Genomic DNA, 57,671 nt, shown 5'->3' on the forward strand with positions numbered 1-57,671 from the left:
CTGTTTCGCTTTTTGTACAGGGGTATTTTTCGAATTTCGCAATGAGCCTGATGACGTTGTATATGGAAAGAAATCCGTATACGGCGTTTTTTTATGCCCTGTATCGGGCGGCGGGCGTTCACCATTTCATGAGACGGGTATTTTGGGTGCACCGCTTTTCCATATTCCCGCCGCCCGATCTTAACAAGCGTTCGCCTCTTTTTCACCTCGTGTGAATATAGACCACAAACTCCGGCCTCCCGGCAGCCGCATTGCCGGGAGTAAGGCCGGAAGAAACCGGGCGAACGGTTCCCCGAACTCTCCCCCCTAGGAGAGTAGATTTGTCGGCTTCCCGGCGACGGGCACTGTGTGTCCACCGCCGGGTGTAAGTCCGACATTTTTTATTATATTTACCCTTGGCTAAACGCACAGCGTTATATTTTGGGACAGTCCGAACCCGTTTCTTTGTTTATAACATCGAATTACAGGAATGATTTAGTCTGCCCTCAGGCCGGGCAGGCCCCTACTTTCGGAATCGTCCGAAAGTAGGCAAAGGACGAGCAGGGGGCTTTTGAATCCCGGCGAGAGGGTTCCACAACAGCCCCCTGCACTCCTGAGGTATCCCCAAAGGGTCTTTGGGGTACACGCATTCTATGTGGTTTTCATTGACGTTCCTCTGAGGTAGCTTAGAGAAAAAGGTACCTCATTTAAAACATGCGTGCAGGCTCAGCCTGCCCGGCGAGGGTTCCCCACACAGAAACAGTCTACTGGACTGTTTCTGCTCCCTTCCTGCGCTTTTAAAGGGCAAGGGGACATGGGGCGCCGTCCCAAACCCTGCAAACTTTCGATTTATTTGGCTTATACGTTAAACCGGAATAGGACAATGTCGCCGTCCTTCATAACATATTCCTTGCCTTCGGAGCGCACAAGGCCCTTTTCCTTGGCGGCGGCCATGGTTCCGCAGGCCATCAGGTCGTCGAAGGAAACCACTTCCGCGCGGATAAATCCGCGCTCGAAATCCGTATGGATTTTTCCGGCCGCCTGCGGCGCTTTCGTGCCCTTTTTGATCGTCCATGCGCGAACCTCCGGCTGGCCGGCGGTCAGGTAGGAAATCAGGCCGAGCAGGCTGTAGCAAGCGTTGATCAGGCGGTCGAGCCCGGATTCCTTCAGGCCCATGTCCGCAAGGAACAGCTCCTTCTCGTCCTTGTCCATATTGCTGATTTCCGCCTCGATTTCGGCGCAGATCGGCAGAACGCCGGCATGTTCGCTGTCGGCAATTTCCTTTACCACCTTGAAATATTCGTTATTTTCAATGCCGCCCTTGAAATCGTCCTCGCTCACATTGGCGGCGTAAATCACGGGCTTGTTGGTTAAAAGGGAAACGGAGCTGAGAAGCTCGGCCTCGTCTTCGGTGCATTCCACACTGCGCGCGGATTTTCCGGCATCGAGCGCTTCCTTCACGCGGAGGAAGAAATCGTATTCTATCTGATATTTCTTGTCCGCCTTAATCATCTTCTGGGTCTTTTCAATGCGGCGGTCCAGCACTTCCAGATCGGACAGAATCAGTTCCAGATTGATCGTTTCAATGTCCCGCTTCGGGTCAATGCTTCCCTCCACATGGATGATATCGTCGTTGACAAAACAGCGCACCACATGGACGATCGCGTCGGACTCGCGGATATTCGCAAGGAACTTGTTGCCCAGCCCTTCGCCCTTGCTCGCGCCGCGCACCAGACCGGCGATATCCATAAATTCAATCGTCGCGGGCGTATATTTTTCCGGGTTGTACATCTCCGCCAGCTTATCCAGCCGTTTATCCGGAACCGCCACCACGCCGACGTTCGGCTCAATCGTGCAGAACGGATAGTTTGCGGACTGCGCGCCCGCGTTGGTAATTGCGTTGAAAAGGGTACTCTTGCCAACATTCGGCAAGCCCACGATACCAAGCTTCATTTCTGTTTCCCTCTTTTATATATGATTCAATTTCTTTTTATTTTCCTCTCCGCTTCCGGAGCGAATATTGAAAGTTTACAGAATTTTTGGGGGCGCGACAGCGCCGATTAGCCGTTTCCCCCGCACCGCACGGCTGCGCTCCTCCACGGGATGCTGTGCTTACACTTTAAATTGAAAGTTTTGATTAAACTTTTTCAAAAGTTTACGAGGTTTGGGGCAGAGCCCCAAGCGTATCCTAGCCTTTAGAAAGCGCAGGAAGGGAGAGAAAACAGTCCGGGGGACTGTTTTCTCGTGGGGAACCCTCGCAGGGGGTTCCCCAACGCCCGCACAAAGCTTTTAAAGGGCGTCCTGTTTCATCGTCAGCGCAATGCGCTTTTTCGCCGTATCGACGGAAAGCACGCGCACCTTCACCACGTCGCCGACCTTCAGCACCTCGCCCGGGTGCTTGATGAATTTGTCGCAGATCTGCGAGATATGCACAAGGCCGTCCTGATGCACGCCGATATCGACGAACGCGCCGAAATCGATCACGTTGCGCACTGTTCCGGTCAGCTCCATGCCGGGCTTTAAATCCTCCATACTCAGTACGTCGGTACGGAGCATCGGGGCAGGCAGTTCGTCACGCGGGTCGCGGCCGGGGCGCAGAAGCTCCGTTACAATGTCCCGGAGCGTCGGCAGGCCGATCCCCAGCTTTTGGGCGGCGGTTTCCTCGCCGATTTTCCCGACGCGGTCTTTCAGTTCGCCGATTCCGCTCTGTTTCACGCTGTCCAGATCGTAGTCGCAAAGGGAAAGCAGAGCCTTCGCCGCGTCGTACGATTCCGGATGGACGGCGGTATTGTCCAGTATATTTTTGCTTTCGCTTACCCGCAGGAAGCCCGCGCACTGCTCGAACGCCTTCGGCCCCAACTTCGGCACCTTTTTCAGTTCGGTACGCGAATGGAACGCGCCGTTTTCCTCGCGGTAGGCGACGATATTCTTTGATACGGCGGCGGAAATGCCCGCCACTTTTTCCAGAAGGGACGGCGAGGCTGTGTTTAAATCCACGCCGACGGTGTTTACGCAGTCCTCGACCACGCCGCCGAGCGCCTCGTCGAGCTGCTTTTTCGGCATATCGTGCTGGTACTGCCCCACGCCGATTGCCTGCGGGTCGATTTTTACCAGCTCCGCCAGCGGGTCCTGCATGCGGCGCGCGATGGAAACCGCACTGCGCAGGGTAACGTCGTATTCCGGGAATTCCTGCGCCGCAAGCTTGCTCGCGGAATAAACGGAAGCGCCCGCCTCGCTGACGATCATATAGGAGACACCGCTGTGCAGCTCCTTAATCACGTCGGCGGCAAACATTTCGGTTTCCCGCGAAGCCGTTCCGTTGCCGATCGCGATCACTTCCACCTTATGCTTTGAAATCATTTCCATAATGACCTGCTTTGCTTCCTGCACCTTTTTTTCGGAATGGGTCGGGTAAATCACGCCCGTGTCCAGCACGCGGCCCGTCGGATCGACCACCGCGACCTTGCAGCCCGTGCGGTAGCCGGGATCAAGCCCCATGGCGACGCGGTTTTTCACCGGCGGCTGCATCAGAAGCTGGCGCAGGTTCACGGAAAAGACCTTGATTGCCGCTTCGTCGGCGGTTTCGGTCAGTGAATTGCGGATTTCCCGCTCGATGGACGGGAAAATCAGGCGGTCATAAGCGTCCTCCCCCGCCTGCCGAACGGCTTCGGAACAGGGATTTTCATTCTTCACGAAGGTGGATTCAAGAATATGCAGTCCGCGCGGGCGGTCAAGGTCAATATTCACCTTTAAGAAGCTTTCGCGCTCGCCGCGGTCAATGGCGAGGATGCGGTGGCCGACAATTTTATTGCATGGCTGGCGGAAATCGTAATACTGGGCGTAAACGGAATCCTCATCCGGCTTCGCGGCTTTGGAAACCACGTCCCCCTGCGCCATAGTGACCACGCGCAGGCGTTTGCGGATGCCCGCGTCGTCGGAAATGCGCTCGGCGATAATATCGAGCGCGCCCGCAAGCGCGTCCCCCGGCGTTTCCACGCCCAGCTCCGCGTTCACATAGGCTTCCGCCAGATCGATCGGGTAGGGCGAATTCGGTTTCTGCTCGAAAATCGCGTTTGCAAGGGGTTCCAGCCCCCTTGCCTTTGCCACGGACGCGCGGGTTTTGCGCTTCGGGCGGAACGGGCGGTAAATATCGTCGATTTCCGAAAGCGTTTCAGCGGCGGCAAGGGCGGCGGCGATTTCGTCCGTCATGCAGTCGGCGGCGGTAATCAGGCCGGTGACTTCCTCCCTCCGCTTTTCAAGCGAGCGCAGATATTCCAGCCGTTCCGCAATGTTCCGGAGCATCTGGTCGTCGAGCGAACCGTGCGCCTCCTTGCGGTAACGCGCGATAAAGGGAATTGTGTTCCCCTCGTCGATCAGTTCGATCACCTTCTGCACCTGCCACTGCTGTAACTGAAACTGCTGCGCCAATATTGAAACAAAATCCATGAAATCCCTCCGAAAGATCGTATTCTATTTATGTATGAGTTATGAGTTTAACGACGGCGGAAACGGCGTAGCACACACCGTAAATCACCGGTTGATGAACAATATAAATGATCAGGGCATGCCGCCCGATCCAGGAAAAAAACGGGATGCGCGACGGATAGAAACACGCGGGGAAACGCCCCTGCGCGGCCAGCTTGCCGAGGAACGTGCCCGCCGCGAAGACAAAAATCCACGGGAACAGCGCGAAATAGTCCGCGCTCCGGAACGTACCGCTGTAAATCCCCAGCGGCGCAAGCCGGTTCGTCTGGTAAAGCGACTGCGGAAGCGTTACGCCGAGCTGCGGGGAAAGGCCGAGGTATCCGCTCGAAATCCCCATGGTGCAGAGATACAGAACCGCGCAGACCGCGACCGCCGCCCACGAAAAGCGGAACCGGTCGGCGACAGGCTTTAACAGGCCGTAAAGAATCATGCAGACCGATAAAAAATGCAGGATGCCGAACACAATTACTTCTTCCGGCACCGCAAGGTAGGTAATCAGCGTAATGGCGAGCGCCACGCCCAAAAGCTTCACGCCGCGTACCAGGTTCGAATGCGAAAGGTTTGAGGAAATGCCGGAAATCAGCATAAACAGCCCGGCGTAATATGGTTCGGCAGGCATAAAAAAGTTGAGCAGAATCATGCCCGCCCGGAGATTGTAAAGAAAGGCCAGCGTGTAAAAGCCATGGTAAAAAACCATGCAGAAAACCGCGAACCCGCGCAGCTCGTCCAATAAATGAATCCGCCCGCGCCCCGCGCCCGAAATTTGAGGCATCCGTTCCCCCCCTTAGAGAATAGCAAAAACTGATCAGGCATCGTGCCAGACAAAGCGGCAAGTATTCGTGGAGGAGCGCCGCTTATTTTTATTTATTAATCCGGCGGATTATGTTATAATATAAACAATGTCCGGTTTTCCGCCGGAAATCCATCCGCTTATTTTTTATTATATCATGATACAGGAGGCAATTTCAATGAAAGAGACAAAATTGACCCGCGAATACACCGTCACGGAAGACATGCTGGCCGTCAATTTCGGCAGCGGAAGCGTGCGTGTTCTTGCGACACCGAAGGTTGCCGCTTTTTTTGAAGGTACAGCCGCCGAACTGGCGCAGAAATCCCTTGAGGAGCCTTTTACCACCGTCGGTTCCGTTATTACCGTTGAACATCTTGCCCCCACCGCCCTCGGCTGTAAGGTAAGCGTTACCGCCGAACTGACCGAAATCGACGGCCGCACATACCGCTTCAAGCTGGAGGCGTACGACAACGCCGGGCTGATCGCCACCGGCACGCACGAGCGTGTAAGCGTTAAAAAAGACCGCTTTGAGGAAAAGGCGGAAGCCAGAAAAAATACGGCAAGGCAGGGTTGAATACAATGAAACCAGCATACGATTTAATTTTATTTGATTTAGACGGCACCCTTACCGATTCCGAACCGGGCATCACCTCCTGCGTAAGGCATTCCCTTGAGAAAATGGGCTTCCCGGTTCCCAGCCAGGAAAAGCTGCGCAAATTTATCGGGCCGCCGCTCTTTTACAGCTTCGTGAACTTCTGCGGCATGACCCCGGAACAGGCGGAAAAAGCGACCGACTATTACCGCGAAATCTACAATGTAACGGGCGCGTTCCGGAATGCCCCCTATCCCGGCATCATTGAGCTTTTAGAGGACTTAAAAAGCGCGGGCGCAACGCTGGCCATCGCGACTTCCAAGCCGGACAATATCACATACCGCGTTCTGGATTATTTTAAGCTCACGCCCTATTTTTCCCATATCGCCTGCCCCAATGAGTCCGAGCACAGCGGCGAAAAATACGTCCTGCTCGAGTCGTGCCTCCTGCACTGCGGGGTAAAAGCCGAAAACGCCGTCATGATCGGCGACACGCACTTCGACATTGAGGGCGCGCAGCGGGCCGGCACCCATTTTATCGGCGTGCTGTACGGCTTCGGTTCCCGGGAGGAAATGGAGGAAAAAGGCGGCAAAGTTTTCGCGCGTGACCGGGCGGAGCTGAAAAACCTGCTCCTGATTCCGGACTGAAACACGAAATTTGACGAGTGAAAGCGAAATTTTGGATATGCTTCACAATAAGCTTGACAAAGCAATCGATCCAATGTAATATATATTATTGAACTGAATCACAGGGGCGCTGAGTAACCTCGGCTGAGAGAAAATGAACGGACGTTTTTGACCCTTAAACCTGATCTGGATAATGCCAGCGTAGGAAATTTGTTTTTTAACGCTCCAGCGGAATCCGCGGAGCGTTTTTTCTGTTTCCCGGGTATTGTTTTTCGGTTCAAAATTTACAATTTCCGGAGGTAATTATGAAAAAGAGCAATACCGTGATTCTGGTCGAATGCGCTCTGATGATCGCCATGTCGACCGTACTGAGCATGTTCAAGATTTTCGAGCTGCCGCAGGGCGGCGCGGTGACCTGTGCGAGCCTTGTGCCGCTGGTTCTGGTTTCGTACCGCCACGGCCTGAAATGGGGCGTCGGCACCGCGTTCGTACACAGCCTGCTGCAAATGCTGATAAAATTCAATCCGCCGCCGGCAAACAGCTTTGCCGCGTTCGCCGGAGTGGTGCTTCTGGACTACGTCCTCGCGTTCACCGTGCTGGGAACCGCGGCGTTCTTCGGCAAGCTGTTTAAAAACCGCTCCGCCAGCGTCGCTTTCGGCGCGATCGTCGTTACCTTCCTGCGTTTCCTGTGCAGCTTTGCTTCCGGCATCCTGATCTGGGGCAGCTACGCGCCGAAGGGCACGCCGGTCTGGATTTACTCCCTTACTTATAACGGAAGCTACATGCTCCCCGAAGGGATTCTCACCGCTGTGGTCGCCGTCATCCTGATTAAAGCGCTCGACCGCGTAGAGCACCGCACCCCGTCAAAAGCTTAATGATAACCATCATTCTCCATAGAAAAGACCCGATTGCGCGTGATAAACGCCAATTGGGTCTTTTCCTTTTTGTTCCCGCGAAACATATCAGGGGTGGATGGAAACAAGAATTGTTCTTTGTCCGTGATGCGCACAGCGCCATATTTTTGGGCAGACCGAACCTGCTTCTTTGTTTATAACATCGAATTACAGGAAATGATTTAGTCTGCCCTCAGGCCGGGCCGGCCCCGACTTTCGGAATCGTCCGAAAGTAGGCAAAGGACGAGCTGGGGGCTTTTAAATCCCGGCGAGAGGGTTCCATAAAAGCCCCCTGCACCCCGGAGGTATCCCCAAAAGGCCTTTCAGGCACACGCATTCTATGTGATTTTCATTGACGTTCCTCTGCGGTAGCTTAGAGAAAAAAGTACCTCATTATAAGAGTACGTGCAAGCTCAGCCCACCCGGCCTGAGGGGCAGACTAAACCATTTCTGTAATTCAATTTTATGAACAAAGAATCAGATTCGACCCGTCAGAACAAAGTCAGAAACGATTCACAAAGGAACGAATATCAGTACAATTCTAAAAGGAAGAAAACTTGCGTACAGGCTCAGCCTGCCCTTTCGGGGAACCCCCGGCGAGGGTTCCCCACGCAGAAACAGTCCGCCGGACTATTTCTGCTCCCTTCCTGCGCTTTTTAAAGGCAAGGGAACGCTTGGGGCTCCGCCCCAAACCTCGCAAACTTTTGAAAAAGTTTGATTAAAACTTTCAAGTTGTTCAGCCGGCCTACTGCCCGGGGAAAGTCAAAAAAGGCGCAGGGTTTTTACCCCGCGCCTTTTTTATTCTTTATCAGCCTTTCGTTTTCTTCTTATGAAATTCCGGGAGGACATTATCCTCAAAAAAAGCCTTGGCGGTGCTGCCGGTAACGCTCTGCGGCTGGCCCTCGCCGATGCTTACGCATACGCCCTGACCCCCGCATTTTCCCATACAGAAAGCGGCCTTCACTTTTACCTTGTCATACAGTTTGTATTTTTCAATCAATTGCTGAAAAACAGCGATGATGTTATAACTGCCTTTCAAATGGCAGGAGGTCCCGATGCAAACGCGTATGGTCATAACGATCACCTGTTTCCTTTTTGATAATCTACGTGGAGAAGCTTATGTACCTTGCCTTTGAGCAGGTCGGAATACAGAGACATCACCACCGGATTTTCCTCCGAACGCTTGATGCTGCACATCTTATCCGCCGCATACAGGCCCGCGCCGCGTTTTTTCTTGCCTTCCGCGTCGGTAATCGGCTGGCCCGCGCCGCAGACGCAGCCGCCGGGGCACGCCATGACTTCCACGAAATCATACTGCGCTTCGCCGCTCTTCATGCGCTGAATCAGGTCTTCCGCGTTTTTCAGACCGCTGACCATGGCAATTTTCAGCTCGCGCTCGCCGTAGGGCACCGTTGTTTCCTTCACGCCCTGCATTCCGCGCACGCCGTTAAACGCGATGGAGCGAAGCTCCGCGTTCGACTTATCTTCCGCAAGGCGGCGGATAACCGCTTCCGTAACACCGCCGGTCACGCCGAAGATCACACCTGCGCCGCTCTTGCCGCTGAACGGCATATCAATGGCTTCAGACTCCAGCTCGGAGAAATAAATGCCGGATTCCTTAATCATCTGGATTAATTCCTGCGTTGTAATGACATAATCGACGTACGGCACGCCGTCTTCCTTGAATTCATCCCGCGCCGCTTCGAACTTCTTCGCGGTGCAGGGCATAACCGCCACAACCACCGTCCTGCGGCGGGAATGCTTGTTTTCCTCTTTCAGAACAGAACCGAACATTTCCATCGGCGAACGGCAGGTGGAAATATTGGGGAGCAGTTCCGGATGCTTCTTTTCCGCGTACTGAATCCACGCCGGGCAGCAGGAGGTAAAGAGCGGCAGGTCTTCCCCGCTCTCGAGGCGCTCGAGGAACTCGTTCGCTTCCTCCATTACCGTTAAATCCGCGCCGGTCGCGGTGTCGTACACCTCGTCCGCGCCCATGCGCTTGAGCGCGGCAACAATCTTGCCCATTAAATCCTCGCCGGCCTTCTGTCCCAGCTTTCCGCCGAGGCCCACGCGCACGGCGGGGGCAATCTGCACAACGACCTTGGTCTTTTTATCATTAAATGCCGCCCAGATATTTTCCGTTTCCTTCTTCACCACGATCGCGCCCGTCGGGCAGACGGCGGCGCACTGGCCGCAGCCAACGCAGTTCGATTCGGCGATCGGAATATGGAACGCGGTGCTCACCGTCATCTTCGCCCCGCGCGACATAAAGTCGATCGCGCCGACGTTCTGCACCTCGTTGCACATGCGCACGCAGTCGCCGCAGAGGATGCATTTATTGGTGTCGCGCACAATGCACGGAGACGAATCATCCAGCTTCGGCTGTTCCGCTGTGTTCTGGAAGCGGACGCGCTTAATTCCGAAGCGCTCCGCCAGCTCCTGTAACTTGCACTCGCCGTTTTTCTCGCAGGTAGTACAGTCGCGGCAGTGGTTGGACAGCAGCAGCTCGAGAATCATTTTGCGGTACCGGCGCAGCTTCGGCGTATTGGTGTAGATCACCATTCCGGCTTTCGGCGGCGTGGAACAGGCGGCTTCCATCCCGCCCCATTTATTTTCAACCATACACATACGGCAGGCACCGTACACGGATAATTCGGAATGATAGCAAAAGGTTGGCAGCTCAATGCCCGCCTTGCGGATCAGGCTGAGCAGGTTTTTCTCGCCCTCGATTGCCACGGGAATATTGTCGACCATTACAAAATCTCTGCTCATTTCGTTAATCCTCCTTTACCGCATGGAACGCACAGGCGCTTACGCATGCGCCGCACTTCACGCATTTCGCGCTGTCGATGACGAATGGCGATTTAATCTGCCCGGTAATCGCCCCAACAGGACAGTTCCGCGCGCACTTCGAACAGCCCTTGCACAGAGCCGGGTCGATATAAATTTTCCGCAGTTTTTGGCAGTTTTTCGTCGGGCAGACCTTATCGTTGATATGCGCTTCGTATTCGTCGCGAAAATACTTGATGGTGCTCAGCACCGGCTGGGCGGCGGATTTCCCAAGCCCGCACAGCGCGGTTGCCGAGATGGTCTCCGCGAGCTCTTCCAGCAGTTCAACATCGCCCGGCTCGCCGTTTCCGGCAACAATCCGCTCCAGAATTTCCAGCATGCGCTTGGTGCCTTCGCGGCAGGGCACGCATTTTCCGCAGGATTCATTCTGGGTAAAGCTCATAAAGAAGCGGGCAACTTCCACCATGCAGGTGTGATTGTCCATGACAACCAGTCCGCCGGAACCGATCATGGCGCCGACTTTTTTCAGGTTGTCGAAGTCCAGCGGCAGGTCGAGATGTTCCTTTGTAAGGCATCCGCCGGAGGGGCCGCCGATCTGAACGGCTTTAAATTCCGCGCCGTCGCGCATGCCGCCGCCGATATCGTAAATTACTTCGCGCAGAGTGGTTCCCATCGCCACTTCAATCAGGCCGGTGTTCATAATGTTGCCGGTCAGGGCAAATGCTTTGGTTCCCGGGCTGTTTTCCGGGCCGATGGAACGGAACCACTCGCCGCCGTTTATCACAATTGCCGGAACGTTCGCGTAGGTTTCCACGTTGTTTAAGACCGTCGGGCTGTCGTAAAGGCCGTGCTCCACCGTGCGGGGCGGCTTTACACGCGGCATGCCGCGCTTGCCCTCGATGGAAGCGGTCAGCGCGCTGCCCTCGCCGCAGACAAACGCGCCCGCGCCGCGGCTGATTTTAATGTCAAAGCAGAGGCCGGTCCCCAGAATGCGGTCGCCGAGAATGCCGAATTCCTTTGCCTGCTCAATGGCGATGCCAAGGCGCTTTACCGCGAGCGGATACTCCGCGCGGACATAGATATAGCCCTGCTTTGCGCCGCAGACATACGCCGCAAGAATCATGCCCTCCAGCATCTTGTGGGGGTCGCTTTCCATCACGCTTCGGTCCATAAACGCGCCGGGGTCGCCCTCGTCGCCGTTACAGACAATGTATTTGTCCTTCGCCTTCTGCCGCTTCACCTGCGACCATTTGCGGGCGGTCGGGAATCCGCCGCCGCCGCGTCCGCGAAGGTTGGAAATTTCAACTTCGTGCAGCACTTCTTCCGGGGTCAGTTCAAAAAGTGCTTTCTCGAGCGCGGCGTAGCCGCCGTTCGCTATGTATTCGCCGATCGAAGTCGCGTCGATATGTCCACAATGCTCCAGCACCACGCGCTTCTGCAATTTGTAGAACGGAATGGATTCCTGATGTTTGTGGGATTCGTCTCCCTTATGGTACGTCAGCCGCTCCACACAGGTATCGTTGACTACGCTGGCTTCCAGAATTTCCTCGCAGTCTTCGGGCTTTACCTTTACGTACAGATAGCCTTTCGGCTCAACGCGCACCAGCGGGCCCATTTCGCAGAAGCCGTGGCATCCGCTTTTTTTCACGCCGACGGGGTTTCCTTCCGGTTCATGCTCAAGGTCGACCGCGCAGTCGATTCCTTTTTCCCGAATCAGCTTCATAAACGTGTCGTACAGCGCCAGCGAGCCGTTCGCAACGCAGGCGGTTCCGGCGCAGATCAGGATTTTCACTTTCTGGCGGTCCAGACGCTCCTTGTAGAATTCGCGGATTTTCTGCAAATCTTCACGGGATTTAAGCATCTGCGTTCTCCTCCTTCAGCTCTTTCAGAAGTTCCGCTGCCTTTTCGGGGGACATCATTCCCATCACCTTGTCGTTCACCGTCAATGTCGGGGCAAGCCCGCAGGCGCCGAGGCAGGAAACCGTTTCCACCGTAAACAGGAGATCGTCCGTCGTCTTTTTGGATGAGGAAAGCCCCAGCTCGCTGCGGAGCCGGTCAAGGATTGCCGTCGATTTACGGACATGGCAGGCCGTTCCGTCGCAGACTTTGATCACATACTTTCCCTTCGGTTCCAGTGAGAAATTCTCATAAAAAGTGGCTATGCTGAAAATCCGCGCTTCGCTGATTCCCAGTTTGCCCGAAAAATAGGGGAAAACGCACCGGGGAAGATAATGATACACTTCCTGTGTATCCTGAAGGATGGCAATAATGCTTCCGGGGTCGTACTGATACTTTTCAAGTATCCTGTCTAATTGGACTGCGTCACACACCGTTTCCAATTGGAATTCTCCTCTCAATTTTATTCTATTCCATACTGGAGCTGACGGGCTATGCCGCCATAATTCTGTATGTTAAAAACATAACATATTGTTATTTTTTTGTCAATGCACAGACAAGCCGATTTTTAGCCGAAATTTTGTACTTGTTTCCCATAATCGTGCTATAATGGAGGGAATAAAAAAGAGGCTTATTGAAATAAAAATCAATCCAAAACATTCAGTTTTTTAAGAATAAAGTAGCACAGGACAAGCGCAGCGAAAAGGATAACGCCGGAGATCAACCTCCAGCGCCATGATGAATCCGCCCAGAAGGTAGGCGAGAATCGCGGCAGGCCCCGCGAGGGACAAAACGGTGGAGCTTCCGAGAAACAGCCCTGAACCGATAATGTTCCCGAGCGACATAAAAATCAGATGGCTTTTGCTGAATTTCTTATTCATGAAAGACAATCCCCATTTTTCAATTAATCTGCTTCTATAATTCCCAAAAAGCGGATTCATTATTGAGGAATTGTTATTCTTAATCAAATACAAATTCACCGGAAAAAGAAAGGAGGAATCACTATGACAAAACGGGAAATCCGACTGCTTGCCGTCGCCTGCACCTTTATCGGAATCGTTCTGGGTTTTCTGATAGCTCCCATTAAGGCGGGAGTTTCCTGCGGAAACAACAATACCATCACGAATACCGAAAATCCCAGAAAGAACCGGAAATAATTTAGCAATTTAGTTCGCTAAAATGCCTTGACTGGAACTGGCAAAAACCCTATAATATGAAGAATAACATTTTAAGGAATCACGGGATACAGCGCGCTGCCGGACGGCCGAAACGAAGGTCTCGAAAGGCCTGTGGTTCCTTAGGCATTAATTGAGGTGAATGCATTGATAAGCGGAGCGGAAATCATGGTGGAATGCCTGAAAAACGAGAACGTACAGATTGCGTTCGGGTACCCCGGCGCGGCCATCTGCCCTTTCCTCGACTGCCTGTACCGCTCACCGATTCGGCATGTTTTGGTGCGGGAAGAACAAAACGCCGCCCACGAAGCCAGCGGCTACGCAAGGGCGAGCGGAAAACCGGGCGTCTGCATTGCGACAAGCGGCCCCGGCGCCACCAACATGATTACCGGAATCGCCACAGCGTACATGGATTCCGTCCCCCTGATCGCGATTACCGGGCAGGTCAGTTCCGAGCTGCTTGGCCGCGACGTGTTTCAGGAAGCGGACATTACCGGCGCCTGCGAGCCGTTCACCAAACATTCCTATTTGGTGAAAGATGCCGCGGAGCTGCCGCGGGTTTTTAAAGAAGCGTTTCATATCGCCTCCACCGGCCGCCCCGGCCCGGTGCTGATCGACGTTCCGGTCGATATTCAGGCTTCCGAAATACCGGAATTCATCTATCCCCAGCGCGCGGAAATTATCGGCTACAAGCCGCGTACGCAGGGACACGCTATGCAGATTAAAAAGGCGCTTGCCGCCATTCGGGAAGCAAAGCGCCCGATTCTGGTCTGCGGGGGCGGCGTCGTGCTTGCGGGCGCGCGGGATGAACTGGTTGCGTTCGCGGAAAAAAGCGGCATCCCCGTTGTATCCACCATGATGGGCATCGGCGTTGTCCCGATGGACAGCCGGCTGTATCTCGGCATGATCGGCATGCACGGGCACCAAAACGCAAACCGTGCCGTGGGCGAGGCCGACCTCATCATCCTCTGCGGCGCGCGGGTGGGCGACCGGGCGGTTTCCGCGCCGGAACAAATGGCGGCAAAAGCGAAAATTATCCATATCGATATTGATCCTGCCGAAATCGGCAAGAATATGACCGCCCATATCCCGATTGTGGGCGATATCCGGCTGGTGCTCCGCGATTTCGCCGGGCAGGCCGACGTTTCCGTTCCGCAGGAATGGATTGATACCGTTCTCCGCTATAAAGCGGAATACAAACCGGGCGGCGAACCGGACAACGAAAGCGGCTTTGTGGAGCCGCGCTCCTTTATGCGCTCGCTTTCCGCCATGATGGAGGAAAACGCCATCCTTACCGCGGACGTCGGGCAGAACCAGATCTGGGCCGCCCGCAACTTCAATGTGAAGGAAGGCCGATTCCTGACTTCGGGCGGGCTCGGCACCATGGGCTACGCGCTTCCCGCCGCTATCGGTGCGAAGCTGGCGAAACCGCACCGGCAGGTGCTGTGCATCTGCGGCGACGGTTCCTTCCAGATGGCGATGTGCGAGCTTGGTACGGTCTGCCAGTACGGCGTTCCGATAAAAATCATCCTGATGCAGAACGACCGCTTAGGCATGGTCCGCGAAATTCAGGACAACAAGTTCGGCGGCCGCCACATGCTGACGCTTCTGGAGGGAAATCCCGACTTTGTAAAGCTTGCCGAAGCCTACGGAATCCGCTGTGCGCTCGCTTCCTCCAACGCGGAGGCCGAAAAGCTTGCCCGCGAAATGCTTCAATCCGATCAAGCGTATATACTGGTGTGCCGGGTCGACCCCGACGCGCCGACGATATAGGAGGCGGCTGAAATGAAATACACGCTTTCTGTTTTAGTAGAAAATCAGCCGGGCGTCCTTTCCAAAGTTTCCGGCCTGTTTTCCCGCCGGGGCTTCAACATCGACAGCCTTGCCGTGGGGATTACGGAGGACCCCGCCATTTCCCGCATCACGATTGTGGTGAACGGCGACGAATATATTGTAGAGCAGGTTGAAAAACAGCTGAACAAGCTGATTCCCGTTATAAAAGTAAAGGTTCTGGAACCCGGCCGCTTTATCAGCTGCGAGCTTTCGCTGATTAAAGTGAACTGCAACACCAAGCAGCGCGCGGAGATCATGAAGATCGCGGAGCTGATGCAGGCGCAGATCGTCGACGTTGCCACCACCTCCCTGACGCTTCGCCTGTGCGACAACGACGAGCGCACGCAAACGCTCATCAGCCTTGTAAAGCCGTACGGAATTAAGGAAATTGTCCGTGCGGGTACGCTCGCGATTGAAAAAGGCGCAATAACCGCAAAGAAGCAGCCTTCATAAACCGCCAACCAATGCTTAAGCATCCGTTTAAGTATTTCGTTAATATTTTGCCGTAAGGCTAGGAGGAATTTGAAATGCCAAAAATCTATTATCAGGCAGATTGCGATATCAATTTGCTCAAAGGTAAAACCGTTGCGATTATCGGCTATGGCAGCCAGGGCCACGCCCATGCGCTGAACCTGCACGACAGCGGCGTTAATGTTATTGTCGGTCTTTACGAAGGCAGCAAGAGCAAGGAAAAAGCAGAAGCCGCCGGTTTAAAGGTTCTCAGCGTTCCCGAAGCGACGAAGGCCGCCGATATTATTATGATTCTGATTCCGGACGAGCGCCAGGCCGATATGTATAAAAAAGATATTGCTCCCAACCTTACGGAAGGCAAGGCCATCGCGTTTGCGCACGGCTTCAACATTCATTACAACCAGATTAAGCCCCCAAAGGACGTCGACGTATTCATGATCGCCCCGAAGGGCCCGGGCCACACCGTCCGCAGCGAATACACCGCGGGCAAGGGCGTTCCGTGCCTGATCGCCGTGGAACAGGACTACACCGGCCATGCGCATGACATCGGCCTTGCCTACGCCGCCGGACTCGGCGCCGCAAGAGCGGCTGTTATGGAAACCACCTTCAAGATTGAAACCGAAACCGATCTGTTTGGCGAACAGTGCGTGCTCTGCGGCGGCGTAACCGCCCTGATGCAGGCAGGCTTCGAAACGCTGGTCGAGGCCGGCTACGCTCCGGAAAACGCCTATTTCGAGTGCATCCATGAAATGAAGCTGATTGTAGACCTGATCTACCGGGGCGGCTTCTCCCTCATGCGCTACTCCATCAGCGACACCGCGGAGTTCGGCGACTACGAAACCGGTAAGCGCCTGATCACCGAGGAAACCAAGAAGGAAATGAAGAAGGTTCTCTCCGAAATTCAGGACGGCACCTTCGCCACCAAGTGGATTGCCGAAAACAAGAACGGCCGCGCGCACTTCAACGCATGCCGCCGCATTGCCGCCGGTCATCAGCTGGAAGAGGTCGGCAAAGAGCTGCGCAAAATGTATGCGTGGAATAACGATCCGATCGACTAATCCGCTCGGGTCTTCCCTATAATCAAAAGACGGTTTCCGCCGTTTCCATCTTTCGGGCTGTTCCGCAGCCGGATTTTGGAACGGCGGATTTTTTCAACCCCATTATCCGCATAATAAAACGGCAAACTCTACGGGAATTGTATTTCGGCAAACTTTGAAAAAAGGCGGATTGGAAAAATATACCGTATAGCCGCCGCAATCGGGCGGTTCAAAAAATAATGTGCTGCCCTGCTTGGTGATTGACTTTATTCTGCCGTCACAATCCCTGTACTTTACGCAAATTCCGTATCCAACCCGAATAAACGTTTTCCCATCCCATTTTAGCCGTTGTACGCCGTTATAAGAAATAGAACATCCTTCTACGCATGAACCACTCGCACAGATCGTTTCGTGTACATATTCACAAACACAGCAGTCTTTTCTCTTTGCCGTAATTTTCCACGGATTGCTCTCGGCGCGGATCAGCTTGCCGTTATACATTCCCTGTGCATACGCCGTATTTATCATTTCTTTCAAGATAACATCCCCTTGGAGAGTAAAGTATACGGGATAAATTCCGCCTTACAAAGAGACCGTTACGCTAAATTGAATTTGATAGGATTCTTCCGGGTTAAGATCCCCGATCGGAATCCCCAGAGCAGGATCCGCATTGACAAATTGGTTTGTATCCTTTTTCAGTGTGGAATTTTGCCGATAGGTCATCCCATCCGAAAGCGGACTTGTTACGGTGATATTTGTTATTTTGACGGTACCTGTATTCCTAACGACAAGGGTATAGACAACCTCTTCGTTATTTTCCGTTACAAAAGTCTTATCCGCTGATTCTACAATCTGAAGATCCGGTGCTAAAATCGTCGTTTTTGTAATATTTGGATCCGTACTGCCTGAATATTCATTGCCTTTCCGGTCCCGAAACTGAATGATTGCTGATGCCTTGCTGATCATATCCCCTGTCGCTCCTGCGTTTACCGTTACCTTATATGCCAATCTTGCCGACCGGCCTTTCGGCACTCTGCCAGCAACGGATTCATTGGGACTTGTTACCGAAACGCCTGTCTCTAACGTTTCGCCGGCTTGCGGAACGGGAACGACGGTATCCGGGACCAAGGTGGTCTTGGGGGAAATATCATCCACGATCTTAACGCCATACAGATCGACCGAGGAATAGTTCCTGAAGGTAACGGTATATTGAATCTCGTCTCCGGGCTCGGCAAACTCTTTATCCGCGGTCTTATCAACCACTGCTTTGACCACATCGGTAATAACCACATTACTTGTAACTTGAATGGGGCGTGGTTCCGCGCCCGCATGAACGGCGGTAAATCCAACCGCTGTCGCATCGGTTGCAAACGGAGCAGGCGATGCTGTTTCCCGTGCGTCTATCATATAAAATGCTCCTTTAGAAATTAATTGAGACAATAAGAAATAGAAATCCTTGCGCCGCAGGATTCCGTATTGTAATCCTTCTTAAAGATTCCCTTGGTATACTATATGTCAGAAGGTTTGAAACGTTATTGACTGCAAACGCTCCGGTTTTTAAAGTTGTATGTACGGCATAAAAAAACACGGTTAAACAGAAAATGTCTAACCGCGGGCGTGTTGAAAAACAGGCGGACCGCCGAAAATCCTTCCCTGCGAGGCGGCAAATAAGGAAGCACACGCTATGATTTTTCGAATAAATTTATAATCTGCGTTAGCTTATCTTCTATCCTGGAAAGGCAATCCAACATTTCTTTTTGAAGATTTTCCTGTTTTATATCATCCGTTGCTGTCGTTTGCTGATGCCAGTAAGTGGTTTTTTGAAATGCCTGATAGTTTGAATCCCTGATATTCTGCTGCAAATTTTGTACCTCCTGCAGGATATTGTCTTTTTGAACATGGGTTTCCTGCTCCCTGGCCGACTCATCAAGTTCTATTTTATAAATTGGATCGTCCATTGTTTCGAACCCCTTCCCTCAAAAAACAAAGAATGATAAGCCGTTAGAATGGCTGTTCTATGGAAAGCCTGCAGAGTGTTCGAAAAGTAACGACACTTTGCAGGCTGATAAGACCATTTCTTTCGGGGAGCAGGCTTACGGGCCTACTATAATTTTCTGCGTTTGCCTCCTGAAAGGAAGCATGCGAGCCTGAAAGAGCAGATGGTTGGCCTATAGAATTAAACGGCTCCCGGGCAGGGGCCGCTGCCTGTGCAGGGATTGATTTTATGTCCTTGTTCAAATTCCTCTTTCACTGTAATGTTCGTCCCATAAGGAGCAATTGCAGATACCAGGATATCTTCATGTTTCCATAGTTTGTCAATGACTTTATAATCAATTACTAAAACACAATCATTTCCGGATGTTTCAATTCTTACATTTTCAAAGATGATCACTTTGCAGGAACCGTCAATAAGGGCTAATTCATTCCGAAATGCAGCAAGTCCGGCGGCATCATTGGTAAAGAAAACGCCGCTTGGGAAGCTGGCAAATTCATTAAAGAAGCAGGTAACTGTGTCTTTCGGCGTTACTACGGCAAATGTGTTGGCACCAAACTGTAATACCACTTCGAATTCAATGTCATTAATAATACGGTCGCAGCCGGTAGCTGGGCTCAAGCGCTCCCCTGCACACAAAACTCTGATGTTTTGTATTGTCGGCACTCCGTTAGGCAGGAAACCGCCTCTGCAGCCCGCCATACCATCCGGATTGCAGGGAACACAGAATCTTAATGTTCTGGTATGAACACAAACATCGCGGACATCCTCTACACAAAGATCATGACACTGGCAAACAGCGGTTTCAATCTGATAACCAAATGCCGTTCTTAAAGTAGGATCTGTAAAGATGTTGCAGCACTCTGTGCAACTCGTACTCGTTCCGGTACATGTCGGCGCCTGCCGAACCTGCGGCACCTGCTGTGCTTGCTGATTCATAGAATCATTTGTTAATAAGCAATCCATATCTATTCTCCTTTGAGTAATTCAGAGGAACTTTTGTTGTTACTCTTTACAATATTTTATGATTGCTTCCCTGTAATGGTTCCATCTTATCTTATGCGATATCGCTCTATTTCCCATTTTTCGGCATAAGAATGTCCCCGGATAGAACTGTGATTTTTTCACTGTTCTATCCGGGGGCAGCATATCCGAAGCCGAAGGGCTTCTCAACTATGTTTACTGCGCGCTTTCCAGAAACGTGCCGGAATACAGGCTGTAGCTGTCCTTTCCGCTGTTCTTGGCGCTGTAAAGCGCTTCGTCCGCGTGCCGGTACAGCTCCGCGAAAGTGGAGCCGCCGTCCGGGTAAACCGCCCCGCCGACGCTGGCCGATACCTTGTAGGTACCGTCCTCGCCCGTATAAGCGTTGCGGAACACCTCGCAGACCTCCTGCATCTTTACGTTCAACAGTTCCCTCGATTCCATATCCTTTACAAAAACAATAAATTCGTCGCCGCCCGTCCTGCCGATGATATCCGACATACGGAACAGGCGCTTAATATCCGACGCGACCTTTTTTAAAACGGCGTCGCCAAAAATATGCCCCAGCGTATCGTTAATGCTCTTGAAATTATCAATATCAATAATAATCAGTCCCTGCAAAAGCTGGGACGAATTTTTTAAATGCTCCTTAATCAGCGATTCCGTCGTTACCTTATTATAAAGCTGCGTCAGCAAATCCGTTCTGGATTTATTTTCAAGCTGCTGCATTTTCTTTTTCTGGCTGTCCGTATCCGTAATCAACCCGATTGCACGGTACGGCTTGTTCGTTTTGTCGTACAGCGCCTTTACGTTCACCGTACACCAGATATAGCTGCCGCAAATATCTTTCATGCGCACGTCGACCGGCCCCGGCTGCCCGGACAGCAGGATGGAGCGGAACAGGTCGTCCATAATGATTTTATCGTCCGGATGAACCTGCCGGAAATTCGGAATTCCCGAATCCGGGTGCTCATCCACGGCGGAGGACCCGAATTTACTGGTCCAGTAAACGGTGTGGTATATACGATTGAGACGAATATCCCACTCAAATACAACCTGATTGGTTTCTTCCATAATCAGCGCATAGCGTGTTTCATTCAGTTTCAGCACGTCGGTATCCTCCTTAATTTTCTCAATTAAATGGTTAAATGATAATGCCATTTCGGCAAATTCTCCCTTGTAAGTACCGGAAAGCTGGGTTTGGTAATCCCCTTTTTCAACCTCTTCAAACGCGGCGGACAGATCGCGGATCGGATTTAAAAAGCGGTTTGCCTCCAAACAGGCGATCGCAATCAGCAAAGCAATAAAAATCAGCAGCAGGATTATGTAAACACGGATCATATGCTGAATGGGCCGCAGCAGCTCTTCCTGTTTGACCAAGCTGACGATCATCCAGTCTTCCCCCGCCACCCGGGAGTAATATCCGAATTTATTGACGCCGTTGACGGAATAAAAAATGGTTCCGCTCGGATTTTTATCCAAATCCTTTTCCTGAAGCCGCTGATAAAAATCGCTGTTCCCGCTCATGCTTTTAATGTTGCTGAGCTCGTTTCCGTCGGCATCCGTAAAATATTCGCTCGCAACACTCCCCATAGGGTCGATGATAAAGGTTCGTCCGGTCTCCATAAACGTATGGCGGCAGATTTGATCAAAATACGTCATGTCGATGGTGGACTGAAGAAAGCCCTGGTAAACGCCCCCGAAGAAAATCGGTACGGCGACTTCGAAATATTTCCGTCCTCCTATATAATTCGGGTTCTGCATGATATCCGACACATACATTTTATCGATCGGAACATTGCGCATGATTTCCCCGATCGGGGAGTGCACCCCCATGGCCTCGCTGTCGTCGGAGGCGATAACGATATCCTTCTGGTTTACCAGGCACGACCGTTTTACATAATTCCCCTGGGAATTCCCCTTGCGGATAGCGGTTTGCCGGGACGTTATGGTTATAAACGTATTGACGGCCAGTTTCCGGTATTGCTGGAGTTCCTTTTCCGGTTCCCCGTTGTTGGAGGAAAGCAAAAGCTGTTTCACCCCGGGAAGGTCCGCCGCAACTTCCAGCGCCGATTTCCGCTGGGCGAAAAACTGGTCCAGAATATCCGCGGCCTGTGTCGCGTCGCTTTCCACATTCTTCTGAAGAAGCTCCGTTGTATTGCTTTGAAAAAACGTAATACTTGATACCATAACGGTAAGTACGGGAACAATGGAAAAGGCGGCGAGCAAAGAGATCAGATAATTCCGGATTTTCAAGCGCGCCTTCCCCTTTCGGTTCTGTAAAAATTTGTAAGTTTATTATAGCAGATTATTCTCTATATGCAATAGAAGAACGTTGTTATATTCACTAAAGATTTAGGGGGCAGCTTTGGCTCAATCTACCAAACTTTTGTGGTCAATGCCCAAACAAGACGGGCATTTATCCCCAACATTCCCTATGTTTTGAGCAATTTCGATATCACTGTATCATTTGCTACATTTGGACATTTTCTCATTTACTGAGCAATTGATAAATTTAAATCGTTTACTCGGTGGAATAGATTTCCAGCAAAACTTTTTGAAACCGGCGTTCATAAGTTCGTAAAAGACGCCCTGCCAAACAAAAACCCGCTTTTCTCTTTTAGCCGTTTTCTTCCCGCGGGAACGGCTGAAAGAAGCTGCCTGCCGTTCGCAGGCATGATAAAAAAAAGGGAAAATCCAATGGTTTGCAAGTGTATTTTTATGGATCCCCTACAATTCTACAGAATACAATCTTTATATTTCCTTTTGTTCATTAATCTTTTACATCAATGTAATTGATTTTCTTTTCAAAATAGTCTAAACTATATAGTAAGAATGTCAAAATGAACAAGAATATCAACAGATAATTGTTATAAACGCATCCGAACCTTTCAGCGCCACATGCTGAACAACATGAGGAGGCAAATTTCATGATTGACGAGCGATACTTAAAGCTTCTGGCAAAAGATTACCCGAACGCACAGGCCGCCGCGTCCGAAATTATCAACCTCAGAGCCATTCTCAGCCTGCCGAAAGGCACCGAGTATTTTTTCAGTGACCTGCACGGGGAACAGCAGGCGTTTCTTTATCAACTGAAAAGCGCTTCGGGCGTTGTACGGAAAAAAATTGACGAGCTGTTCGAGCAGTCCATGTCGGAAGGCGAACGCGCCGCCCTTGCAAAACTGATTTATTACCCCGAAACCGAATATTCCGAAAAAAAGAAGAAGGAGCCCGCTTTCGACGACTGGTGCCGCATCACCATCTACCGGCTGGTGGAGGTTTGCCGGGAAGCCGCTTCCAAGTATACGCGTTCCAAAGTCCGGAAGAAGCTTCCGGAAAATTTCGCGTATATCATCGATGAGCTGCTCCACGCGGACTGCAGCAACAAGCCGCATTACCACAGCGAAATCATCCGTTCCATCGTCGCAACGCACATGAGCGAGGAATTCATTACCGCCCTGTGCCATTTAATTCAGCAGTTATTAATTGACAAGTTACATATTATCGGCGATATTTTCGACCGCGGCCCGCGCGCGGATGCCATTATGGACGCGCTGATCAACTGCCACGACGTCGATATCCAGTGGGGCAACCACGACATCTCGTGGATGGGCGCGGCCTCCGGAAACTGGGCGTGCATCGCCAACGTAATCCGGCTGGGCATCAGCTACAACAATTTCGACCTTCTGGAGGACGGCTACGGCATCAATCTGCGCGCGCTGTCCATTTTTGCGGAACAGACCTACCGCAACGACCCCTGCGAAATCTTTATTCCCCATATTCTGGACGAAAACCAGTACGACCCGGTCGATATTCCGCTTGCGGCGAAAATGCACAAAGCCATGGCGATTATCCAGTTCAAGGTGGAGGCACAGCTTATTAAAAAGCATCCGGAATACGGCATGGACGACCGCATTCTTCTCGATAAAATTGATTTTGAAAAGGGAACCGTAAAGCTCGGCGACAAGGAATATCCTTTGCGCGACAAGCTTTTCCCCACCGTGGACCCCAAGAATCCGCTCCAGCTCACTCAGGCGGAAACGGAATTAATGCGGACGATCGCCGCTTCGTTCTGCCACAGCGAGCGGCTCGATAAACATATCCGTTTCCTGTATTCCCACGGCAGCATGTACCTGCGCATCAACGGCAACCTGCTTTACCACGGCTGTATTCCGCTGACGGAAGACGGCAAACTGGACGTCATCCAGTCGTTCGGCACGAACCATTCCGGCCGCGAATATCTGGAATTTCTGGACGGCGTGGCGCGCAACGCCTATTTTGCGCCCCGCGGCTCCACCGAACGGGAAAACGCCAAGGATATGATGTGGTACCTGTGGTGCGGCGCGAAATCCCCGCTGTTCGGGAAGGCGAAGCTTTCCACTTTCGAGCGTTATTTTATTGATGACCCCGAAACGCATCATGAGGAAATGAATCCTTATTACACCTATATTGAACACCGTTCCGCCTGTGAAATGATTTTGAAGGAATTCGGCCTCGACCCCGTGTCCTCCCATATCATCAACGGCCATGTTCCGGTCAAGGCGGGCGAAAACCCGGTGAAGGGCGACGGGCTCCTGTTTATGATTGACGGCGGCATCTCCAAGGCTTACCAGTCACAGACGGGAATCGGCGGCTACACCTTTATTGCCAACTCGCGCTACCTGGCGCTGGCGGAGCACAAACCGCTGAAAACCGGATGCTGCGTGGAGGAAAACTCGCCGAAGGTGATGGTTGTGGAAGCAATCAAACAGCGTGTTACCGTTGCGGGCACGGACAACGGCGCCGACCTCAGCCGGCAGATCGAAGAGCTGAACGCGCTGCTTCAGGCTTACCGAAACGGCACGATTAAAGAAAAATAACAGGATGTGTCCATGGAAAATCAACTTGCAAACATTGTGCGGCCCCTGCTTCGCTGGTACGCGGAAAACGCGAGAACCCTGCCGTGGCGGGACGAACCCACGCCGTACCGCGTGTGGGTCTCCGAAATTATGCTTCAGCAGACGCGGGTAGAGGCTGTGAAACCCTATTTCGAACGTTTTACAGCCGAGCTCCCCGATATCGCCGCGCTTGCGGGCGCGCCGGAGGAACAGCTTTTAAAGCTGTGGGAGGGGCTTGGGTATTACAGCCGCGTGCGGAACCTGCAAAAGGCGGCGCGCGCCGTGATGGAGAATTTCGGCGGCGTTCTTCCGAAAACGCCGGAGGAACTGCTCCGGCTGCCCGGAATCGGCGAATACACCGCCGGTGCAATCGCTTCCATCGCCTACGGCCAGCCTGCCCCCGCCGTGGACGGCAACGTTCTGCGCGTAATCGCGCGCGTAACCGCCGACCGTTCAAACATCAGCGAAACCGCCGTAAAGCGTGAATTTGCGGGCCGGTTAAGAGAAATCTACCCCAAAGAACAGGCCGGGGCGTTTACCCAGTCCCTGATGGAGCTGGGCGCGACGGTCTGCCTTCCGAACGCCGAACCGAAATGCGGGGAATGCCCGCTTTCCCCGCTGTGCGCCGCGCATGCGCAGGGGACGGAGCGGGAACTGCCCGTAAAAAGCGCGAAGAAGGAACGGAAAATCGAGGAGCGAACCGTTTTTCTGATTCTTCACGACGGGAAGGCCGCGCTTCAGAAGCGGCCGAAAAAAGGGCTTTTGGCCGGGCTTTGGGAATTTCCCAACGTCTTGGGCAAACTTTCTCCACAGGAATCGGAAAAATGGTTGAAAACTTTGGGCGTTTCCGCGGAAAAATTCGAGCCGTTCGCCCCTTCCAAACATATTTTTTCCCATATCGAATGGCATATGACGAATTATCTTGTAACCGCCGCGGCCGTTTCGAAAACCGCGCCCTTCCTCTGGGCAGGGCACCGGGAACTTGCGGAAACCTACGCCATTCCCGCGGCGTTCGGGCAGTGCCTGGCATCTTTTCAGCACATGCAGACGCCCTAAAAAGTCCTGTAAAAAACGGAAAGGCCGTCATCCGGTAATTCCCGGCGTGACGGTCTTCTGAAATAGTTGTATTGCGTGTATATTCTTTTTCTTCATCGTTTTCGTTCGTTAGTATATCACAAATTATTTGAATAGACAATGAATAAATTGTGAACAATGAAGCTTTTTCTTCAAAAATGATATTTGAACAGAAAAAAGAAGTCGAAATGAGGGATTGTATGAAGGCTTTGATTACAGGCGCCAGTTCCGGAATCGGCCGCGACATGGCCGCTGTGCTGAGCGAACAGGGCTTCGACCTGATTTTGGTCGCGCGCCGGCAGGAACGGCTGGAACAGGTAAAAAAGGAATTAAAAACCAACGTAAAAATCATCTGCGCCGACCTCTCCGACAGTGCCGCGTGCATCCGGCTTTACGAACAGGTAAAAGAGGAACAGATCGATATTTTAATCAACAACGCGGGTCTGGGCGTTTTCGGCGCGTTCGACGAAACCGACCTGCAAAAAGAGCTTCGGATGATCGATACGAACATCCGGGCGCTGCATATTCTGACGAAGCTTTTCCTGCGGGACTTCAAGACGAGAGATTCCGGCTATATTCTGAACGTCGCGTCCTCCGCCGCCTTCCAGCCCGGGCCGCTTCTGTCGGGCTACTACGCAACAAAGGCGTACGTCCTCCGGCTGACGGAAGCCATCTACGAGGAACTTCGCCGCGCGCACAGCAAGGTGCATATCTGCGCGCTCTGCCCCGGCCCCGTCCGCACCGAATTCGACGATGTCGCCGACGTAAAATTCAGCGTAAAAGGGCTGCAAAGCCGGTACGTAGCCGAATACGCCATCCGGAAAATGTTTCAGGGAAAGCTGGTTATTGTTCCGGGAACCACGATGAAGCTTGCCCACGGATTCGGCAGGTTCCTGCCGGACAAACAGATTCTGAAAGTCGCGTATCACATGCAGAAGCGCAAAAACGGATAATCCGCCGGTTTTGCCGTACAGCAATCAAACAGCCCGAAAGGCGTTTCTTAACGCTTTTCGGGCCTTTTTTCGGCAAAGCCGCTATTCTATGCCTTGATCCCCGCAAGCTTTTCCAGCGCGTAGGGAATTCCGTCCTCGTTGTTCGAGAGCGTTATAAAGTCGGCGGCCTGTTTCGCTTCTTCACAGCCGTTCTGCATGGCGACGCCGCATCCGGCAAATTTCAGCATCTGCAGGTCGTTGGTTTCGTCGCCGAAGGCGATTACCTCATCCGGTTTGATTCCGAGCCTTTCGCACAGATGCCGAAGCCCGTCCCCTTTATTCGCGGACGCGTGGTTAATCTCTATATTATTGCTGAACGAGGAAGTCAGGGCAAATTCCTGCTTTTCACTGAGCTTGTTCCAGATCATTTCCCGCACATCCGGTTCCATATAAGGAATATTGATCTTTTCCAGCCGGCTTTTCCCCTTTTTCAGGAAATTCGGCAGGTCGTCCACGGGGGTCTGGTATTTCAGGAACATATCGATAAAAATCTGAGGATAATCTTTAAAGGTTGGAATCAGCTCCAGATGCTTTTTATCCACATAGGAGTCACCGCCGGTATAAGCTTCCACCAGCACGTTGCAGCCCATCAGGTAATCGATCAGGCGGTTCGACTGCTCCTCGGTCAGCAGGTTCTCGTAGAGCACCGCATCCTTCTCCAGATCCAGAACCGTTGCTCCGTTTGCCGTGATTGCGTACCGAATGGAACCGACGTCCAGAATCGGCTGGGGGATAAGCTTGCGCACGCGTCCGGTTGCCGGAACGATATGAATTCCCCGCTGTGCCGCAGCGCGCAGCACCCGGGTGGTTTCCGGCAGCATGGTTTTTTCCGTGGTTAAAGCAGTGCCGTCCATGTCCAGCGCAATCAGCTTAATGTTCAATGTGATTTCCTCCTATGTCATTTCGTATGATTTTATTATACCATGACATGTCCGGGAGGGAAACCTCTTTCTGGTTTATCCGGTAAAAGGGTGTATTTCGTTTCAAATAGGCAATTTTCACATAAATTCTTTATGGTTTCTTTATGGTTTTCCTCTTTCATTTTTTGGGTAAACCATGATATAATGTATGCGAATACCGTAATTTTTTAATAAATTATGAACCAGGCGGGAAGTGATCGTAATCAGAGATTTTTGCAGGAATCCGGTTTATGCATCGGCAAATGTTCAGGTATGCAATTTAAAGGACGCTTTAACGCGCACAACGAAGCATGAAGCCGCTGCCCCCGTTTCTATTCTGATTGTAAACCGAAATCCGCCTGCAAAAACAAATCTCCGGTTCTAAAGGCCGGGGAAAGCAACAGGCAGTCCGCAGGCAAATAATCGCACGGAAACGAAAAATAAAGCTGCCGTCGGAGGGAGCTGAATAAGATGACGAACAAAGCTTCAGTTTTAATTGTTGAGGACGAGGCCAGTGTAAGCAGTTCCATTGCTGCGGCTCTGGCTGCCGAAAATTATCGCCCGCTCAAAGCCGAAACCGGTGCTTTTGCCTTATCCATGGTTTCGTCACATTGTCCGGATGTTATCCTCCTGAATTTGGGCCTTCCCGATATGGACGGAATGGAAGTTCTGAAAACCGTTCGGAAATGGTCCGGAATTCCAATTATCATTGTGTCTGCACGGGGAAATGAAAAAGCAAAGGTTCAGGCGCTTGACTCAGGCGCCGACGACTACATCACGAAGCCGTTCGGCACAGCCGAATTGCTTGCCCGAATCCGCACCGCGATCCGCCACGGCATGAAAATGGAAACCGGCGAGGATCTTCCCGGCGGGGTTTACCGCAGGGGCGGTCTTTTCATCGATTTCGAAAAGCATCTCGTCACCGTAGACGGAAAGGACGTGCATTTGACGCCGATTGAATTCAAAATCGTGTCGCTGATTGCAAGCCACGCGGGCAACGTACTTACTTACGCGCATATCATTCACCATGTCTGGGGGAACTTTGCGCAGAGTGACCACCAGATTCTGCGGGTGAACATGGCCAATATCCGCAGAAAAATTGAACAGGATCCTACTCACCCGAAGTACATCCAAACCGTAGCCGGGGTCGGCTACCGCATGAGCATGAGCGGAAAAATGTGAATTAAACTTTTTTTCAAATATTATTGCAAAATGATGCGTTATTTTTTTAACACTAGCTCCTGTATTTCGCTTCTAACGCAATTTAGCATATTTTTACAAATTCATTATTCTGTGCATTTAAGCGCTCTGTTGGGGAATCCTAATTTTGAAACTTGGAGGGATTGTTATGAAAAAAGGCACGAAAATCAGCATTTTAGGCGCAGGGAACGTAGGCGCAACCATTGCTTACACCCTTACGGTGAGCGGCGTTGCTTCCGAAATTGTACTGGTAGATATCAATCAAAATAAAGCAAAAGGCGAAGCAATGGACATTATCCAGGGGACAGCTCTCTGCCCGCCGGTAAATATCTATGCGGGTGACTACAGCGATCTCAAAGACTCCGATATCGTTATCGTCACACTGGGCAGCGCCCGTAAACCGGGCCAGACCAGAATCGACCTTGCGCAGGGAAATGTCAATATTATTAAGAGTGTCATGCCGGAAGCCGTTCGTTATGCGCCGGATGCGATTTATGTCGTTGTAAGCAATCCGGTTGATATTATTACCTATACGATTCTTAAAGTTACGGACCTTCCGGAATCCCATGTGATCGGTTCCGGCACACTGCTTGATTCGACCCGTCTTCGCGAGATTATCGCGAGCAAAATCGACATCAGCCCCAAGAACGTTCACGCGGACGTTTTCGGCGAGCACGGCGATTCTTCCATGGTTCCGTGGTCTCTCGCCAGCATCGGCGGCATGCCGATGAGCCTGTATCTTAACGCGATGAAAGCAAAGGATCCGAACTTTGAAGGACTTGATCTTGCTCAAATCGAACAGGATGTACACACTTCCGGCGGACAGGTTATTAAGCTGAAGGGCGCCACGTTCTACGCGATTGCTCTTGCGGCGCGCCACATCTGCACCTGCATCCTCCGCGACACGAACACCGTTGTCACCTGCTCCGGCATGGTACACGGCGCTTACGGCGTCGACGATGTCTGCGTAAGCTTGCCGTCCATCATCAATGCACAGGGTGCGACCCGTATGGAAGTGCCCGATCTGACTGCTGAGGAAAAGGAAAAGTTTGTCCGCAGCGCTACTGTATTAAAGGAAACAATTTCTTCCCTCGAAATTTAATTTGAAAGGATGTATATTTCATGGATTACGCAAAGGAATCACTGAAAAAGCACTACGAATGGAAAGGCAAGATTGAGGTCGTTTGCCACGCTCCTCTGAATACCCGCGACGATTTGGCCCTTGCCTACACCCCGGGTGTTGCACAGCCCTGCCTGGAGATTCAGAAAGACGTTAACAAAAGCTATGAATTAACCCGCCGTTCCAACCTGGTGGCTGTTGTAACCGACGGTACCGCCGTTCTCGGCTTGGGCGACATCGGCCCGGAGGCCGGTATGCCGGTTATGGAAGGCAAATGCGCTTTATTTAAGGCATTTGGCGATGTGGACGCGATTCCCCTTTGCGTGCGTTCCAAGGAAGTTGACGATATCGTTAACACCGTTCGCCTGCTTGCCGGCAGCTTCGGCGGCGTTAACCTCGAGGATATCTCCGCTCCGCGCTGCTTTGAAATTGAAAGAAAATTAAAAGCCTGCTGCGATATCCCGATTTTCCACGACGACCAGCACGGCACCGCCGTTGTAACCCTTGCCGCCATGCTCAACGCTCTGAAGCTGACCGGCAAGAAGCTGGACGAGATCCATGTTGTCACTTCCGGCGCGGGTGCAGCCGGCATCGCTATCATTAAGCTTCTGATTGCACTCGGCCTGAAAAACGTTATCATGTGCGACCGCCACGGCGCGATTTACCAGGGACGCGACGGTCTGAACAAGGAAAAAGAGGAAATGGCCGCGATTACCAACCACGACAAACGCAGCGGCAGCCTTGCGGACATGCTCAAGGGCGCCGACGTATTCATCGGTGTTTCCGCTCCGAACTGCGTAACCGCAGAAATGGTCAAGAGCATGAACAAAGACCCGATTCTGTTCCCGATGGCAAACCCGACTCCGGAAATCATGCCGGATGTTGCCCTCGCGGCAGGCGCGGCGGTTGTCGGCACAGGCCGCAGCGACTTCCCGAACCAGATCAACAACGTTCTCGCATTCCCGGGCATCTTCCGTGGTGCGCTTGATGTACGCGCAAGCGACATCAACGACGAAATGAAGATTGCGGCTGCCTACGCAATCGCCGGATTTGTTTCCGACGACAAGCTTGCCGCCGATTATATCATTCCGAGCGCCCTTGATAAGAATGTAGCTTCCGCCGTTGCCAAGGCAGTTGCCGAAGCAGCCCACAAGACCGGCGTTGCAAGAATCTAATCCATTTTATTTCAGATACCAAAAGCCCCGCTTTTCTTTGGAAAGGCGGGGCTTTTTCGTATTAAGTAACCCCTATGTTCCTTTCTGCGATGGCATCTGGAATCCGACCCGCCCTCTATCGGTTGGTCTATCGCCGGGTTCCATTCGAAACGCCCTCCCGTTAAAATGGGAGGGCGTTTCAGAGAAAATCGCATGGTAAAAGATGTATGTGTAATAACTTTTTATGATCTTGAAAGGTATCGCCGCTCACCGGCCAATTCTGCCTTTTTCAATGCGAATATAAGATCGCCGGGGCGAAGTTCTACTCCCCCGTAAAATTCATTCTACTTTTTGCGTATCATGAATTCCCGCCCCGGCAATCGTCGGAACAGCATTCCTGAAAAGCAGACCGTACGGCGGAACCAAAGAGGGGACTTCACTCCGCCGCCGTCCGCTGAAAGCAGGATACAAAAAACGCCGTATATTTTTCGCAGCCCATATGCAGCGTTCTGAAATGCCTGCCGATGAAAATTCTTTCTATAGAAAATGAACAGAAAGAATCCCATATTATGCCTGATGGGAAACATTATACTGCATTTCTTTTTCCAGTGCAATAGAATTCGCAAAATATTGTTTGAAATTAGAAAAACCTGTCGGTATTTCCGGGGTGTTCCTTTCGTTGCTCTCTGTGGAAGCAGTCCAAGTCGATACCGTAATTTATTCTACCAAATTACGATGAATGATCAGGTTGTCCTCAGGCCGGAAGCACACGGTGTAATTCGGGTAGGCGAACCTATCCCTTTGTCCTTCATATTCAATTACAGGATGATTTAGTCTGCCCGCGGGCCGGGGAAACTTCGTATATTTTCGGACAGGTCGAACCTATCCTTTGGTTCTTAATATTGAATTACAGAGATGATTTAGCCTGCCCTCAGGCCGGGCGGGCCCCTACTTTCGGAATCGTCCGAAAGTAGGCAAAGGACGAGCAGGGGGCTTTTAAATCCCGGCGAGAGGGTTCCATAAAAGCCCCCTGCACCCCGGAGGTATCCCCAAAAAGCCTTTGGGGTACACGCTTTCTATATGGTTTTCATTGACGTTCCTCTGAAGTAGCTTAGAGAGAAAAAATACCTCGTTATAAACGCGAATGCAGGCTCAGCCTGCCCAGGCGAGGGTTCCCCGAAAGGTGGGAACTGCACCTTGCCTGTTGTTTTCGGACAAGTCGCACCTATCCTTTGGTTCTTAATATTGAATTACAGAAATGATTCAGTCTGCCCTCAGGCCGGGCCGGCCCCTACTTTCGGAATCGTCCGAAAGTAGGCAAAGGACGAGCAGGGGGCTTTTGAATCCCGGCGAGAGGGTACCACAAAAGCCCCCTGCACTCCTGAGGTATCCCCAAAAGGCCTTTTAGGTACACGCATTCTTTGTGGTTTTCATTGACGTTCCTCCGAGGCAGCTTAGAGAAAAAAGGTACCTTCTTTAAAACGTGCGTGCAGGCTCAGCCTGCCGGAGGAACGGCAAATCGGTGCGATATGTAAATAGTGTATAAAATTTTTCGTTCCTTCTCTGTGATTATTGTTCATATTACGAATAATTCACGTCAAAAAAGAGGTTAAGGAATGTTCCTTAACCTCTGAATATACAGATTATACAGACCTTACCGCCCCCATGGGCAGTATGCAAAATGCATGGCGCTAATTCTAATATATCACGCGAACCTCGGTTGTTCTGTTCTGTATAACTGTATATATATTAGCATATACTATTTGGTTTGTCAACACTTTTTTAAATATTTTTTATTTTATTCCGAAAGAACCGGGTGCTGCGGCTTTCAGCTTTTCAATCAGCTCTTCCGAAGCCGCTTTATCCTTGCCCTTGGCGGAAACATAAATCTTGATTTTCGGCTCGGTGCCGCTGGGCCGTACAATCAGCTTGCTGCCGTTTTCCAGCCGGTATTCCAGCACATTGGACTTGGGCAGACCGATTTCGCTGATCTTTCCCGCGTCGCTGCGCTTTGAGGTTTCGTAATCGCTCCAGCCGGTCACCTTGTATCCGGCGACTTCCGCCGGTGTCTTTTCGCGCAGGTCTTCCATAATCCGGCTCATCTGCTTCATGCCGTCCTCGCCTTCAAAGGCAAAATTCAGAAGGCCGTTCTCATAATAGCCGTATTTTTGATAGAGTGCGTCCATCGCATCCAAAAGGGTCATGCCCTTCTGCTTATAATCGTAAGCCATCTGGCAGATCAGCATGCTTGCGTTTACCGCATCCTTATCACGTACATAGCCGCCGGACAAATAGCCGTAGCTTTCTTCGAATCCGAAGATATAACGCTCAACTTCGCCCTTTGCTTCCAGCAGGGCGATCTGGTCGCCAATATATTTAAAGCCCGTCAACACGCGCACCATATTGACGCCGTATTCCCGCGCCACCGCGTCCGCCATGTCGGTGCTGACGATGGTCGTCACCGCGACCGGTTCCTTCGGCAGGGTACCGGCCTGTTTGCGGCTGCGCGCGATAAAGTCAAGCAGAAGCACGCCGACTTCGTTGCCGCTCATCAGTATAAATTTGCCGTTCTGGTTTACCGCGATTCCGCAGCGGTCGCAGTCCGGGTCGGTTGCAACCAGCAGATCCGGCTGCACCTTTTCGCAAAGATCCAGCCCCTTCTGCAGCGCCTCCCGGATCTCCGGATTCGGGAACGGGCAGGTTTTAAAGGTGCCGTCCGGATATTCCTGTTCCGGAACGACGGTAACATCCTGAATGCCGATCAGGCTCATCATACGGGTAACGCAGACAAGACCCGTCCCGTTCAGCGGGGTGTAAACCACCTTCAGGCCGGAGCAGTCGCCCTTCAGGACGCTCTGCTTCAGGACGTCGCTTAAAAACGAATGGATAACCTCATCTTTAATATACTGGATCATGCCGTTTTTCAGGCCGTCGTCAAAGTTCATGCGCTTTACGTCGTCGAAAATATCCAGACTGTTGATTTCATTCAGAACTTCGTCCGCCATCTCCAGCGCAATCTGGCAGCCGTCGCTACCGTAGGCTTTGTATCCGTTGTATTTCGCAGGATTGTGGCTTGCGGTAATACAGATGCCTGCGTCGCATTTTAAATAACGGACGGCATAGGAAAGCGTCGGGGTCGGCGAAAGCTTCGGATAAATATACGCCTTAATGCCGTTTGCCGCCAGAACTGCGGCGCTCTGCCTTGCAAACACATCGGATTTTATGCGGCTGTCGTACGCAATCGCGACGGACGGATTCCTTCCGTGCTTGTTCAGATAATTCGCAAGACCCTGCGTCGCTTTGCGGACGGTATAAACGTTCATACGGTTGGTTCCCGCGCCGATTACGCCGCGCAGCCCGCCTGTACCGAATTCCAAGTTGCGGTAAAATCTATCGTTTATCTCATCGGGCTGGTCTTTAATCCTTTTCAGTTCTTCCGTTAAATCGGGGTCGTCCAGCTCTGTGCGGAGCCATCTTTCAAATTCAGACATTGTAACATTCCTTTCCTGCATGAGATTTGTATCAATAACTAAAGATTACCATTTGTTTTTGTGGATGTCAATCAAATTTTCAGGATATTCGTTACCACGCCGGCATCCGTCAGGTCAATAATCCCGTAGGTTCCCTGCGAACCGTGCAGGCTTCCGGGGTTCATCAGGTACAGTCCGTCCTCGTAGTCGGTCAGCTCGTTGTGCGTGTGGCCGAACAGGACGATATCCGCTTTTCGCTCGCGCGCCGCCCTGGTAATATTGTATAATCCGTATTTTACATCGTATGTATAACCATGAGTATAAAAAATACGCTTGCCGCAAAGGTTGATCTCCCCTTCGTTCGGCAGCGTACTGCCCCAGTCGCAGTTACCGCGTACAAGCAGGAACATTTTCTCAGGGAAACTGTCCTTCATTTGCAGCGCCTCGTCGGCGCCGTCCCCCAGGTGGATCACCACTTCGGCGGTTGGCTGGCTTAAAATTGCCCGACGAAGATTCGCCTCGTCCCGGTGCGTGTCCGAGACCACTAAAATTCGCATGAATAAGACCTCCAGATGATTGCCGACCCGGGGCCGGTATATATTAAAGTCCCGCATCATACAATGATAGCGGGGTGATTGTATGCAAAGCAAGGAGGAAAACCAGAAGCTTCTGCAAAATCTTCTCGGCCAGCTGAGCCCGGAAGACAAAAAGAAGCTCGACAGCATTTTGTCGGATAAAACACAGGTTGAAAAAATACTGGGCACGCCGCAGGCACAGGAATTGATGAAGAAGTTTAAGGGAGGAAAATAAATGGATGATCTTGCCGCGAAGCTCGGCGAGCTGCTGAACAATCCCGGCAATTTGGAAAAACTGAAAGGCCTTGCCGGGCTCCTGGGCGGCGCGGCACAGGCACAGCCGGACCCTGCGCCGGCGGAACCGGCACAGGGCGGCTTACCGGGAATTGATGCGGACGCCCTTCAAATGGTTACAAAAATCATGCCGCTGCTGTCCAACTTCCGGCAGGAGGACGACTGCACGCGGCTGCTGCGCGCCCTGCGGCCGCTTCTCAGCCCGGAGCGCCAGAAAAAGCTGGATGAATCCATTAAAATTCTTCAAATGGTCCGGATACTTCCGCTGTTAAAGACCAGCGGGATTCTTTGAGGTGTGCCCATGGCTGAAAACTATAATTATGATATGCAGCGCCTTCAGCAGGACGCCATTCGGCGCGCGCGGGAAATGCAGTCCCGCGCTCAGGCTGCCGCTTCGCAGCCGAACCGGAATATGCCGAATCCCGCCGTGCCGAACCCGCCGACCCATCCGGCGCGCCACAGCGCCCCTCCCCCGCAGCGGGCAGCGGTTCCGCCCCCCATTCCGGAAGGAAATCGGGAAAACCGCCCCGCAAATGAACCCGCGAAGGGGCAAATAGGTCCCATCCAGAATATCTTCGATATCCTTTTTAACGACAGCGAGCGAACGCTCATTCTGATTCTCGTCCTGCTCCTGATTGAAGAACAGGCGGACACCGGCCTGATCTTTTCGCTGCTGTACCTGATTCTGTGATTATTTATCCTGTGGTGTGCGTATTGCGTAAATATATTCCTGTTTCGTGCTTGGATTGGTTTTCAGTATGTATTCCATATATTTCGTAGGCTTGGGGGTAACAACGGCACTGGTTGTCTGGTTGCGCGAGGCATCGCTCGGCGAAACGTATCCGACACGCAGTACGGTGGTATCCCCTTGCTTTTTTGCGCTTTCCGTATAGGGCGTAAAGCTGCTGTCGGAGGAATACAGCGCGACATGGAACTGATTTTTCTCGGAGTCATATTCAAAGAAGCTTTCCTTCGCGGGGGTTTTCGGCTGGAGCTGGCAGTCCGGCCCGAAAAGCTCATGGCAGGCGTTCACCACGTCCCCGAGCGGGACAAGGATTCTTCCGCTGTCATCGTAGCTGTTGTAGTTGGAACCGCCGTTCGCAGTAATCGTTTTCCAAAGCGAAGCGTCCAGGACAAATTCCTCGTTGGCCTTGTCCGGCGAAGCAAACGGCTGCGGGTCCTGCATGACCACGGTCGTCAGGAACGAATCGTACGCGCGCAGCTTGCTGTCGTCGGTTGCCGCGCGGTAAATGTTCTTCCCGATTGTCCCGGCAATAAAGCATACACCCACCAGCGCGAGCAGCAGTACCAGCGAGCCGACCGCCACGCCGTAGCGGCGGCGTCTGCGCGTACCGGTGCGCTGCGGCGCTACCGGCTGTTCCGGTTCTTTGCTATCTTCCGGCTCATCCGGTTCCAGACCGTCGTCCCATTTGGTTAAAAGCTCTTCGTCCTCGCCGGTTTCGTCTTCGGGAAGAAAATCGTCGATTTCCATTTCTTCCGGCTCAACAGGGTTTATTTTCCCATTCGGCTTGTTGTAAGCATCGCGATAGTCGGCCGAGAACCCCGGAATGGATTTCTTTCGTTTTTTACTCATCTTGAATAAACTCCGCTTTCTATCTTATTTGACCGCTTCCGCTGATAATAAACTTCGTTGAGGTAAGCTGATTCACGCCCATGGGGCCGCGCGCGTGCAGCTTCTGTGTGGAAATGCCGATTTCGGCTCCCAGCCCGAATTCTCCGCCGTCGGTGAAACGGGTGGAGGCGTTCACATACACCGCCGCCGAATCAACCCGTTCGGTAAATTTCTGCGCGCTTTCGTAGCTTCGGGTAACAATCGCCTCGCTGTGCCCGCTGGAGTACCGTGCAATATGGTCGATCGCTTCATCGATGCTGTCCACCACTTTCACCGCGAGGATAAAATCAAGGTATTCCGCCGTCCAGTCCTCCTCCGTCGCGGGAACGATCTCCCCGCCGAGAATCGCGCGCGTCCGCTCGCAGCCGCGGATTTCCACATGCTTTTCGTCGAGCCGCGCCTTGATGGCGGGCAGTGCGGTTTCTGCAATATCTTTATGGACAAGCACGGTCTCGATCGCGTTGCAGACGGACGGACGGGAAGTCTTTGCGTTAAAAATAATATTCGCCGCCATATCGATATCGGCGCTGTCGTCCACATAAACATGGCAGTTGCCCGCTCCGGTTTCAATCACCGGCACCCGCGAGTTCTCCACAACGGACCGGATCAGGCCCTTGCCGCCGCGTGGAATCAGCACGTCGAGGTATCCGGTGAGCTGCATCATTTCCATGGAGGACGCGCGGCTCGTATCCTGAACAAGCTGGATGCCGTCCTTCGGGAGCCCGGCTTTTTGGAGCGCGCCGCGCATGACTTCCGCTATGCACTGGTTGGAAAGAAAGGCTTCTTTTCCGCCGCGCAGAATCACCGCGTTGCCCGCTTTCAGGCAGAGCGCCGCCGCATCGGCCGTTACGTTCGGCCTTGCTTCGTAAATCATGCCGATCACCCCGAGGGGTACGCGCACCTGCTCGATTTTCAGCCCGTTCGGGCGGACGCCCCCGCCCACGATGCTGCCGATCGGGTCTTCCTGCGCCGCTACGCTGCGGATTCCCTGCGCCATGCCGTAAATACGGTCATGGTTCAGCTTCAGGCGGTCAAGGAGGGATTCGCTCATGCCGCTTTCGCGCGCGGCTTCCACATCCCGCGCGTTGGCGGCCAGAATCTCGCTTTCGCCGTTTTCAATCGCTCCGGCCATTTCCAGAAGCGCCTTGTCCTTTAACGATCCCGCCGCCGCGAGCGCGCGGGCCGCTTCTTTTGCGTTTTTTCCCATTTGCTCCAATACGGTCATGACGTCACCCCTTTGTTCTCTTTCTATCTTACTTCTTTTCCGTGCCGAAAACTGTCCCTATTTGTACGCCGTCGAAAAGCCGGTACAGGGATTTCGGGTCGGCACCGCTCATTACGCAGCAGGGAATTCCCGCTTCGTTGGCAAACGCCGCCGCGTTCACCTTCGTGCTCATGCCGCCTGTGCCGCGGTTCGAACCGGTGCCGCCCGCGAGCCTGCGGATTTCATCGGTGACCTCCGCCACATAGGGAATGCGTTTCGCGTTCGCGTCCGCGCGCGGATTCGCGTCGTACAGCCCGTCGATATCCGTCAGGATGACCAGCAGGTCGGCTTCCACCAGCCTTGCCACCGTTGCGGAAAGCGTGTCGTTGTCGCCGAAATTGTTGCCGACCAGCTCGTCGATGGCGACGGAGTCGTTTTCATTGACCACGGGAATCAGGTCCATTTTGATTAACTCATTGAATGTATTCTGGGTATTGCGCTTATTATGTTCATTGGCGATGACGTCGGCGGTGAGAAGCACCTGCGCCACCATCCGGTTGTATTCGCCGAACAGCTTGTCATACATAAACATCAGCTCACACTGGCCAACCGCCGCAACCGCCTGCTTGCGTTCCGTTTCCTGCGGCCGCTCCGGCAGTCCGAGCTTCCCAACGCCCACGCCGATTGCGCCGGAGGTGACAAGGATGATCTCCCTGCCGGAATTCTGCAAATCGCTCAGCACCTTGCACAGCGCTTCCATTCTGCGCAGGTTCAGTTTTCCGTTCTCATACGTCAGGGTGGACGTGCCTACCTTGACAACGATTCTTTTTGCCTGTGTTATCGCCGACATATCGTATCTCCTAAATTTTATTATCCTGTTTAAGGGCGCGTCCCGGGAATTTCTGCGATCGGGCGGCTGCCGCCGCGCCGTCTGGAAAACCGTTTGGAACGCCGTTTCCAACAGGGTTTATATCGTTAAGATTATAGCATATTTTCACGCGGTTTTGAAGAACCAACTTTGAAACGAAACGGAAAGAATCCTTACCGCCGGCCCTCCCATTTCCGTAAACTCTCCGGCATTATGGTTTAAAGGTTCGTAACGGATCCTATCGGAAGTATTCATAAATTTGATATCGCCCATGGGGTCGGCCGTAAAAAGGGGCGCGGTCGAAATCCGGCCGCGCCCCCACTTCCCACTTTCGGTTCCTTAGCGCGAACCGGAAAACGCAGCACGGTTTTCCGCTTTTCCGGAGCCGTTTCCCTTGGGTCGGAAAGATAAATTTCACGAATGAAAATTTATTTAGCTGTAACCAAAATTTTATCCAGTAAGCCAAACCGTTTCAAGCAGGAAACATATTCGGCAACACAGTAAGGGTTTTGGATGTCCTTTTCATCCAGCCCCCGGAAGGCATAGAGTTCATCCCAAAGCAGACTGCTGCCTTCAACGCAGAAAAATCCGGATGCAAGGTCAACGCCTGCAAAAATCTTACTTCCCTTGAAAACCTCATCCTGCTTTTCATATAAATTTTTCCCTTTGCCGGTATTCTGAACGAAAAAGGCGACCGGCGACGGCGCTCCGCCGGCCGGTAATTTTTCCGCCAAATGCGCATTGTTCCGTACATTTTCAGCAACCGCCCGCAGGGCTTTCTCCTCATGAAGCTCCGCTAGCGGATATTTTTCCAAAAGATAGGCCGCAATCTCCGCACCGGACTTGCGGTTTGGGAGCAGCCGGTTCTTATACTCGTTCCACGTCGCTTTCCATTCTTCCAGCATTTCCGGCGTCACTTTCTGCATCAACATATCCACACCCCCCGATAAATTCCTGATCTCTTGATCTTATTGCCAATCGAACTCATTTAGACTGGTTTTTATTTCAATTATTATAATAAACGGCAATATGCTTGTCAACAAAAAACTCCCGGAGCCAAAGCCCCGGGAGCAAAATGCTGTTCAATTAGTCCTGCGGATTGCGCGGTTTATTGGTGTTGGCAATAAAGCCGTTGCTTGCGCGCGGACGGTCATCCCTACGGTCGTCGCGGCGGTGGTCGTCATGACGGTGGTCGTCCCTGCGGGGGAACGGGCGGCGCGGTGCGTCGGAAATTTCATTTTCCGGAACCAGACCCTCCACCTCGATCAAAGCGTCGCGGCGGGAAAGGTTCAGTCTGCCCTTATCGTCAATTTCAAGTACTTTAACCATGACCTCGTCGCCGACATTGACAACGTCGGTCACCTTTTCGGTACGCTTCACATCCAGACGGGAAATGTGGACAAGGCCTTCCTTGCCCGGTGCGATTTCAACAAACGCGCCGAAGTCCATAATGCGGGTTACCTTGCCGTTGTAGATTGCGCCCGGCTCGGGGTCGTTCACAATCGTGTCGATGATGGTCATGGCGCGCTGGCAGTTTTCGGCGTCGATGCCGGAAACATACACGTGTCCGTCCTCTTCCACATCCACCTTTACGCCGCATTCGGCGCAGATTTTCTGAATCACTTTTCCGCCGGAACCGATTACCTCGCGGATTTTGTCAACCGGAATCAGCGTGGAGTACATTTTCGGCGCGTACTTGGAAAGCTCCTTGCGCGGCGCCGGGATGGCTTTCAGCATGATTTCGTCAATAATATAATCTCTGGCTTTGTGCGTCTTTTCAAGGGCTTCCTTTACCATTTCGGGCGTCAGGCCGTCGATCTTCAGGTCCATCTGAATCGCGGTGATTCCTTCGTGCGTACCGGCAACCTTAAAGTCCATGTCGCCGAAGAAGTCTTCTAAGCCCTGAATGTCCACCATGGTCATCCAGCGTTCGCCTTCGGTGATCAGGCCGCAGGAAATACCCGCAACCGGCGCCTTAATCGGCACGCCGGCAGCCATCAGCGCAAGCGTGGAGCCGCAGATGGAAGCCTGGGAAGTGGAACCGTTCGAGGACAGAACCTCGGAAACGAGGCGGTAAGCGTACGGGAATTCCTCAACGCTCGGAATAACCGGAACCAGCGCGCGCTCCGCAAGAGCGCCATGGCCGATTTCACGGCGGCCCGGGCCGCGGCTCGGCTTTGTTTCGCCGACCGAGTAGGACGGGAAGTTGTACTGATGGATATAGCGCTTGCTTTCCTCTTGATCAATGCCGTCGAGAATCTGGGCGTCGCTGACGGGGCCGAGGGTGGCGACGGTCAGAACCTGCGTCTGGCCGCGGGTAAACATACCGGAACCGTGCACGCGCGGCAGAAGATCCACTTCCGCGGCGAGCGGGCGCATCTGGTCCATCTTTCTGCCGTCTACGCGCTTCTGCTCGTCGAGGAGCCAGCGGCGAACGATATTTTTCTGTGTCTTATACATGCACTCGTCGATCTTTGCCGCCTGATCGGGGTAAATCTCGTCGAATTTCTCGTGTACCTTTTCATAAATGGGCTTGAGCCTTGCGTCGCGAACGGTTTTATCGTCCGTGTCGAGAGCAAGCTTCACGTCTTCCGTCGCGAATTCTTTCACGGCGTTCAGCATTTCCTCGTCCGGCTCGTTGCTCGGGTAGGAGAATTTCTCTTTGCCGATCTCCGCCTGAATGCCCTTGATGAACGAAATAATCTTCTGGTTTGCCTCGTGACCGGCCATAATGCCGTTGTACATGACTTCGTCGGAAACGATGTTCGCGCCCGCCTCAATCATGGCGATGCGGGTTTCGGTGGAAGCGACGGTCACGGCCATCTGGGAAACCTTGCGCTGCTCGGCGGTCGGGTTAATCACATACTGCCCGTCCACATAGCCGACGGAAACACCCGAAATCGGGCCTTTCCACGGAATATCGGAAATGCTGAGCGCAATGGAGGTGCCGACCATGGCGGCAATTTCCGGCGCACAGTCGTGGTCGACCGCCATTACCGTGCAGACCACGGAAACGTCGTTGCGCATATCCTTCGGGAAAAGCGGACGGATCGGACGGTCAATAACGCGGGAGGTCAGAATCGCTTTGTCGCTCGGGCGGCCTTCGCGTTTCAGAAAAGAGCCGGGAATGCGGCCCACGGAATAGAGCTTTTCTTCAAAGTCGACGGAAAGCGGGAAAAAGTCCACGCCCTCGCGCGGTTTCGGGGACGCTGTTACCGCAACGTGAACCACGGTTTCCCCATAGCGGACCAGGCATTCGCCGTTTGCAAGCTGCGCCATTTTACCGGTTTCAATCACCAGCGGCCGTCCGGCGAACTCTGTTTCATAAACTTTAAAGTTTTCGAACATAGTTTTCCTCCATTATTAACGGGAGAAACAGGTTTAGCAATAAAACCGGCGTCCGGTTCACGGGCGCTCGTTTCACTGCTAAGTCCCGTTCAACCCGTTTATTTATTTGATCAAAAAAATCCTAAAGGCAGGCGGTGCCCCGCCTGCCCTAAAAGACCGAAATTACTTGCGAATGCCAAGTTTTTGGATAATCGTACGGTAACGCTCAATGTCTGAATCCTGCAGATAGTTGAGCAGGCTTCTTCTTGCGCCGACCATTTTCAGAAGACCGCGGCGGGAATGGTGATCCTTTTGATGGGTCTTCAGATGCTCGGTAAGATCGTTGATTCTTTTTGTAAGAATCGCGATCTGTACTTCGGAAGAACCGGTGTCGCCCTCGTGCATGGCATACTCTTTAATAATCGCTGTCTTTTCTTCTTTTAACATAGTGTTTTCCACCCTTTCTAAAATAAACCCTCAATCGCAGAAAAAGGCTGGTGAAATCCCCAAAAAGAGGCTTACTCCTTTATCCGGGAAAGGGGCATAATACTTCAACATTATATCATGCCGTGCTTCTTTTGTAAATTGTTTTTATATGCTTTTTTTGAATATTGCCCTATTTTTTTCAAAATATTCCTTTGCCTGTTCTCCGTTTTTATGGATTTCCGCTTTCAGCTCGTCCAGTCCGTCGAATTTTTTCTCCGGGCGAAGAAATTTGATCAAATCCACGCAGACGGTTTTGCCGTAAAAATCCTCGCCGAAGTAATCCGGCAGCCAGGTCTCCGCCAGAACGCAGGGAGAACCGACCGTGGGCTTGATCCCGACATTCGTCACGCCGCAGTATTCCCTGCCGCCGAAGGCGACCCGGGAAACGTAAACCCCGAACCGGGGAAGCACAAAATTCTTCGGGATTGCCTGATTCAGCGTGGGCGTACCGAGCCTGCGGCCCAGTTTGCGCCCGTGCAGCACCGCCGAACGGTAACCGTAGGGCCTGCCCAAAAGGCGCGCCGCCTCGTCCACGTCGCCGTTTGCAATCAGCCCGCGGATGCGCGTAGAGCTGACCGCCTCCCCGTCCAGCAGGACGGCGCCGGCAACCTTCGTCTCCAGTCCCCGCTCGCGGCAAAGCTGTTCCAGCGTGCAGCAGCTTCCCCTTCCGCCGCAGCCGAAGGTAAAGTTAAACCCGCAGCAGACCTCTTTCGCGCGGCAGATCTGAATCAGCACCCGGTCGACAAATTCCTCCGGGGTATAATCCTTGATTGTAGAAAATTGCAGAATGTAAAGCTGTTCCACGCCGAATTCTTCCAGAATATGGATTTTCTGCTCCTGCGAAAGAATTTCCCCTCCCGCGCTGCCGCCCAGATCGGCGAGCGGATTATGCGCAAAGGTAAGTACCGCGGGTAAAAGGCCTTTTTGTTTCGCGTCGACCGCCGAGCCGATTACCTTTTTATGGCCGATGTGCAGGCCGTCAAAACTGCCGAGCGCAACAGCGGTATCCCCGAGCGCCGGAGTTAAATCATAGTTAATCCTCATTTGCCTTCGCTCCATTTGTTTTGTCCGTGCAGAAAAGGCGAAGCACGCAAAGCTCCGCTTTTTCGGTATCCACGTTCCCCAGCCCCAGAAATTCGCCTTCGGGGGAAAGCACGCGGAAAACCGCCCCGTTTTTCCGGTCGGGGAATAAAATGGATGTACGGTCGAGACTGAGCCCGCCGCCGTTTCGAAACCGGTTTGCCTGCGCCCCGGTTACCTGAACCGCGGGGGAATGCAAAAACAGGCTTTCCACCGGCAGAAGCTTCTCCTGAAGCGCGCCCCGCGCGGAAAGTTCCCGCGCTTCGTCCAGCGAAATCGCCTGCGGGAGGGTAAAGCCCGCCGCCGCCGTCCTCCGCAGAGAGGTCATCACGCCGAAGGTTCCCAGCCTTTCGCCGATATCCGCGCAGAGGGTCCGTATATAAGTCCCCTTGGAGCAGCGCACAAGCAGCGCGCCGCTTTGGGTGTTTTCGTCAAATTCGGTAAGTTCCAGCCGGTAAACGGTAACCGGACGCTTTTCGCGCTCGACCTCGATACCCTGCCGGGCAAGGTCGTAAAGCCGCTGTCCGTTGATCTGCACCGCCGAATACATCGGCGGAAGCTGGCGGATATTTCCCCGGAAATAGGGCAATGCCGCCTCAATCTGTTCCTTTGTAGCCCTTTTGCCGCTTTCCTGTAGCTTTTTGCCGGTGCTGTCCTGCGTGTCGGTGCCGTATCCAAGCGCAAAACCGGCCGTGTACTCCTTGTCCGTGTCCTCCAAAAGCGAGGCCGCCCTCGTCGCCTTTCCCAAAAGCAGGGGCAGCACCCCGGTCGCCATGGGGTCCAGCGTACCGGTGTGGCCGATTTTTCGCTCGCCGCACAGCCGCCGCATCACCGCGACCACGTCAAACGAAGTGAAATCCCGCGGCTTATCCACTACAATTACGCCGTTCACGCCGCGTCCCCCCTCGAATTATAGAAAATGTTTTCCGATTTCTTTGAGCATCTGCTCTTCCGCCTGGTCCATCGTTGTATTGAAGGTACAGCCCGCCGCTCCGGAATGTCCGCCGCCGCCGAACGCGGAGCAGATATCGGAAGCGTTGATGGGCGGGCGGGCGCGCAGCGAAATTTTGCAGGTGCCGTCCGGCTTTTCGCGCAGCGTCACGCCGACCAGCACGCCCTCGATCGCGCGCGGAATCGAAGCAAGCCCCTCAATATCACCCTCTGTCGCGCCGGTGCTGCGGATCATTTCGCAGGTTATCCGAATGACCGCGACACGGTTATTGAAATAATACTTGATGGTTTCCATCACGCGGCGCTCCATACCGATGCGCGCGCGGCTTTTCGTATCGAACATTTCGCGGTTGATGCGGTTGCCGTCCGCGCCTTTTTCCACTAAATCCGCGGCGATGCGGTAGGTGCGCGGCGTAACGTTGATGTATTTGAAACAGCCCGTATCCGTCGTAATGCCCGTATAAAGGCAATCCGCAATTTCACGGTCGATTTCCACGTTCAGAAGATTCAGCACGTCAAAGATGATTTCGCAGGTCGCCGCCGCTTTCGCGTCCACACAGGAACGCCTCGCGTAATCCATGTTGGACGGATGGTGGTCGATGCAAAGATCGATTTTTCCGCCGTAAAGGCTCTGGTTCGGTTCCCCGATGAGCTGTGTATCCGCGATATCCACCGCCACAATCACCTTCGGGGTGAACTCCTGTTTCTCAACGCCGCCGAAAAGGTAGTTGTATTTCGGCACGATCGGGTCGGAGCATTTGATCATGGCGCGCTTCCCAAGCTTTTGCAGCCCGCGGCAGAGCGCCGCAGCCGAACCGAGGGTGTCGCCGTCGGGGTATTGATGGCTCAGAATCAGAATGTCGTCCGCCCCGCGCAGAAATTCTGCCGCTTCGTTCCGGCTAATCATCTTTTTTATCACTCCTCAGGTCGTTCAGAATTCGTGAAATATTCGCGCTGTATTCAATGGAATCGGTCGGCTTGAAGGTCAGCTCCGGAACATGCCTGAGCTGAAGGCGCGCGCCGAGCTCGTGGCGGATAAAGCCGGACGCGGATTTCAGCCCGGTAACCGCCTGCTTTGCGCGCTCCATTCCCTCCATTGCGCTGACATAAACTGTGCAGAAAGATAAATCGCTGGTAACTTCTACCCGGACTACGCTGATCAGGCCCTGAATCCGCGGGTCTTTCAGCTCGCGGAAAATCGCCGTAAGCTCGCGTTTAATGTCCTCGGTAGTACGCCCCATTCTGTGGCTGGCCATTTCATACCTCCGTAATATAGCCCTCTCTTGGCTTATTCTTTATAAGCCTCCATCATAAAGGCTTCAAAAATGTCGCCCTGCTTAATGTCGTTGAACTTTTCAAGTCCGATACCGCAGTCGTAACCTTCGGCCACTTCCTTCACATCGTCCTTGAAGCGGCGCAGGGAATCAATTTTATCCTCGGTAATCACGATGCCGTCGCGCACAACGCGGATCTGCGCGGCGCGGGTAATCTTGCCCGTGGTAACGTGGGCGCCCGCGATGGTGCCCACACTGGTAATTTTATAAACTTCGCGGCACTCGGCCTTGCCAAGGGCAACTTCGCGGTACTTCGGCGCGAGCATACCCTTCATGGCGGACTCGATTTCGTCGATGCAGTCGTAAATAATGCGGTACAAACGCATATCCACGCCGTCGCGCTTCGCGTTTTCCTCGGCAACGGGGTCGGGGCGCACGTTGAAGCCGACAATAATGGCGTTGGACGCGTAGGCGAGCATTACGTCGGATTCGCTGATCGCACCGACGCCGCCGTGAATAACATTCACGCGAACCTCGTCGTTGCTCAGTTTTTCCAGCGACTGCCTTACCGCTTCCACAGAGCCCTGCACATCGGCCTTGACGATGATCTGGAGTTCCTTCATGTCGCCCTGCTTCATCTGGTCGAACAGATTGTCAAGGGTGACCTTCGTGCGGGAGTTGAACCGCTCTTCCTTCATCTCGTTGCGGCGCTGTTCCACCAGCTCCCTCGCCAGACGTTCGTCGGAAACGGCGTTGAAAATATCGCCGCCCGTCGGGACGTCGTCCAGTCCGGTAATTTCCACCGGAACGCTCGGGCCCGCGGAATCAATCTTATTGCCGTCCGCGTCCGTCATGGCGCGTACGCGGCCGACGGTGGTACCGGCAACAAGGATGTCGCCCGTATGGAGCGTACCGTTCTGTACCAGCATGGTTGCGATCGGGCCGCGGCCCTTGTCGAGCCTTGCCTCAATAACGGTACCCTTTGCCGCGCGGTCGGGGTTCGCTTTCAGTTCCTTCATATCGGCGGTCAGGATGATCATCTCAAGAAGGTCCTTGATTCCGGTTTTCTGCAAAGCGGAAACCGGAATGCACGGCGTATCGCCGCCCCATTCCTCCGGTACAAGGTCGTATTCGGTCAGCTGCTCCAGAACATGCTGCGGATTCGCGCCCGGTTTATCCATCTTGTTGATTGCGACAATAATCGAAACCTTGGCGGCCTTTGCATGGTGAATTGCCTCAATGGTCTGCGGCATGATGCCGTCGTCCGCGGCGACAACCAGCACGGCGATATCCGTTACCTGCGCGCCTCTTGCACGCATGGTGGTAAACGCGGCGTGGCCCGGTGTATCCAGGAATGTAACCTCGCGGTCGCCGAGCTTTACCTGATACGCGCCGATATGCTGGGTAATTCCGCCCGCTTCGGTGGCGGTAACATTCGCGTGGCGAATGGCGTCGAGCAGGGAGGTCTTTCCGTGGTCAACGTGGCCCATCACCACGACGACCGGCGCGCGCGGCACGAGGTTGTCGTCCTCATCCTCGCTGTCGTCGATAATCTGCTCCTCAATGGTAACGACGACTTCTTTTTCCACCTTCGCATGGAATTCCATTGCCACCAGCGAAGCCGTATCGAAATCGATCACGTCGTTCACCGCGGCGAACACGCCCATAGCCATCAGCTTCTTGATGACTTCGGCGGCGGTCGCCTTTAACCGCAGAGCCAGCTCGCCGACCGTGATTTCTTCCGGAATCTGCACGGTAATCGGCTTCGCCTTGCGTTCCATTGCGATACGGCGCAGGCGCTCGGATTCCGTTTCCTTGCGGGAATTGCGCGGCCTGCCGCGGTATTGGCTGCTGCGCTGGGTCAGCTTCTGTTTCTGTACGGTGTTGTTGGTGTTGATTTTCTCGGAAGCAAGGCGGTCGTACTTCTCATTGTATTTATCCAGTTCCACATGGGAAGCGTGGGTATCGACAATTCTGCCCGCAGGCCGACGGATGCCGCTGTCGGTAGTATTGTTTGTCTGCTGCTGCGGTTTTCTCTGCAAGGTATTCTGAACCGGTCTGGGAGGAACAGGCGCTTTCTGGGGCTTGGGGCCAACCGGCGTAATTTTGCCCGGTTTCACCGCTTTGCGCACCGGTTTTTGATCCGGCTGCGGGTGCGCGGCTTTGGCGGGATGCGGGCCCTTTACCGGCTGCGCGGGTGCGGCGGGTTTTTCCGGCTGAATGGAAACATCCGGCTTTTCCGGTTCGATAACGGTTTCCTTCCGGTTCCCCTCTGCAAAATACGCGTCCAGATTTTCCATATTGTTTTTTTGCGTAAAGGTTTCAAAAACAACATCCAGTTCGCCTTCGTCAAGGGCGGTCATATGTTTTTTTACTTCGCCGGTATATTTCTGCAAAGTATCGATTACGTCCTTATTCGGTACGTTCAGGTCTTTGGCCACCTCGTGAACCCTGTATTTTATCATCATATATGAAATTCCTCCTCATTCCTCAGTTCCGGCCGCCTGCGCAGTGCACAGTGCAATCAGTCTGGAAGCGAACCCGGCATCATTAACCGCAACAACTCCGGTTCGCTTTCCGAGAGCCATGCTGATTTCGTCCATCGTGGAGGAAAGCGCCTGCAAAGCGATTCCTTCCTCCTCGGCCGCAAGCCGTACCCCGCCCGCTGTCCGGGGCGACAGGTCCTTGGCGAGCAGCACCAGTTTTGCATTTCCCCTGCGCAGCGATTCGATCACCGCGTCGTTGCCGAGCGTGAGCCTTCCGGCCCGCCGCGCAATCCCAAGAAGATGCAGTATTTTTTCATTCATTCCGGCTGATTTCCTCCTCCATACGATCGTAAACCTCATCGGGGATTTTACAGGAGAAGGCTTTTTCAAATCTTCTCGATTTCCGCGCGGCTTTCAGGCAGTCGATGCTTTTGCAGACATACGCGCCGCGTCCCGGTTTGCGCCCCGTCAGGTCAAGGGAGATTTCCCCTTCGGGTGATTTTACAACCCGCACAAGTTCTTTTTTGGGCTTCATTTCCCCGCATCCCGCGCACATGCGAAGCGGTACCTTTTTTTGATGCATCGTCATCACCGCCTTACCTGAATTAGGATTTCTCTTCTTCGCCGTAGAAGCCGCTCTCCGGTTTAATATCGATTTTCCAGCCCGTCAGCTTGGCGGCAAGGCGGGCGTTCTGCCCCTTGTTGCCAATGGCGAGGGAAAGCTGGCTTTCCGGCACGGTTACACGGCAGGCGTGCGAACCGTCCTCGGCCGGAACAACGTTAAGAACATCGGCGGGCGAAAGCGCGGAAGCGATAAATTTCGCCGGGTCTTCATTGTACTCGACAATGTCGATTTTTTCGCCGCCCAGTTCGTTAACAATGTTGGATACGCGCGCGCCGCGCGCGCCGATGCAGGCGCCGACCGCGTCTACGTCGGGGTTGTGGCTCTGCACCGCGATTTTTGTGCGGGAACCCGCTTCGCGGGAAACCGCTTTTATTTCCACCGTGCCGTCGTAGATTTCCGGCACTTCGGTTTCAAACAGACGTTTTACCAAATCGGGGTGAATGCGGCTGATCATGGCGCGCGGTCCCTTTTCGGTTGCTTTTACGTCGACCACGTAAACCTTGATGTGGTCGCCCTCGGTCAGCTTTTCGTCGCCGACCTGCTCGCTCTTCGGCAGAATCGCCTCGGCTTTTCCGATCAGCAGCGTTGCCGCGCCGGTGCGCGGGTCCACGCGCTCGACCAGCGCGCTCACCAGTTCCTGGTGCTTGCTCTGGAATTCCTGCATCATCTGGCCGCGCTCGCCGTCGCGGATGCCCTGGCGGATAATGTTGCGCGCGGTCTGTGCCGCGATGCGCCCGAACTCCTTGGTGTTGAGCTGAACGTTAACCGTGTCGCCGATTCCCGCCGCGGGGTCGATGCTGCGCGCGTCTTCCAGAAGGATTTCTTTCCCCTGTTCGGTTATGTCCTCAACGACGGTCTTGCGCAGGTAAACATCGAACGTGCCTTTTGCAGGTTCCATGTTGATCACGCAGTCCTCGTTGCCGTAGCTGCTCTTGCAGGCCGTAACGATCGCTTTTTTAATTTTGTCGATCATAAAATCGACGGGGATGCCCCTTTCCTTTTCCAGAAGGGTAAGAGCCTCGAAAACTTCGCTGTTCATTCCGCAATACCTCCAACAATATCATCTTCCACCAGCCGTACGGACGAGGCATCCTTTTGGGCAAGTGAGATTGTTTCCCCATTATCCGTTTCTAAAATTATCGTATCTTCCTGAAAATCCCGAAGCGTTCCGGTCAGCTCGCGCCGCCCGTCCTCCAGGGGGTGAAACAGCTTTGCCCGCACTTTTGCTCCCAAAAACGCCCGGAAATGCTCTTCGCGGACAAGCTCGCGCTCCATTCCGGGGGAAGAAACCTCCAGGCAGTAAGACTGTTCAATCGGGTCAAGCTGATCGAGCGGATCATTAATCGCGCGGCTCATCGCTTCGCAGTCTTCAATGCCCACGCCGCCCTCTTTATCGATGAAAATGCGCAGGAACCAGCCGGCCCCTTCTTTTACAAAGCGTACATCCCAAATGGTCAGGCCAAGACCGGCCGCAATCGGAGCGGCAAGTTTCCAGACCACATCAACGGTATTCCCGCTCTTTTTCCTGTTTGACAATCCGTTCACCTCATAATACAAACAAAAGAGCGGGTCGCCCCACTCTTTCATCCTTCATAATATTACTTGTTTATAATATCACAATAAACGCTTAAATGCAAGGGGCAAATCTGCACCTTTTTCCGCCTATTCTTCCATTTGTTTTCCCAAAAACGACGCCGCGACCTGCGCCAGCTTTGTTTCGCTGTCGCTGGGAGCTTCGTTGCCGTCGTTCGACAGCAGGATAACGGCCCCCGTTACGTCGCTGGAAGCAATAATCGGGCAGATGACTTCCGCCGTGCGGTCGACGCCCTCAACCGGCTTGAGCGCGGAATTTCCCTTGCTTACGAAATTCTGCCGGCTTTGCATATATTCCTCCAGTTCGGAAGTAACGCGGCGTTCTAAAAACTCTTTGCGCGACACCCCGGCCGCCGCAACGACATGGTCGCGGTCGCAGACAAGGGTCGGCAGACTGACCACTTTGGAAAGCACGTCTGCGTACTGCCCCGCGAAGGTGGAAAGCTCTCCTACGGGAGAATATTTCTTAAAGATAACTCCTCCCTGCGTATCGGTAAAAATTTCAAGCGCATCCCCTTCGCGGATACGAAGTGTGCGGCGGATTTCCTTTGGGATGACAACGCGGCCTAGATCATCAATTCTTCTGACTATTCCTGTAGCTTTCAAATTTATTTCCCTCCTGTTACGGTGTTGTCATTGCTTATTATCCGCAGGAAAATCGAAGCTATACAAGATTTTACAAGGTTGGTTTTGGCAAATTTTGCCCCGGTTTCCTTCATGATTTTATTCAATTATTTAGCATAAAATAAAAGGAAACAGAGACGGAAAGCGTCTTGAGTGCCCTTGCCGGCGAAGGCGTTATCATGGATTTTCTTCTTTGGAAAAGCCGTTTTTGCTTGTAAACGGCGGCATACCGTATTATAATAAAGCGTAACAAGTTTTCCCGAAAATTGGAGGTTTAACATTGAAAAAAATATGGAATTTATGCGCCGCCGTGCTCGCGGCCGCCGTCCTGTTCGCGCTGGCGGGCTGCTCGGCACGTACTCCGATAACGGCGGACGAGTTTAAAAAGCAGGCCGAAGCGCAGGGCTTCAAAGTAACCGACGCCAGCGGCGCGAGCCCAGCGGTTGAAAAATATTTCGACGCGGTAAAAAGCGAAACCGGCACGGATATTACGTACCTTGCCTTCTCCTCGGAGAGTTCCGCGCAGGAATCCTACAAAACCATCAAGGCAAATATTTCGAACGGCGCGACCGGGACTTCCACCAACGTGGATTCCTCATCCTATAACAAATACACCTTCGTGAACGGGGAACTGTCCCACACGCTGGTGCGTATGAACAAGACCATCGTTTACGGCAAGACGACCACCGCCCACAAAAATCAAGTGGATGATTTTCTGAAAGCAATCAAATATTAAGCGATCCTCCCGGACGATTCCGGGAGGATTTTTTTATTCAGTTCGAAATACGGCACGATTCCCCTGCATTTTCCATTTCTTTGTTTTAAATTGCAAATACCTGTTGCATTATTGGAATAAAAGGGTTATAATTTGCTTGCAAGGCATAAAGATATAAAAATTGCAATGCAGGAACAGGTGGTCGAAACACCTGCTCCCTGCATACGGAGTAATAGGGCTCCATATGCAACTGATATAATCAGCACATTGCGGTTTCTATTATACCTCCTGTTTGCGGTTTTGTACAGGGGTATTTTCGAAATTCGCATTGTGCAGGTAGCGTTGTATATGGATTGATTCAAAAATCCATGTACAGCGTTTTTTTATGCCTTGCGTTCGGGCGGCGGGCGTCACCATTTTAATGAGACGGGTTTCCGGGTGCTCCGGTTTTCCCGCCGCCTTCCTTTTTACGCACAGCCCTTTTTCCTTAAACCACAGTCTTCGGCAGCCCGGCGAGCCGCACGCCGGGCGTAAGTCCGAAATCGTTTCGAAGGCATGCCCGAACTCTATCAGCGTGTCCTTCTTCCCCACCAGGGTGTCCCCCCTAGGGGGAAGATTCATCTAGTCGGCTTCCCGGCGGCGGGCATTGTGTCCTACCCCGCCGGGTGTAAGTCCGACATTTTTATTTTTAGAATTTCACAGAGATCTCTTATGACAGAGGGACTCTTGTTTAACCAAAAGGTTTCACCCTTTTCCGTCAATGAAAACCAATAGAAAGCATGTCCCCCAAAGACCCTTTGGGGATACCTCCGGGGTGCAGGGGGCTTTTATGGAACCCTCATGACAGGGCAGGTTAAGCCGGCACACACGTGTATAATGAGGTACCTTTTCTCTCTAAGCTACCTCAGAGGACCGTCAATGAAAACCACTAGAAAGCATGTCCCCCAAAGACCCTTTGGGGATACCTCCGGGGTGCAGGGGGCTTTTATGGAACCCTCTTGACAGGGCAGGTTAAGCCTGCACACACGTTTATAATGAGGTACCTTTTCTCTCTAAGCTACCTCAGAGGAACGTCAATGAAAACCACATAGCATGCGTGTCCCCCAAAGACCTTTTGGGGATACCTCCGGGGTGCAGGGGGCTTTTATGGAACCCTCTTGACAGGGCAGGTAAAGCCTGCACACACGTTTATAATGAGGTACCTTTTCTCTCTAAGCGACCTCAGAGGAACGTCAATGAAAACCACATAGAATGCGTGTCCCCCAAAGACCTTTTGGGGATACCTTCGGGGTGCAGGGGGCTTTTATGGAACCCTCCCGCCGGGATTTAAAAGCCCCCTGCTCGTCCTTTGCCTACTTTCGGACGATTCCGAAAGTAGGGGCCCGCCCGGCCTGAGGGCAGACTAAATCATTTCCGTAATTCGATATGGAGGGCAAAAGGGATAGGTTCGATTTTTTCAAAGCAGACAAGGTGTAGTTCCAACCCTTCGGGGAACCCCCGGCGAGGGTTCCCCACGCAGAAACAATCCACCGGACTATTTCTGCTCCCTTCCTGCGCTTTTAAAAGGCAGGGGAACGATGGGGCTCCGCCCCAAACCCCGCAAACTTTTGAAAAAGTTTGAACAAAACTTTCATGTTGTTTCGGCTTAAGCCCTTCCGTTGGAGGAGCGCCGCTCGCGGCGCGGGGGAAACGGCTAAAAGGACACTTTGTGTCCTTAAAAGAGCTTGGTGCCGACCAGCCCCGCAAAGGCCATGGAAAGGATTCCGATATAGAGCAGCGTTGCGGGAAGCCCCCGGAAGGCCTTCGGCATCGCGTCGTTTTTCAGCTCCGGCATCGCGCGGGCAAAAAACCCCGCGGCCAAATAGAACGCGATTCCCGTCCCGAGCGCATAACCGACGGCGGAAGCAGGACTTAACGAAAAGCGGTTCACCGCAAACGGCATGGAAAGCACCACTGTGTTGATTGCCGCCGGCGCCAGCACCTGCCCGTACTGTTTGTAAAACGGGAAAGGCAGGAATTTCAAAAGCAATGCCACCAGAATGTAAGCCAGCGCGGCACAAAAGGCCGCGGCGGAGGGAAACAGAACCGGGCGGAACACACTGCCCGCCAATTTCGCGCTGATCCACGATCCGCCAACGGCGGAAAACAGGGAAAAGAGCGCGACAAACAGGGAATACACGCCCAGTGTTTTGGGCCTGCGCGCCGCGCGGAGCACATGGCTGAACCCAACGCCGCCGGCAAACAGAATATTTTCCGTTGTAACGGCAAGCAGGGCCGTGATCATCATCTGCGCAAACGTCGTCATCCGCGCGTCACCTTCTTCTTTCCGGCCTTTTGGCTGCGCTTCTCATTGATTCCCTGAACAAGCGCGGCAAGAAAGCCTAAAATCAGGAACCCGAAAAACGGCAGGGAAACGCTGACGGTTCCCGCCGGGTCGGTGCAGGTCTTCCAAAAGCTGCGAATCAACACGGTCAGCGTAATAACAAGCATGAATCCGGCGGAACAGCCCAGCGCGTCGGCGGCCACGGCCAATCCGATATGCGTGGGCGCGTATTCGTTCGCGCGGGAAATCATCATGGAGTTGCAGATCATCAGGCTGGCCGCCATGCCGAGCGAAGCGATGGAGCCCGGCTCGATCTTGTCGGTAAGCCATGCGGCGGGAAGGTAGAAAATCGCGGAGGAAGCCAGCACCAGCCCCGGGCGTATCCACGCGGGAACCATTTCGCCCACAAGGCAGAAAAAGAACGACAGGGGAACCGAAAGAAAAAAATACAAAAGGGAAAGCTCGGCGGCGTTTTTCAGGTCATCCCCGGCGAACACCACCGGAAACATCCCAAGCGCCCCGACCAGAACGGGATTTTTATAAAATACGCCGTTTAAAAAAATCGTGCCCGTTTCCCGAAGAAGAACACCCTTATTCCTCATACAGCTCTTCCCCCCATCTCCGGTCGCCGCAGACCAGACTGTTAATATGCGGTACGGCCGCGTTTGCAATCAGAATCGCGAAAGCAGCTCCCTGCTCATACGCGCCGTACCGGCGGAACAGCATGATCAGCACACCGGCAAAAAATCCGTAAATCACCCGCCCAAGCCACGTGCGGGGCGAAGTAACCGGATCGGTCAGCATAAAAACGGCGCAGAACAAAAGGGAACCCGACATCAGCTCATATTTTACGGAAGTCAACGGAATACAGGCAATCCGCGGCCAGAGCGCCGCCATCAGCGCGGCTCCCAAAAGACAGCAGGCCGTTATTTCCCAATTCGCGGTTCGTTTTAAAAAAAGATACAGGCCGCAGGCGCACACAACCAGAATCCCCGTCGTTCCGACGGGGCCGGCGAACACGCCCCACAGCATATCCATGGGAAGGATATCCGGCTTCAGCCCGTTTTTCAGAACGGCCGCCGGGGAAGGGACGGTTCCGACATTGCAGTCGGCAAACGCGGGAAGCGCTTCGTGCGCCGAAGGGTTGAAATAGGCGAACATCTGCTGCGGCCACAGGAGCGTTGCAAAAGCCACGCCCGCCGCCGCGGGGTTAAAGGGCGTATGCCCGGTGGAGCCGAACGGCTTTTTCGCAACCAGAATCGCGAACGCGGCGGCGGCGCAGGGAAGCCACATCGGCGCGTTCAGCGGCATCAGCAGGACAATAACCAATCCCGTTACCATGGAGGAACAGTCGGATGCATTGATACTCCTTGACTGAAGCAAGCTCCACGCGATTTCGCACAGCGCGCAGACCAGCAGGGTCATTCCCGCCATAACAAGCGGGCGCACCCCGTAGCGGACGACCGGCAGAATCAGAAGAAAGGCCAGCGCAATCAGCGTGTCCCGCATCATGGAGGAAACGGAGGCTTCTTTTTTCAGATACGGGGCTTTCGCGTTAAGTAATGTCAAGGAAGTCACCGCTTTTCTTTAAGTGTGCCGCTTTTTGGACGGCGCCGGTCAAATCAATCCCCGAAGGGCACGCCACGGAACACGCGGAACAGCGGATGCATTTCTGCACATTCGTCAGCCGGAGCGGGTCTGGCTCCGCGCTTAATAATTCCTGATGCACTTTCCAGGGCACAATCCCGCGCGGGCAGGCGTGCGCGCACCGCTGGCACCCGATGCAGGGGTATTCCCTGTATTTCGGGGCTTTTTTCAGCGCGATCACACAGCGCGTTGCCGCGGACACCGGTTCGTTCAAATCCGTTACCGCCTTGCCGGTGATGGAGGAGCCGGTGACGACCAGCGTGGTTTTTTCACTGACCCCGCAGAATTCCAGAAGATCTTTGAGCGGCGTTCCGATTCGCGCCCGTACGTTGCGCCAGTGTTCCACGCCGTCGCCCGCCACCGTTACCACCGCGGAGGTTTGCAGATCACCGTCGTCAACGGCGGCAAGCAGGGCGGCGCAGGCCTGCGCGCCGATATAGGCGGCGTTCTTCCCGCTTGAAAACAGCTTCTTTTTCAGAAGCAGGCGCGCCGGATACCGTTCACCGGCAAAAATCAGATCCGCCTGCGAATTGATTTTATGGATTATTTTCGCTTCGCGCCGGGTGGCGACGGCGATTTTGTTTTCTTTTGCGCCGCAAGCCTGCGCGGCGAGCACCAGCCCGGAAATAATGGCGTTTGTATTTTCGCGCAGCGTGGCCATCGCGCTGGTTGTACAGGGGTCTTCGTCAAAACAGCACGCGACAATCATATTCGGTTTCAGCCGGCGCAGCCTCTTCAGCTTTTGAAAAAGGGGCACGCCGTCGAACTCATCCACAATTCCGGCGCCCTGTGCCGCTGCGATAATCGCGGCGGCGTTCAGCTCCCCCTTGCGCGGCGGAAGCCGCTTCGGGGGTTCCGTTTCCTCCGGAGCCGGAAGGTCCTTGATTTTATGCCGAAGGGAAGCCGTCTTTTGCTGATCCAGTTTTATGCCGTGCCGCAGTATCACACCGTCATCCCCATTTCATTGATTCCGAACATTATCAACCATACACAAATGCGGTTATTTCCGTTCGTCCGCCGCTTTTAAGGTATTGATCGCTTCGCGTGCGTCTTCCGCCTTAAATACGCTTGTTCCGGCAACACAGATATCCACGCCGGCCTGCGCCGCCGTTTTCGCGGTTTCCGGGTTGATTCCGCCGTCCACCTGCACCAGCAGCTCCGGCTTCTTCGCTTTCAGCGCGCGGACCTTGTCCATCATATCGGCCATAAAGCTCTGCCCGCCGAAGCCCGGCTCCACCGTCATCACCAGAACCATGTAAAGATCGTCGAGATACGGGAAGACCTTTTCCACCGGCGTTTTCGGTTTCACGGCAATCGCGGGTTTCGCCCCGCCCGCCTTGATGGCGGCGATCGTTTCGCGCGGGTCGGAATCTGATTCCAGATGGAACGAAATAATATCTGCGCCGGCCTTTAGGAAATCCGGCGTATACCGGAGCGGCTCGTCAATCATCAAGTGAACGTCAAAGGGCTTGTCCGTAAATTTACGCACGGACTTCACAACGGGCGCGCCGAACGTAAGATTCGGTACAAAATGCCCGTCCATTATATCGAGATGAATCCAGTCTGCGCCGCAGACATCCATTCTTTTTACCTCATTGCCAAGCTGTGAAAAATCCGAAGAGAGCACGGAAGGTGCAAT

55 protein-coding genes and 1 riboswitch (1 of these 56 running past the window's edge) are annotated in these 57,671 nt (G+C 53.2%); of the genes, 18 read left to right on the forward strand and 37 right to left on the reverse strand.

What is annotated here, in order from left to right:
• Positions 1-215 (forward strand): hypothetical protein (locus tag OUY18_RS11765; RefSeq protein ID WP_268058989.1); only part of this gene is annotated, 215 nt, incomplete at its 5' end.
• Positions 216-837: 622 nt separating this feature from the next.
• Here the strand turns inward: OUY18_RS11765 and ychF are convergent.
• From ychF to OUY18_RS11780, 3 genes are all read right to left on the reverse strand, one after another.
• Positions 838-1,932: a redox-regulated ATPase YchF gene (gene ychF, locus OUY18_RS11770; protein WP_268058990.1), complete on the reverse strand. Its 1,095-nt coding sequence runs from the start codon at positions 1,930-1,932 to the stop codon at positions 838-840.
• 336 nt (positions 1,933-2,268) lie between these two features.
• Positions 2,269-4,425, reverse strand: a complete 2,157-nt coding sequence (locus tag OUY18_RS11775; RefSeq protein ID WP_268058991.1) for a Tex family protein — start codon at positions 4,423-4,425, stop codon at positions 2,269-2,271.
• Positions 4,426-4,453: 28 nt separating this feature from the next.
• The gene (locus tag OUY18_RS11780; RefSeq protein ID WP_268058992.1) at positions 4,454-5,236 is read right to left on the reverse strand and encodes a heparan-alpha-glucosaminide N-acetyltransferase; all 783 of its coding nucleotides are present in this window, start codon (positions 5,234-5,236) and stop codon (positions 4,454-4,456) included.
• 196 nt (positions 5,237-5,432) lie between these two features.
• On the opposite strand from OUY18_RS11780, the gene OUY18_RS11785 reads away from it, so the two are divergent.
• The 3 genes from OUY18_RS11785 to thiT all read left to right on the forward strand — a co-directional run bounded on the left by OUY18_RS11785 (position 5,433) and on the right by thiT (position 7,347).
• A complete protein-coding gene (locus OUY18_RS11785; protein WP_268058993.1) occupies positions 5,433-5,828 on the forward strand; it encodes a thioesterase family protein in 396 nt (131 codons plus the stop codon).
• A 5-nt stretch (positions 5,829-5,833) separates the two neighbouring features.
• Positions 5,834-6,493, forward strand: coding sequence for an HAD hydrolase-like protein (locus OUY18_RS11790; RefSeq protein WP_268058994.1), 660 nt, complete (start codon positions 5,834-5,836; stop codon positions 6,491-6,493).
• Between the two features lie 92 nt (positions 6,494-6,585).
• Positions 6,586-6,698, forward strand: a riboswitch (TPP riboswitch).
• A gap of 79 nt (positions 6,699-6,777) precedes the next feature.
• On the forward strand, positions 6,778-7,347 hold the full coding sequence (gene thiT, locus OUY18_RS11795; protein WP_268058995.1) for an energy-coupled thiamine transporter ThiT: 570 nt from the start codon (positions 6,778-6,780) through the stop codon (positions 7,345-7,347).
• An 826-nt stretch (positions 7,348-8,173) separates the two neighbouring features.
• Here thiT and OUY18_RS11800 read toward each other — a convergent pair.
• The 5 genes from OUY18_RS11800 to OUY18_RS11820 form a co-directional block, all read right to left on the reverse strand.
• Complete coding sequence (locus OUY18_RS11800) at positions 8,174-8,440, reverse strand: (2Fe-2S) ferredoxin domain-containing protein (protein ID WP_268058996.1); 267 nt, start codon at positions 8,438-8,440, stop codon at positions 8,174-8,176.
• A gap of 5 nt (positions 8,441-8,445) precedes the next feature.
• A complete protein-coding gene (locus OUY18_RS11805) occupies positions 8,446-10,137 on the reverse strand; it encodes a [FeFe] hydrogenase, group A (protein ID WP_268058997.1) in 1,692 nt (563 codons plus the stop codon).
• A 4-nt stretch (positions 10,138-10,141) separates the two neighbouring features.
• Positions 10,142-12,016, reverse strand: a complete 1,875-nt coding sequence (locus OUY18_RS11810) for an NADH-quinone oxidoreductase subunit NuoF (RefSeq protein WP_268058998.1) — start codon at positions 12,014-12,016, stop codon at positions 10,142-10,144.
• Entirely contained in the window at positions 12,009-12,485 is a 477-nt protein-coding gene (locus tag OUY18_RS11815; RefSeq protein ID WP_268059055.1) for a complex I 24 kDa subunit family protein, read from the reverse strand. The genes OUY18_RS11810 and OUY18_RS11815 overlap by 8 nt, the downstream gene beginning before the upstream one ends.
• Before the next feature lie 234 nt (positions 12,486-12,719).
• Positions 12,720-12,932, reverse strand: coding sequence for a hypothetical protein (locus OUY18_RS11820; RefSeq protein ID WP_268058999.1), 213 nt, complete (start codon positions 12,930-12,932; stop codon positions 12,720-12,722).
• Between the two features lie 123 nt (positions 12,933-13,055).
• Between OUY18_RS11820 and OUY18_RS11825 the strand changes: the two genes are divergently transcribed.
• From OUY18_RS11825 to ilvC, 4 genes are all read left to right on the forward strand, one after another.
• Complete coding sequence (locus tag OUY18_RS11825) at positions 13,056-13,208, forward strand: hypothetical protein (RefSeq protein ID WP_268059000.1); 153 nt, start codon at positions 13,056-13,058, stop codon at positions 13,206-13,208.
• A 165-nt stretch (positions 13,209-13,373) separates the two neighbouring features.
• A complete protein-coding gene (gene ilvB, locus OUY18_RS11830) occupies positions 13,374-14,999 on the forward strand; it encodes a biosynthetic-type acetolactate synthase large subunit (RefSeq protein ID WP_268059001.1) in 1,626 nt (541 codons plus the stop codon).
• Between the two features lie 12 nt (positions 15,000-15,011).
• A complete protein-coding gene (gene ilvN, locus OUY18_RS11835; protein ID WP_268059002.1) occupies positions 15,012-15,512 on the forward strand; it encodes an acetolactate synthase small subunit in 501 nt (166 codons plus the stop codon).
• Positions 15,513-15,586: 74 nt separating this feature from the next.
• Positions 15,587-16,588, forward strand: a complete 1,002-nt coding sequence (gene ilvC, locus OUY18_RS11840) for a ketol-acid reductoisomerase (RefSeq protein WP_268059003.1) — start codon at positions 15,587-15,589, stop codon at positions 16,586-16,588.
• 561 nt (positions 16,589-17,149) lie between these two features.
• On the opposite strand, the gene OUY18_RS11845 is transcribed toward ilvC, so the two are convergent.
• The 4 genes from OUY18_RS11845 to OUY18_RS11860 all read right to left on the reverse strand — a co-directional run bounded on the left by OUY18_RS11845 (position 17,150) and on the right by OUY18_RS11860 (position 21,797).
• Entirely contained in the window at positions 17,150-17,974 is an 825-nt protein-coding gene (locus tag OUY18_RS11845) for a DUF11 domain-containing protein (RefSeq protein ID WP_268059004.1), read from the reverse strand.
• 275 nt (positions 17,975-18,249) lie between these two features.
• Positions 18,250-18,525, reverse strand: a complete 276-nt coding sequence (locus OUY18_RS11850; RefSeq protein ID WP_268059005.1) for a hypothetical protein — start codon at positions 18,523-18,525, stop codon at positions 18,250-18,252.
• A gap of 218 nt (positions 18,526-18,743) precedes the next feature.
• Positions 18,744-19,526: a hypothetical protein gene (locus OUY18_RS11855; RefSeq protein ID WP_268059006.1), complete on the reverse strand. Its 783-nt coding sequence runs from the start codon at positions 19,524-19,526 to the stop codon at positions 18,744-18,746.
• Positions 19,527-19,739: 213 nt separating this feature from the next.
• A complete protein-coding gene (locus OUY18_RS11860; RefSeq protein ID WP_268059007.1) occupies positions 19,740-21,797 on the reverse strand; it encodes a diguanylate cyclase in 2,058 nt (685 codons plus the stop codon).
• A 674-nt stretch (positions 21,798-22,471) separates the two neighbouring features.
• Between OUY18_RS11860 and OUY18_RS11865 the strand changes: the two genes are divergently transcribed.
• From OUY18_RS11865 to OUY18_RS11875, 3 genes are all read left to right on the forward strand, one after another.
• Positions 22,472-24,400 carry a fructose-1,6-bisphosphatase gene (locus tag OUY18_RS11865; protein ID WP_268059008.1) on the forward strand — a complete coding sequence of 643 codons (1,929 nt, stop codon included), beginning with the start codon at positions 22,472-22,474 and terminating at the stop codon, positions 24,398-24,400.
• A gap of 12 nt (positions 24,401-24,412) precedes the next feature.
• Positions 24,413-25,474 carry an A/G-specific adenine glycosylase gene (mutY, locus tag OUY18_RS11870; protein ID WP_268059009.1) on the forward strand — a complete coding sequence of 354 codons (1,062 nt, stop codon included), beginning with the start codon at positions 24,413-24,415 and terminating at the stop codon, positions 25,472-25,474.
• A gap of 218 nt (positions 25,475-25,692) precedes the next feature.
• The gene (locus tag OUY18_RS11875) at positions 25,693-26,445 is read left to right on the forward strand and encodes an SDR family NAD(P)-dependent oxidoreductase (protein ID WP_268059010.1); all 753 of its coding nucleotides are present in this window, start codon (positions 25,693-25,695) and stop codon (positions 26,443-26,445) included.
• An 86-nt stretch (positions 26,446-26,531) separates the two neighbouring features.
• Here OUY18_RS11875 and OUY18_RS11880 read toward each other — a convergent pair whose 3' ends face one another.
• Positions 26,532-27,365, reverse strand: coding sequence for a Cof-type HAD-IIB family hydrolase (locus OUY18_RS11880; protein ID WP_268059011.1), 834 nt, complete (start codon positions 27,363-27,365; stop codon positions 26,532-26,534).
• Between the two features lie 489 nt (positions 27,366-27,854).
• Here OUY18_RS11880 and OUY18_RS11885 point away from each other — a divergent pair, with 489 nt between their 5' ends.
• From OUY18_RS11885 to OUY18_RS11895, 3 genes are all read left to right on the forward strand, one after another.
• On the forward strand, positions 27,855-28,565 hold the full coding sequence (locus tag OUY18_RS11885; protein ID WP_268059012.1) for a response regulator: 711 nt from the start codon (positions 27,855-27,857) through the stop codon (positions 28,563-28,565).
• 166 nt (positions 28,566-28,731) lie between these two features.
• Entirely contained in the window at positions 28,732-29,685 is a 954-nt protein-coding gene (locus OUY18_RS11890) for an L-lactate dehydrogenase (RefSeq protein ID WP_268059013.1), read from the forward strand.
• 20 nt (positions 29,686-29,705) lie between these two features.
• Positions 29,706-30,878: an NAD(P)-dependent malic enzyme gene (locus tag OUY18_RS11895; protein ID WP_268059014.1), complete on the forward strand. Its 1,173-nt coding sequence runs from the start codon at positions 29,706-29,708 to the stop codon at positions 30,876-30,878.
• A 1,772-nt stretch (positions 30,879-32,650) separates the two neighbouring features.
• On the opposite strand, the gene OUY18_RS11900 is transcribed toward OUY18_RS11895, so the two are convergent.
• Positions 32,651-34,348: a phospho-sugar mutase gene (locus OUY18_RS11900; RefSeq protein ID WP_268059015.1), complete on the reverse strand. Its 1,698-nt coding sequence runs from the start codon at positions 34,346-34,348 to the stop codon at positions 32,651-32,653.
• 71 nt (positions 34,349-34,419) lie between these two features.
• Complete coding sequence (locus OUY18_RS11905) at positions 34,420-34,884, reverse strand: metallophosphoesterase (RefSeq protein WP_268059016.1); 465 nt, start codon at positions 34,882-34,884, stop codon at positions 34,420-34,422.
• A gap of 82 nt (positions 34,885-34,966) precedes the next feature.
• Between OUY18_RS11905 and OUY18_RS11910 the strand changes: the two genes are divergently transcribed.
• The 3 genes from OUY18_RS11910 to OUY18_RS11920 are packed head-to-tail and all read left to right on the forward strand — an operon-like array spanning position 34,967 to position 35,887.
• A complete protein-coding gene (locus tag OUY18_RS11910; RefSeq protein WP_268059017.1) occupies positions 34,967-35,137 on the forward strand; it encodes a hypothetical protein in 171 nt (56 codons plus the stop codon).
• Entirely contained in the window at positions 35,138-35,488 is a 351-nt protein-coding gene (locus OUY18_RS11915) for a hypothetical protein (RefSeq protein ID WP_268059018.1), read from the forward strand. It begins immediately after the preceding gene.
• A 9-nt stretch (positions 35,489-35,497) separates the two neighbouring features.
• A complete protein-coding gene (locus OUY18_RS11920) occupies positions 35,498-35,887 on the forward strand; it encodes a hypothetical protein (protein WP_268059019.1) in 390 nt (129 codons plus the stop codon).
• Here the strand turns inward: OUY18_RS11920 and OUY18_RS11925 are convergent, their stop codons facing one another.
• From OUY18_RS11925 to OUY18_RS12000, 16 genes are all read right to left on the reverse strand, one after another.
• On the reverse strand, positions 35,888-36,790 hold the full coding sequence (locus OUY18_RS11925; protein WP_268059020.1) for a hypothetical protein: 903 nt from the start codon (positions 36,788-36,790) through the stop codon (positions 35,888-35,890).
• A 19-nt stretch (positions 36,791-36,809) separates the two neighbouring features.
• Positions 36,810-38,054 carry a glutamate-5-semialdehyde dehydrogenase gene (locus tag OUY18_RS11930; protein WP_268059021.1) on the reverse strand — a complete coding sequence of 415 codons (1,245 nt, stop codon included), beginning with the start codon at positions 38,052-38,054 and terminating at the stop codon, positions 36,810-36,812.
• Between the two features lie 28 nt (positions 38,055-38,082).
• On the reverse strand, positions 38,083-38,883 hold the full coding sequence (gene proB, locus OUY18_RS11935; RefSeq protein WP_268059022.1) for a glutamate 5-kinase: 801 nt from the start codon (positions 38,881-38,883) through the stop codon (positions 38,083-38,085).
• Between the two features lie 446 nt (positions 38,884-39,329).
• Positions 39,330-39,833: a hypothetical protein gene (locus OUY18_RS11940; protein WP_268059023.1), complete on the reverse strand. Its 504-nt coding sequence runs from the start codon at positions 39,831-39,833 to the stop codon at positions 39,330-39,332.
• Between the two features lie 154 nt (positions 39,834-39,987).
• Positions 39,988-42,249: a polyribonucleotide nucleotidyltransferase gene (locus OUY18_RS11945; protein ID WP_268059024.1), complete on the reverse strand. Its 2,262-nt coding sequence runs from the start codon at positions 42,247-42,249 to the stop codon at positions 39,988-39,990.
• A 162-nt stretch (positions 42,250-42,411) separates the two neighbouring features.
• Positions 42,412-42,675: a 30S ribosomal protein S15 gene (gene rpsO, locus OUY18_RS11950; protein ID WP_268059025.1), complete on the reverse strand. Its 264-nt coding sequence runs from the start codon at positions 42,673-42,675 to the stop codon at positions 42,412-42,414.
• A 144-nt stretch (positions 42,676-42,819) separates the two neighbouring features.
• Positions 42,820-43,758 carry a riboflavin biosynthesis protein RibF gene (gene ribF, locus OUY18_RS11955; protein WP_268059026.1) on the reverse strand — a complete coding sequence of 313 codons (939 nt, stop codon included), beginning with the start codon at positions 43,756-43,758 and terminating at the stop codon, positions 42,820-42,822.
• Positions 43,748-44,686 (reverse strand): tRNA pseudouridine(55) synthase TruB, encoded by a 939-nt coding sequence (gene truB, locus OUY18_RS11960; protein ID WP_268059027.1) that lies wholly within the window; start codon positions 44,684-44,686, stop codon positions 43,748-43,750. Before truB ends, ribF begins: the two co-directional genes overlap by 11 nt.
• An 18-nt stretch (positions 44,687-44,704) precedes the next feature.
• On the reverse strand, positions 44,705-45,652 hold the full coding sequence (locus OUY18_RS11965; RefSeq protein ID WP_268059028.1) for a DHH family phosphoesterase: 948 nt from the start codon (positions 45,650-45,652) through the stop codon (positions 44,705-44,707).
• Positions 45,645-46,001 (reverse strand): 30S ribosome-binding factor RbfA, encoded by a 357-nt coding sequence (rbfA, locus tag OUY18_RS11970; RefSeq protein ID WP_268059029.1) that lies wholly within the window; start codon positions 45,999-46,001, stop codon positions 45,645-45,647. The genes OUY18_RS11965 and rbfA overlap by 8 nt, the downstream gene beginning before the upstream one ends.
• A gap of 32 nt (positions 46,002-46,033) precedes the next feature.
• Positions 46,034-48,487, reverse strand: a complete 2,454-nt coding sequence (gene infB, locus OUY18_RS11975) for a translation initiation factor IF-2 (RefSeq protein ID WP_268059030.1) — start codon at positions 48,485-48,487, stop codon at positions 46,034-46,036.
• Positions 48,488-48,502: 15 nt separating this feature from the next.
• Positions 48,503-48,826, reverse strand: coding sequence for a L7Ae/L30e/S12e/Gadd45 family ribosomal protein (locus tag OUY18_RS11980; RefSeq protein ID WP_268059031.1), 324 nt, complete (start codon positions 48,824-48,826; stop codon positions 48,503-48,505).
• The gene (rnpM, locus tag OUY18_RS11985) at positions 48,819-49,088 is read right to left on the reverse strand and encodes an RNase P modulator RnpM (protein ID WP_326492998.1); all 270 of its coding nucleotides are present in this window, start codon (positions 49,086-49,088) and stop codon (positions 48,819-48,821) included. Before rnpM ends, OUY18_RS11980 begins: the two co-directional genes overlap by 8 nt.
• Before the next feature lie 22 nt (positions 49,089-49,110).
• Positions 49,111-50,169 carry a transcription termination factor NusA gene (nusA, locus tag OUY18_RS11990; protein ID WP_268059033.1) on the reverse strand — a complete coding sequence of 353 codons (1,059 nt, stop codon included), beginning with the start codon at positions 50,167-50,169 and terminating at the stop codon, positions 49,111-49,113.
• A complete protein-coding gene (rimP, locus tag OUY18_RS11995; RefSeq protein WP_268059056.1) occupies positions 50,166-50,675 on the reverse strand; it encodes a ribosome maturation factor RimP in 510 nt (169 codons plus the stop codon). Before rimP ends, nusA begins: the two co-directional genes overlap by 4 nt.
• A 117-nt stretch (positions 50,676-50,792) precedes the next feature.
• Positions 50,793-51,329, reverse strand: a complete 537-nt coding sequence (locus OUY18_RS12000; protein WP_268059034.1) for a stage V sporulation T C-terminal domain-containing protein — start codon at positions 51,327-51,329, stop codon at positions 50,793-50,795.
• A 298-nt stretch (positions 51,330-51,627) separates the two neighbouring features.
• Between OUY18_RS12000 and OUY18_RS12005 the strand changes: the two genes are divergently transcribed.
• Positions 51,628-52,083 carry a hypothetical protein gene (locus OUY18_RS12005; RefSeq protein ID WP_268059035.1) on the forward strand — a complete coding sequence of 152 codons (456 nt, stop codon included), beginning with the start codon at positions 51,628-51,630 and terminating at the stop codon, positions 52,081-52,083.
• A 258-nt stretch (positions 52,084-52,341) separates the two neighbouring features.
• Here OUY18_RS12005 and OUY18_RS12010 read toward each other — a convergent pair whose 3' ends face one another.
• From OUY18_RS12010 to rpe, 6 genes are all read right to left on the reverse strand, one after another.
• Positions 52,342-52,653: a hypothetical protein gene (locus tag OUY18_RS12010; RefSeq protein ID WP_268059036.1), complete on the reverse strand. Its 312-nt coding sequence runs from the start codon at positions 52,651-52,653 to the stop codon at positions 52,342-52,344.
• A gap of 1,123 nt (positions 52,654-53,776) precedes the next feature.
• Positions 53,777-54,367: an Rnf-Nqr domain containing protein gene (locus OUY18_RS12015; protein WP_268059037.1), complete on the reverse strand. Its 591-nt coding sequence runs from the start codon at positions 54,365-54,367 to the stop codon at positions 53,777-53,779.
• Positions 54,364-54,987: an Rnf-Nqr domain containing protein gene (locus OUY18_RS12020; RefSeq protein WP_268059038.1), complete on the reverse strand. Its 624-nt coding sequence runs from the start codon at positions 54,985-54,987 to the stop codon at positions 54,364-54,366. The genes OUY18_RS12015 and OUY18_RS12020 overlap by 4 nt, the downstream gene beginning before the upstream one ends.
• Positions 54,977-55,954 (reverse strand): RnfABCDGE type electron transport complex subunit D, encoded by a 978-nt coding sequence (locus OUY18_RS12025; protein ID WP_268059039.1) that lies wholly within the window; start codon positions 55,952-55,954, stop codon positions 54,977-54,979. The genes OUY18_RS12020 and OUY18_RS12025 overlap by 11 nt, the downstream gene beginning before the upstream one ends.
• Positions 55,941-56,978 carry a 4Fe-4S dicluster domain-containing protein gene (locus OUY18_RS12030; protein WP_268059040.1) on the reverse strand — a complete coding sequence of 346 codons (1,038 nt, stop codon included), beginning with the start codon at positions 56,976-56,978 and terminating at the stop codon, positions 55,941-55,943. Before OUY18_RS12030 ends, OUY18_RS12025 begins: the two co-directional genes overlap by 14 nt.
• A gap of 54 nt (positions 56,979-57,032) precedes the next feature.
• On the reverse strand, positions 57,033-57,671 hold the 3' portion of the coding sequence (gene rpe, locus OUY18_RS12035) for a ribulose-phosphate 3-epimerase (RefSeq protein WP_268059041.1). Its footprint extends 6 nt past the window's final position; 639 of the gene's 645 nt are visible here — the last part of the coding sequence; its start codon lies off the right edge, out of view; the stop codon is at positions 57,033-57,035.

Source organism: Caproiciproducens galactitolivorans (assembly GCF_026672255.1).
GTDB classification, from domain to species: Bacteria; Bacillota; Clostridia; order Oscillospirales; family Acutalibacteraceae; genus Caproiciproducens; species Caproiciproducens galactitolivorans_A.

Bases quoted from the DNA above. Each gene is read 5' to 3' on its own strand.
- ychF (WP_268058990.1), bottom strand. From the start codon at position 1,932: ATGAAGCTTGGTATCGTGGGCTTGCCGAATGTTGGCAAGAGTACCCTT.
- OUY18_RS11775 (WP_268058991.1), bottom strand. From the start codon at position 4,425: ATGGATTTTGTTTCAATATTGGCGCAGCAGTTTCAGTTACAGCAGTGG.
- OUY18_RS11780 (WP_268058992.1), bottom strand. From the start codon at position 5,236: ATGCCTCAAATTTCGGGCGCGGGGCGCGGGCGGATTCATTTATTGGAC.
- OUY18_RS11785 (WP_268058993.1), top strand. From the start codon at position 5,433: ATGAAAGAGACAAAATTGACCCGCGAATACACCGTCACGGAAGACATG.
- OUY18_RS11790 (WP_268058994.1), top strand. From the start codon at position 5,834: ATGAAACCAGCATACGATTTAATTTTATTTGATTTAGACGGCACCCTT.
- thiT (WP_268058995.1), top strand. From the start codon at position 6,778: ATGAAAAAGAGCAATACCGTGATTCTGGTCGAATGCGCTCTGATGATC.
- OUY18_RS11800 (WP_268058996.1), bottom strand. From the start codon at position 8,440: ATGACCATACGCGTTTGCATCGGGACCTCCTGCCATTTGAAAGGCAGT.
- OUY18_RS11805 (WP_268058997.1), bottom strand. From the start codon at position 10,137: ATGAGCAGAGATTTTGTAATGGTCGACAATATTCCCGTGGCAATCGAG.
- OUY18_RS11810 (WP_268058998.1), bottom strand. From the start codon at position 12,016: ATGCTTAAATCCCGTGAAGATTTGCAGAAAATCCGCGAATTCTACAAG.
- OUY18_RS11820 (WP_268058999.1), bottom strand. From the start codon at position 12,932: ATGAATAAGAAATTCAGCAAAAGCCATCTGATTTTTATGTCGCTCGGG.
- OUY18_RS11825 (WP_268059000.1), top strand. From the start codon at position 13,056: ATGACAAAACGGGAAATCCGACTGCTTGCCGTCGCCTGCACCTTTATC.
- ilvN (WP_268059002.1), top strand. From the start codon at position 15,012: ATGAAATACACGCTTTCTGTTTTAGTAGAAAATCAGCCGGGCGTCCTT.
- ilvC (WP_268059003.1), top strand. From the start codon at position 15,587: ATGCCAAAAATCTATTATCAGGCAGATTGCGATATCAATTTGCTCAAA.
- OUY18_RS11845 (WP_268059004.1), bottom strand. From the start codon at position 17,974: ATGATAGACGCACGGGAAACAGCATCGCCTGCTCCGTTTGCAACCGAT.
- OUY18_RS11850 (WP_268059005.1), bottom strand. From the start codon at position 18,525: ATGGACGATCCAATTTATAAAATAGAACTTGATGAGTCGGCCAGGGAG.
- OUY18_RS11855 (WP_268059006.1), bottom strand. From the start codon at position 19,526: ATGGATTGCTTATTAACAAATGATTCTATGAATCAGCAAGCACAGCAG.
- OUY18_RS11865 (WP_268059008.1), top strand. From the start codon at position 22,472: ATGATTGACGAGCGATACTTAAAGCTTCTGGCAAAAGATTACCCGAAC.
- mutY (WP_268059009.1), top strand. From the start codon at position 24,413: ATGGAAAATCAACTTGCAAACATTGTGCGGCCCCTGCTTCGCTGGTAC.
- OUY18_RS11875 (WP_268059010.1), top strand. From the start codon at position 25,693: ATGAAGGCTTTGATTACAGGCGCCAGTTCCGGAATCGGCCGCGACATG.
- OUY18_RS11885 (WP_268059012.1), top strand. From the start codon at position 27,855: ATGACGAACAAAGCTTCAGTTTTAATTGTTGAGGACGAGGCCAGTGTA.
- OUY18_RS11890 (WP_268059013.1), top strand. From the start codon at position 28,732: ATGAAAAAAGGCACGAAAATCAGCATTTTAGGCGCAGGGAACGTAGGC.
- OUY18_RS11895 (WP_268059014.1), top strand. From the start codon at position 29,706: ATGGATTACGCAAAGGAATCACTGAAAAAGCACTACGAATGGAAAGGC.
- OUY18_RS11900 (WP_268059015.1), bottom strand. From the start codon at position 34,348: ATGTCTGAATTTGAAAGATGGCTCCGCACAGAGCTGGACGACCCCGAT.
- OUY18_RS11905 (WP_268059016.1), bottom strand. From the start codon at position 34,884: ATGCGAATTTTAGTGGTCTCGGACACGCACCGGGACGAGGCGAATCTT.
- OUY18_RS11910 (WP_268059017.1), top strand. From the start codon at position 34,967: ATGCAAAGCAAGGAGGAAAACCAGAAGCTTCTGCAAAATCTTCTCGGC.
- OUY18_RS11915 (WP_268059018.1), top strand. From the start codon at position 35,138: ATGGATGATCTTGCCGCGAAGCTCGGCGAGCTGCTGAACAATCCCGGC.
- OUY18_RS11920 (WP_268059019.1), top strand. From the start codon at position 35,498: ATGGCTGAAAACTATAATTATGATATGCAGCGCCTTCAGCAGGACGCC.
- OUY18_RS11925 (WP_268059020.1), bottom strand. From the start codon at position 36,790: ATGAGTAAAAAACGAAAGAAATCCATTCCGGGGTTCTCGGCCGACTAT.
- OUY18_RS11930 (WP_268059021.1), bottom strand. From the start codon at position 38,054: ATGACCGTATTGGAGCAAATGGGAAAAAACGCAAAAGAAGCGGCCCGC.
- proB (WP_268059022.1), bottom strand. From the start codon at position 38,883: ATGTCGGCGATAACACAGGCAAAAAGAATCGTTGTCAAGGTAGGCACG.
- OUY18_RS11940 (WP_268059023.1), bottom strand. From the start codon at position 39,833: ATGTTGATGCAGAAAGTGACGCCGGAAATGCTGGAAGAATGGAAAGCG.
- OUY18_RS11945 (WP_268059024.1), bottom strand. From the start codon at position 42,249: ATGTTCGAAAACTTTAAAGTTTATGAAACAGAGTTCGCCGGACGGCCG.
- rpsO (WP_268059025.1), bottom strand. From the start codon at position 42,675: ATGTTAAAAGAAGAAAAGACAGCGATTATTAAAGAGTATGCCATGCAC.
- ribF (WP_268059026.1), bottom strand. From the start codon at position 43,758: ATGAGGATTAACTATGATTTAACTCCGGCGCTCGGGGATACCGCTGTT.
- OUY18_RS11965 (WP_268059028.1), bottom strand. From the start codon at position 45,652: ATGATTAGCCGGAACGAAGCGGCAGAATTTCTGCGCGGGGCGGACGAC.
- rbfA (WP_268059029.1), bottom strand. From the start codon at position 46,001: ATGGCCAGCCACAGAATGGGGCGTACTACCGAGGACATTAAACGCGAG.
- infB (WP_268059030.1), bottom strand. From the start codon at position 48,487: ATGATGATAAAATACAGGGTTCACGAGGTGGCCAAAGACCTGAACGTA.
- OUY18_RS11980 (WP_268059031.1), bottom strand. From the start codon at position 48,826: ATGAATGAAAAAATACTGCATCTTCTTGGGATTGCGCGGCGGGCCGGA.
- rnpM (WP_326492998.1), bottom strand. From the start codon at position 49,088: ATGCATCAAAAAAAGGTACCGCTTCGCATGTGCGCGGGATGCGGGGAA.
- nusA (WP_268059033.1), bottom strand. From the start codon at position 50,169: ATGAACAGCGAAGTTTTCGAGGCTCTTACCCTTCTGGAAAAGGAAAGG.
- OUY18_RS12015 (WP_268059037.1), bottom strand. From the start codon at position 54,367: ATGACGACGTTTGCGCAGATGATGATCACGGCCCTGCTTGCCGTTACA.
- OUY18_RS12020 (WP_268059038.1), bottom strand. From the start codon at position 54,987: ATGAGGAATAAGGGTGTTCTTCTTCGGGAAACGGGCACGATTTTTTTA.